This window comes from Leptolyngbya sp. GB1-A1, assembly GCF_039962475.1.
Lineage (GTDB): Bacteria > Cyanobacteriota > Cyanobacteriia > Elainellales > Elainellaceae > Leptolyngbya_A.
The window spans coordinates 1-57,671 of the sequence record NZ_JAMPLI010000017.1; the positions used below are offsets into that span (position 1 = coordinate 1).

The 57,671-nt window shown below is 50.3% G+C and carries 45 protein-coding genes and 3 pseudogenes; 27 read left to right on the forward strand and 21 right to left on the reverse strand.

Annotation, left to right across the window (positions count from 1 at the left end; genetic code table 11):
• Window positions 1–259 precede the first annotated feature (259 nt).
• The 7 genes and pseudogenes from NDI45_RS16655 to NDI45_RS16685 all read left to right on the forward strand — a co-directional run bounded on the left by NDI45_RS16655 (window position 260) and on the right by NDI45_RS16685 (window position 9,408).
• The gene (locus NDI45_RS16655) at window positions 260–1,633 is read left to right on the forward strand and encodes an erythromycin esterase family protein (protein WP_348247991.1); all 1,374 of its coding nucleotides are present in this window, start codon (window positions 260–262) and stop codon (window positions 1,631–1,633) included.
• Between the two features lie 303 nt (window positions 1,634–1,936).
• Window positions 1,937–2,341 carry an HAD hydrolase-like protein gene (locus NDI45_RS16660; RefSeq protein ID WP_348247992.1) on the forward strand — a complete coding sequence of 135 codons (405 nt, stop codon included), beginning with the start codon at window positions 1,937–1,939 and terminating at the stop codon, window positions 2,339–2,341.
• A 26-nt stretch (window positions 2,342–2,367) separates the two neighbouring features.
• A pseudogene (gene ssuB, locus NDI45_RS16665) lies at window positions 2,368–2,703 on the forward strand (aliphatic sulfonate ABC transporter ATP-binding protein); the annotation flags it as partial.
• A gap of 722 nt (window positions 2,704–3,425) precedes the next feature.
• Window positions 3,426–3,824 carry a hypothetical protein gene (locus NDI45_RS16670; protein WP_190792411.1) on the forward strand — a complete coding sequence of 133 codons (399 nt, stop codon included), beginning with the start codon at window positions 3,426–3,428 and terminating at the stop codon, window positions 3,822–3,824.
• A gap of 45 nt (window positions 3,825–3,869) precedes the next feature.
• Window positions 3,870–4,353: pseudogene (locus tag NDI45_RS16675) on the forward strand (SDR family oxidoreductase).
• A gap of 587 nt (window positions 4,354–4,940) precedes the next feature.
• The gene (locus tag NDI45_RS16680; protein ID WP_348247993.1) at window positions 4,941–7,091 is read left to right on the forward strand and encodes a serine/threonine-protein kinase; all 2,151 of its coding nucleotides are present in this window, start codon (window positions 4,941–4,943) and stop codon (window positions 7,089–7,091) included.
• A gap of 271 nt (window positions 7,092–7,362) precedes the next feature.
• On the forward strand, window positions 7,363–9,408 hold the full coding sequence (locus NDI45_RS16685; RefSeq protein ID WP_348247994.1) for a CARDB domain-containing protein: 2,046 nt from the start codon (window positions 7,363–7,365) through the stop codon (window positions 9,406–9,408).
• 359 nt (window positions 9,409–9,767) lie between these two features.
• On the opposite strand, the gene NDI45_RS16690 is transcribed toward NDI45_RS16685, so the two are convergent.
• A complete protein-coding gene (locus NDI45_RS16690) occupies window positions 9,768–14,879 on the reverse strand; it encodes a protein kinase (protein WP_348247995.1) in 5,112 nt (1,703 codons plus the stop codon).
• Between the two features lie 466 nt (window positions 14,880–15,345).
• On the opposite strand from NDI45_RS16690, the gene NDI45_RS16695 reads away from it, so the two are divergent.
• From NDI45_RS16695 to NDI45_RS16710, 4 genes are all read left to right on the forward strand, one after another.
• Entirely contained in the window at window positions 15,346–15,621 is a 276-nt protein-coding gene (locus tag NDI45_RS16695) for a UBP-type zinc finger domain-containing protein (RefSeq protein WP_348248051.1), read from the forward strand.
• Between the two features lie 383 nt (window positions 15,622–16,004).
• A complete protein-coding gene (locus NDI45_RS16700) occupies window positions 16,005–16,571 on the forward strand; it encodes a CAP domain-containing protein (protein WP_190792415.1) in 567 nt (188 codons plus the stop codon).
• Between the two features lie 556 nt (window positions 16,572–17,127).
• A complete protein-coding gene (locus NDI45_RS16705) occupies window positions 17,128–18,024 on the forward strand; it encodes an alpha/beta hydrolase (protein ID WP_348247996.1) in 897 nt (298 codons plus the stop codon).
• Window positions 18,025–18,398: 374 nt separating this feature from the next.
• Window positions 18,399–18,677, forward strand: a complete 279-nt coding sequence (locus tag NDI45_RS16710; RefSeq protein WP_190792417.1) for a Mo-dependent nitrogenase C-terminal domain-containing protein — start codon at window positions 18,399–18,401, stop codon at window positions 18,675–18,677.
• A gap of 39 nt (window positions 18,678–18,716) precedes the next feature.
• Here NDI45_RS16710 and modB read toward each other — a convergent pair whose 3' ends face one another.
• The 3 genes from modB to NDI45_RS16725 all read right to left on the reverse strand — a co-directional run bounded on the left by modB (window position 18,717) and on the right by NDI45_RS16725 (window position 22,112).
• A complete protein-coding gene (gene modB, locus NDI45_RS16715; protein WP_348247997.1) occupies window positions 18,717–20,603 on the reverse strand; it encodes a molybdate ABC transporter permease subunit in 1,887 nt (628 codons plus the stop codon).
• A 132-nt stretch (window positions 20,604–20,735) separates the two neighbouring features.
• Window positions 20,736–21,560 carry a molybdate ABC transporter substrate-binding protein gene (modA, locus tag NDI45_RS16720; protein WP_348247998.1) on the reverse strand — a complete coding sequence of 275 codons (825 nt, stop codon included), beginning with the start codon at window positions 21,558–21,560 and terminating at the stop codon, window positions 20,736–20,738.
• Window positions 21,561–21,716: 156 nt separating this feature from the next.
• A complete protein-coding gene (locus NDI45_RS16725; RefSeq protein WP_348247999.1) occupies window positions 21,717–22,112 on the reverse strand; it encodes an AraC family transcriptional regulator in 396 nt (131 codons plus the stop codon).
• A gap of 691 nt (window positions 22,113–22,803) precedes the next feature.
• On the opposite strand from NDI45_RS16725, the gene NDI45_RS16730 reads away from it, so the two are divergent.
• The 9 genes from NDI45_RS16730 to uraH all read left to right on the forward strand — a co-directional run bounded on the left by NDI45_RS16730 (window position 22,804) and on the right by uraH (window position 31,168).
• Window positions 22,804–23,943 (forward strand): ABC transporter ATP-binding protein, encoded by a 1,140-nt coding sequence (locus NDI45_RS16730; protein ID WP_190792421.1) that lies wholly within the window; start codon window positions 22,804–22,806, stop codon window positions 23,941–23,943.
• 281 nt (window positions 23,944–24,224) lie between these two features.
• The gene (locus tag NDI45_RS16735; RefSeq protein WP_199296603.1) at window positions 24,225–25,307 is read left to right on the forward strand and encodes an ABC transporter substrate-binding protein; all 1,083 of its coding nucleotides are present in this window, start codon (window positions 24,225–24,227) and stop codon (window positions 25,305–25,307) included.
• A gap of 55 nt (window positions 25,308–25,362) precedes the next feature.
• The gene (locus NDI45_RS16740; protein ID WP_348248000.1) at window positions 25,363–26,469 is read left to right on the forward strand and encodes an extracellular solute-binding protein; all 1,107 of its coding nucleotides are present in this window, start codon (window positions 25,363–25,365) and stop codon (window positions 26,467–26,469) included.
• Window positions 26,470–26,481: 12 nt separating this feature from the next.
• Window positions 26,482–27,342: an ABC transporter permease gene (locus NDI45_RS16745; protein WP_348248001.1), complete on the forward strand. Its 861-nt coding sequence runs from the start codon at window positions 26,482–26,484 to the stop codon at window positions 27,340–27,342.
• Between the two features lie 20 nt (window positions 27,343–27,362).
• Complete coding sequence (locus NDI45_RS16750; protein ID WP_190792425.1) at window positions 27,363–28,220, forward strand: ABC transporter permease; 858 nt, start codon at window positions 27,363–27,365, stop codon at window positions 28,218–28,220.
• Complete coding sequence (locus NDI45_RS16755; protein ID WP_348248002.1) at window positions 28,220–28,582, forward strand: hydroxyisourate hydrolase; 363 nt, start codon at window positions 28,220–28,222, stop codon at window positions 28,580–28,582. The genes NDI45_RS16750 and NDI45_RS16755 overlap by 1 nt, the downstream gene beginning before the upstream one ends.
• Before the next feature lie 5 nt (window positions 28,583–28,587).
• Window positions 28,588–29,313 carry an aspartate/glutamate racemase family protein gene (locus NDI45_RS16760; protein ID WP_190792427.1) on the forward strand — a complete coding sequence of 242 codons (726 nt, stop codon included), beginning with the start codon at window positions 28,588–28,590 and terminating at the stop codon, window positions 29,311–29,313.
• 9 nt (window positions 29,314–29,322) lie between these two features.
• Entirely contained in the window at window positions 29,323–30,747 is a 1,425-nt protein-coding gene (locus NDI45_RS16765; protein ID WP_348248003.1) for an amidase, read from the forward strand.
• A gap of 58 nt (window positions 30,748–30,805) precedes the next feature.
• Window positions 30,806–31,168 (forward strand): hydroxyisourate hydrolase, encoded by a 363-nt coding sequence (gene uraH / locus NDI45_RS16770; protein WP_348248052.1) that lies wholly within the window; start codon window positions 30,806–30,808, stop codon window positions 31,166–31,168.
• Between the two features lie 681 nt (window positions 31,169–31,849).
• Here the strand turns inward: uraH and arsH are convergent.
• From arsH to glnT, 15 genes and pseudogenes are all read right to left on the reverse strand, one after another.
• Window positions 31,850–32,515: an arsenical resistance protein ArsH gene (gene arsH, locus NDI45_RS16775; RefSeq protein WP_190792431.1), complete on the reverse strand. Its 666-nt coding sequence runs from the start codon at window positions 32,513–32,515 to the stop codon at window positions 31,850–31,852.
• A 90-nt stretch (window positions 32,516–32,605) separates the two neighbouring features.
• The gene (locus NDI45_RS16780; RefSeq protein ID WP_199296604.1) at window positions 32,606–33,856 is read right to left on the reverse strand and encodes an MFS transporter; all 1,251 of its coding nucleotides are present in this window, start codon (window positions 33,854–33,856) and stop codon (window positions 32,606–32,608) included.
• A 115-nt stretch (window positions 33,857–33,971) separates the two neighbouring features.
• Window positions 33,972–34,421: an ArsI/CadI family heavy metal resistance metalloenzyme gene (locus NDI45_RS16785; protein ID WP_348248004.1), complete on the reverse strand. Its 450-nt coding sequence runs from the start codon at window positions 34,419–34,421 to the stop codon at window positions 33,972–33,974.
• 126 nt (window positions 34,422–34,547) lie between these two features.
• Window positions 34,548–34,910, reverse strand: coding sequence for a metalloregulator ArsR/SmtB family transcription factor (locus tag NDI45_RS16790; protein ID WP_348248005.1), 363 nt, complete (start codon window positions 34,908–34,910; stop codon window positions 34,548–34,550).
• A 129-nt stretch (window positions 34,911–35,039) separates the two neighbouring features.
• Entirely contained in the window at window positions 35,040–35,183 is a 144-nt protein-coding gene (locus NDI45_RS16795; RefSeq protein WP_190792434.1) for a hypothetical protein, read from the reverse strand.
• A gap of 106 nt (window positions 35,184–35,289) precedes the next feature.
• A complete protein-coding gene (locus tag NDI45_RS16800; protein WP_348248006.1) occupies window positions 35,290–35,808 on the reverse strand; it encodes a dual specificity protein phosphatase family protein in 519 nt (172 codons plus the stop codon).
• A 27-nt stretch (window positions 35,809–35,835) separates the two neighbouring features.
• Complete coding sequence (gene arsB, locus NDI45_RS16805) at window positions 35,836–36,990, reverse strand: ACR3 family arsenite efflux transporter (protein ID WP_190792436.1); 1,155 nt, start codon at window positions 36,988–36,990, stop codon at window positions 35,836–35,838.
• Between the two features lie 34 nt (window positions 36,991–37,024).
• Window positions 37,025–38,287 (reverse strand): organoarsenical effux MFS transporter ArsJ, encoded by a 1,263-nt coding sequence (arsJ, locus tag NDI45_RS16810; RefSeq protein ID WP_348248007.1) that lies wholly within the window; start codon window positions 38,285–38,287, stop codon window positions 37,025–37,027.
• A 24-nt stretch (window positions 38,288–38,311) separates the two neighbouring features.
• On the reverse strand, window positions 38,312–39,325 hold the full coding sequence (locus NDI45_RS16815) for an ArsJ-associated glyceraldehyde-3-phosphate dehydrogenase (protein WP_348248008.1): 1,014 nt from the start codon (window positions 39,323–39,325) through the stop codon (window positions 38,312–38,314).
• Window positions 39,326–39,439: 114 nt separating this feature from the next.
• Window positions 39,440–39,757: pseudogene (locus tag NDI45_RS16820) on the reverse strand (metalloregulator ArsR/SmtB family transcription factor).
• Between the two features lie 508 nt (window positions 39,758–40,265).
• On the reverse strand, window positions 40,266–40,985 hold the full coding sequence (locus tag NDI45_RS16825; protein ID WP_348248009.1) for an SGNH/GDSL hydrolase family protein: 720 nt from the start codon (window positions 40,983–40,985) through the stop codon (window positions 40,266–40,268).
• A gap of 223 nt (window positions 40,986–41,208) precedes the next feature.
• Window positions 41,209–42,183 (reverse strand): ABC transporter substrate-binding protein, encoded by a 975-nt coding sequence (locus tag NDI45_RS16830; RefSeq protein ID WP_190791561.1) that lies wholly within the window; start codon window positions 42,181–42,183, stop codon window positions 41,209–41,211.
• 179 nt (window positions 42,184–42,362) lie between these two features.
• Window positions 42,363–43,121 (reverse strand): ABC transporter ATP-binding protein, encoded by a 759-nt coding sequence (locus NDI45_RS16835; protein WP_242067283.1) that lies wholly within the window; start codon window positions 43,119–43,121, stop codon window positions 42,363–42,365.
• Window positions 43,122–43,401: 280 nt separating this feature from the next.
• Window positions 43,402–44,202 carry an ABC transporter permease gene (locus NDI45_RS16840; RefSeq protein ID WP_347277862.1) on the reverse strand — a complete coding sequence of 267 codons (801 nt, stop codon included), beginning with the start codon at window positions 44,200–44,202 and terminating at the stop codon, window positions 43,402–43,404.
• Window positions 44,203–44,358: 156 nt separating this feature from the next.
• The gene (gene glnT / locus NDI45_RS16845; protein WP_348248010.1) at window positions 44,359–45,720 is read right to left on the reverse strand and encodes a type III glutamate--ammonia ligase; all 1,362 of its coding nucleotides are present in this window, start codon (window positions 45,718–45,720) and stop codon (window positions 44,359–44,361) included.
• 471 nt (window positions 45,721–46,191) lie between these two features.
• Between glnT and NDI45_RS16850 the strand changes: the two genes are divergently transcribed.
• The 3 genes from NDI45_RS16850 (at window position 46,192) to NDI45_RS16860 (ending at window position 48,822) form a co-directional block, all read left to right on the forward strand.
• Window positions 46,192–46,872 (forward strand): isochorismatase family cysteine hydrolase, encoded by a 681-nt coding sequence (locus tag NDI45_RS16850; RefSeq protein WP_348248011.1) that lies wholly within the window; start codon window positions 46,192–46,194, stop codon window positions 46,870–46,872.
• 55 nt (window positions 46,873–46,927) lie between these two features.
• Entirely contained in the window at window positions 46,928–47,692 is a 765-nt protein-coding gene (locus tag NDI45_RS16855) for an SDR family oxidoreductase (protein WP_190791556.1), read from the forward strand.
• A 98-nt stretch (window positions 47,693–47,790) separates the two neighbouring features.
• Window positions 47,791–48,822, forward strand: coding sequence for an alpha/beta fold hydrolase (locus tag NDI45_RS16860; RefSeq protein ID WP_348248012.1), 1,032 nt, complete (start codon window positions 47,791–47,793; stop codon window positions 48,820–48,822).
• A gap of 4 nt (window positions 48,823–48,826) precedes the next feature.
• Here the strand turns inward: NDI45_RS16860 and NDI45_RS16865 are convergent, their stop codons facing one another.
• Together NDI45_RS16865 and NDI45_RS16870 are read right to left on the reverse strand one after the other, a co-directional pair.
• Window positions 48,827–49,975 (reverse strand): aromatic ring-hydroxylating dioxygenase subunit alpha, encoded by a 1,149-nt coding sequence (locus tag NDI45_RS16865; protein ID WP_348248013.1) that lies wholly within the window; start codon window positions 49,973–49,975, stop codon window positions 48,827–48,829.
• Window positions 49,976–50,040: 65 nt separating this feature from the next.
• Complete coding sequence (locus NDI45_RS16870) at window positions 50,041–50,892, reverse strand: hypothetical protein (protein WP_348248014.1); 852 nt, start codon at window positions 50,890–50,892, stop codon at window positions 50,041–50,043.
• A gap of 301 nt (window positions 50,893–51,193) precedes the next feature.
• On the opposite strand from NDI45_RS16870, the gene NDI45_RS16875 reads away from it, so the two are divergent.
• The 4 genes from NDI45_RS16875 (at window position 51,194) to uca (ending at window position 57,302) form a co-directional block, all read left to right on the forward strand.
• Window positions 51,194–51,676, forward strand: a complete 483-nt coding sequence (locus tag NDI45_RS16875) for an Lrp/AsnC family transcriptional regulator (RefSeq protein ID WP_348248015.1) — start codon at window positions 51,194–51,196, stop codon at window positions 51,674–51,676.
• Between the two features lie 485 nt (window positions 51,677–52,161).
• Window positions 52,162–52,953, forward strand: coding sequence for an urea amidolyase associated protein UAAP1 (locus tag NDI45_RS16880; RefSeq protein WP_348248016.1), 792 nt, complete (start codon window positions 52,162–52,164; stop codon window positions 52,951–52,953).
• A gap of 31 nt (window positions 52,954–52,984) precedes the next feature.
• A complete protein-coding gene (locus tag NDI45_RS16885) occupies window positions 52,985–53,620 on the forward strand; it encodes an urea amidolyase associated protein UAAP2 (RefSeq protein WP_190791624.1) in 636 nt (211 codons plus the stop codon).
• Window positions 53,621–53,627: 7 nt separating this feature from the next.
• Window positions 53,628–57,302: an urea carboxylase gene (gene uca, locus NDI45_RS16890; protein ID WP_348248017.1), complete on the forward strand. Its 3,675-nt coding sequence runs from the start codon at window positions 53,628–53,630 to the stop codon at window positions 57,300–57,302.
• Window positions 57,303–57,671 lie beyond the last annotated feature (369 nt).

Genomic DNA, 57,671 nt, shown 5'->3' on the forward strand with positions numbered 1-57,671 from the left:
GCCTCTCGTTGTAACATCCTTGCAGCCATGCCGGAAGTCATTCGTCAGCACACGCTATTTCACTGGTGGAGGCAGGCATAAAATAGTGTTACTTTACTATCCGGATTCCGTATGAGATTATCTCCCAAACCATTCTCAACCATTACAAGATTTAGGACTGGCGGGGGTGCTGTTACCAGCGCTCAATATGGCGTTTGGTCGATACCTGAACAAGCGTATTTCAGCATGATGGAGTTATAGCAACCGGAGGTTGAGAATCATGTCGCAAGAGGGAATTGCTAGTTTAGTCGATGCTATTCAGCAAGCTGCGTATCCCTTAACCGGGTCAGCCCAAGACTATGATGCTTTGCTGAAAGCGATCGGGGATGCTCGATTTGTGCTGATTGGAGAAGCATCTCATGGAACTCATGAGTTTTATCAGCAGCGAGCAGAAATTACAAAACGCCTGATTCAGGAGAAGGGCTTTATCGCAGTGGCAGTGGAAGCGGATTTTCCCAATGCTGACCGGGTCGATCGCTTTGTTCGGGGCATTAGCAAAGATACAACGGCAAGAGAAGCACTAGACGATCTCGATGACTTTCCGCTATGGATGTGGCGAAATACTGATGTGCTCAATTTCGTGACCTGGTTACGTCAGCACAACGATACCTTGCCTGATTATGGGGCAAAAGTGGGCTTCTACGGGCTCGATCTCTACAGCATGTTTGCTTCAATGGAAGCGGTGTTGACTTATCTGGAGCAGGTTGACCCCGAAGCGGCAAAACAAGCTCGTCATCGCTATTCCTGCTTTGACCATGCGGGCGAGGATTCAGAAAGCTATGGGTATGCGGCGACCTCTGGTTTAAACGCTCCTTGTGAAGATGAAGCTGTAAATCAGTTAATGGAATTGCAGCGTCGTCGGGAAGAATATGCCCAACCTGATGGCAACGTAGCAGAAGACGAATTTTTTGATGCTGAACAGAATGCTCGTTTAGTCAAAAATGCAGAAGCCTATTACCGTTCAATGTTTCAACGTCGAGTAAGTTCCTGGAATGTGCGCGATCGTCACATGGCAGAGACATTAGACCATTTGGCGGCTCATCTAGAACGACAGGGCAAACTGCCCAAGGTTGTCGTCTGGGCACACAATTCTCACTTGGGAGATGCACGGGCAACCGACATGAAGAAGTTAGGGGAGTGGAACCTGGGGCAACTGGTGCGAGAACGCTATGGACAAGATGCCTTCTTAGTCGGGTTCACCACTTACAGCGGTACAGTTGCGGCTGCCTCTCACTGGGGTGATCCGCCAAAATTTAAGCAGTTGCGTCCGGCTCTACCGGAAAGCTACGAAACGATTTTGCACCAGGTTGAATTGCCGCAATTCTGGCTCGACCTGCGCGATCAAAATTCAGCTGTTGCAGGGCTGCGACAACCGCGACTCGAACGGGCGATCGGCGTGATTTATTCACCTCGAACCGAGCGAAGAAGCCATTATTTTCAGGCTCAACTTCCAGCTCAATTTGATGCTGTGATCCACATTGACAATACAAGCGCAGTCGAACCACTCGATCATCCCGGAGGAGAAACGGCTTCGCATCAACCCTATAAACTCAAAGCCGCAGAAGTTCCAGGCACCTTTCCCTCCAGTTTATAACCTCACCCTTTTAGGCAAACAAGGCTAGAGTGGTTTGAATAATATAACAACTTTATCAGTAGCTCATTCTGAAGGTGGGGTGATCGTCTTCACAGTCATACCATTAGTATGAGGGAAGGGAAACTGTTCCTTGCATAGGATGGTCGTACAATGATTTTACCGATGCAAAACGATGTCCCTACTCCTGGTAGACCTCGACGGTACACTTTGAGAACCCCTTAGCGGGCAGCAATACTTTCAGCATCCTCAGGATCAGCAGGCGATCGAGGGGGCTGACGCTGCGCTTAGTTCTTATTTTGATGAATGGACATTGTGGGCATCACCAATCAAGGAGGTGTTGCAGCAGGACATAAATCAATTCAAGAATGCATTGCAGAGCAACAGTACACCCTGCAACTCTTCCCGCAGCTTAAAGAAATCTACTTCTGTCCCGGTTTTGAAGGCAGACGATGTTTTCGCGTGACTCGTCACAACTTCCACAACCATAGTCAAAGCAAGTGGTCGGGGCAGTACAGTAAACCCGGCCCAGGAATGCTGAAACTGGCGATGGCGCGGTACAAGCATAGCCCTCAAAATACTTGGTATGTGGGCGATCGCTCAGAAGATGAAACCGCTGCCCGCCGGGCTGGGGTGCAGTTTCAGTGGGCAGAAGATTGGATTGAGCAACATCAAGCGTCTGTGGCTGAACTTACAAATGTCTCTCCATAAAATGGCTCTTGTTCAGATCATATTCTCTGCTCATGCTCGATGAATCCTTGGGGACCCTCGATGCCCTGACCGGATTGAAATGCAGCGACTAATTGAACGAATCTGGCAGGAACACCGATTTTCTATTTTTCTAATTACTTCATGATGTGGATGAAGCAGTGATGCTGGGCGATCGCGTTCTCCTGATCGAACATGGTCAGATTACGGTAGATATGCCTGTAACGCTGCCACGTCCCCGCCAACGCAAATCTCAGGAATTCATAGCGCTGGCAGAGGAAATTTTGGAGCAGGTAATGGGGCATCAAGCGGATTCAACGAATGTACAACCAGCAGAAATGACAGAAATCATATACGCCTATTGACTTCTACCACAAGTTAAACTTGAGCTGCCACTGTTGGCACGTTATAGAGCAGTATTTCCAAATGCAGTGACGCACTGATGAATTCAAAAAGAATTGCAGCAGCAGAACTAAACATTTAACCAATTTCCTTTCGTTGGGCAAATTATATGGTTTTGTGCTTACATGATTTTTTAATTTAAGGCACTCCCTTATGAATACATAAGCTTCGCTATTTTGGATGAAGCAACCTTGTCAAGATGGCGCTTTAATAATTAAAATCGTTAATAAATCGGAAAAGACTTGATGCGATAAGCGTATTAAATCGCTTTAGTGGAGATATTTATATAAATACTCTGTTAATGCAAAAGCCCTAAGAAACTGATGAAGCTTTTTAATAGCCTCAGTTAATGAGTTTAAACGCTGTACTTGCGCGGTTCACGATCGCTTTACAAGCCAAATTGAAAATCCAAATTGAAGATTGATTGTAGACATGAATGTTGAAGAAAATCGTGAATCATAACGGAGAGTACAAGCCATAACGATGAAACAGTGTTGGAAGAGGTCGCTTCTGATCCTATCCCACTAATATCCCTTCCACAGATCACCCGCCTCCAGAAGATGCTGCTAATCCAGATGAGGAGACGATCGAAGCTTCCCAAAGCATGTCAGATGAAGCTGATAATCGATACATCCATTAACCGCTTTCAATAACCACTTTGCAGTTCCTATGCGAGGAGAAACTCATGAGTGACCCATCCCTATCTGATCAAGCCGTCAATCCTGATCAAGCAGTTGTTGCATCCGCGCAGTCTCAGCCATTAACTGCTCAAAATATGCAGGGGAGTGCAATGCTGGACGCTCGTGTAGAAGTCGGTGGTAGACAACCGGAGGGCGATCCAATCAGTGCTCCGATCGCTACCAATTTCTCAAGTGCACCTGGAACAGGAGATGCGAAAACGGCTGATGCTTCCGGCGAAATGGGAGCCTTTTCTACTGTCGAACCTTCAGCTGAGAAGGGGGCTGTCAATCTCCATAACAATCCAGATATTCCTGCAAACAGCAGCGATTCGCTACAAGGAGTGTTACCTGACACCGAGCAAATTGGTATGCCGACAGATTCTGCAACTAACCTGCCAGATTAAAGGCATCTAATTCCTCCCTCCATCCTGCAACGCCAAATTGCTTAGATTACAGGACCAAGTCGAGGACTGGGCAAAAATACTGCTCTGGCACTGGCAAAAAAAGGAACGGGTGCGATCGTCACGGATCACAGAAATGAAGTGGAAGCCAAAGTAGTCGTCTCGGCGATCGAAGCACTGGGCAGCAAAGCAGTACCTTGCCCAAGCTATGCCGGTTATGCTAGCGCGAAGGGCGCGATCGAGGTGTTAACCCGGTATAGGGCGAAGGAATTGGGACAAGACAAGTTACGCTGAATACGATCGCTCCCGGTACAATCGAAACGGATTTTGGCGCTGGTATAGTGCGAGACAATTCAGACATTAACCGCTTCATCGCTTCGCAAATGGCTTTGGGTCGCGTTGGTGGGCCTGATGACATTGGTGTGCGATCGCGGTACTGTTGTCTGAAGACAATCGCTTGTCCGAAGACAATCGCTGGGTGAATGAACAGAGAATTGAAGTTTCCGAGGGCAATCGCTCTAGGTTCAACTGAACGCGCTTGGCGCGACAAAATCGCTCGTAGCCGCAATCCAGGGAAGTCGATCGGCTCTGCCTGCAAAAGCAGGTTTTTTCGTTGGTCGCCTTCAATCTCTTTCTTGATACAATACCTAATATTTGTAACACTGTATCAAAAAAAGCCTCTGTGATTATCGATACAGTTAATCCGAAGCTTTACCCCCGTTGTTCTGTCAGTGTTCCCTTGATTGTTCAGGTTTGCTATCGGAATACGTTCTATTGTTTAGGTCTTGTGCAGGAATCGATTGAATCGCATTTGAATTCTAATCTCGGTTTGTAATCCTTCAAGCCATCTGTCGAAAGGTAGATTAGAAGAAATGTGTTATTGATAACATCGATCGTCGGACTGACTACTGAAGGAAGCGTATTTTCCAACTGAAATTAAAATGAAGAGCTTGTGACTTCTTGCATAAGACAGCAATATGGAAGATATATTCTTTTGGGTTTATCCGGAGGTAAGAACCCACTTTAGAACTGATATTATATTGCTGAAATTATTAGGGTGAGCATCAATATAGTGACCGTAGAATAATCAGACTCGATTCTGTAAGCTACATAACAATCATGATTGGCAAAACACTGAGTGGACGCTATTCAATCATCCAGCGGTTAGGTGGGGGAGGATTTAGCGATACTTATCTCGCTGTAGACAAGCAGCTTCCTACGGTTCCTCGCTGCGTTGTGAAGCGGCTGAAGTCAAAATCACCGGACACGGCAACTTTAAAGACCGTGAGGCGTCTATTCAATGCGGAAGCCACAACTCTATATGAGTTGGGTCGCAGAAGCGATCGAATTCCCCGTCTGCTTGCCCATTTTGAAGAGGATGAGGAATTTTATTTAGTCCAAGAATTTGTTGAAGGACACGACCTGAGCCACGAGCTAGCCTACAGCAAGCGGCTGAGTGAGGCAGAAGTGATTGCGATGATCAGCGACATCCTCAGTGTGCTTCAGTTTGTGCATCGGCAGGGCGTGATTCACCGGGATATTAAACCGCGTAATTTGATTAGGCGACAAGAAGACGGCAGGATTGTACTGATTGACTTTGGCGCGGTCAAACAAATTAGCACCGAGGTCGTTCACCTGCAAGCAAAAGGGCAAACCAGCGTCACGATCGCCATTGGCACACCTGGCTATATGCCAAACGAACAGCAGGGGGGTAAGCCTCGCTTTAACAGCGATATTTATGCGGTAGGGATGGTGGCAGTGCAGGCACTCACGGGTTTACCGCCGCATGAGCTGCAAGAAGACTTTGAGACCGGTGAGGTGATTTGGCGAGAACAGACTCAGGTGAGTCAGGAGTTTGGTGATGTTGTCGATAAGATGGTTCGAACCCATTTCATCGATCGCTACAAATCTGTTGAGGAAGTATTATTTGACCTGCGACAGTTACAGGATGTTGTTTTACAGGGTGTTGTTTCGGAGGAAACCGTAATTTATGACCCGGCTACAGTTCCTGGCACGCTTCCTAGCACGCTTCCTGACCCGGTAGAGCCATTCCCAACTGCCTTAGGTGATTCCATCATAAAATCTAGTACAGGTGCCACAGGTACAGGTGCCACAGGTACAGGTGTCACAAGTACAGGTGCCACACGTACGAGCATCGTAAGCACCAGTATCGCTCGTCGCTGGCAATTGCTTCTTTCTCTAAACCGTTTTGTCAATCGCTGGGCGCTTGTGGGAGTAACGCTGGCATCTACCTTTGCGGGATATGGATATTGGCGGTTTCAAGCGATTCCCAGCAGTAGAGCCCTCACAACTCAATTTTTGCCTGCACAGCCGCCGAGTTCGTCCCAGGGTTCATCTCAGAATTCGTCCCAGAATTCACTCCAAAATTCATCTTTATTTACCCTTGCGAACACGTTAGCGGTCCATCGAGGGGCAGTTGATGCGATCGCCATGAGCCCCGATGGCAAAACCTTTGTGAGCGGCAGCGAGGATAATACTGTGAAGCTGTGGGATTCGCAGACTGGCGCATTGCTCCAAACTTTTTCAGGACATACTGCCGAGGTGGTGGCGGTTACCATTAGCCGCGATGGAGGGATGCTTGCCACGGGGAGTCGAGACAATACCGTTCGGCTTTGGGATCTCAACACTGGAAAGCTGATACATACCCTTAATCATCCCGATTGGGTTTCCTCTGTTGCTTTTAGTCCAGATGGAAAAATGCTTGCGTCAGGCAATTACGCTACGACCGTTTCTGTCTGGAATACAAAAACCGGGGAACTTTTGTGTGACTTTGAAGGTCATTCACAGCCAGTTAAGTCCGTTGCAATTAGCCCTGATGGAAAACTTTTAGCGGCGGGCAGTGAAGATCAAACCATTAGAGTCTGGAGTTTAGAAACAGAGAAACGGGTTCATACGCTCGATCAACATGCGGGTGCAGTGGAATCGGTTGCGATGAGTCCTGATGGGCAAATATTGATCACAGGAGGAACGGATGAAACCTTGATTTGGAATCTCAAAACTGGGAAAGTGGTACAGACTCTGCCAGAGCAGTCAGGCTTTGTTCGATCGCTGGTTGTTAGCCCGGATGGAACAACATTGGTCAGTAGCCACGAAGACAACACGATCAAGCTTTGGAATTTGCAGACCGGAGCATTGCTAAACACGCTGCCTGGACATCAGGATTGGGTTTTATCGCTTGCACTTAGCCCGGATGGAAAAACATTAATTAGCGGTAGCCGAGACAAAGCAATTAAGATTTGGCGTTTGTAGAAATTATCGAGTTATTTTTTGGGATTCGCTCAGGGGTTTGATCTCCAATCTTTACAGCCGCTTCCGCCTAGTAAGGCATGGGAGGGGGGAAGTTTCTGCATCTGAAGTTTCTGGATCTAGAAACTGGGTTGCCCTGAGCCAAAAACTGACGGTATTCCGGCGATCGACCGCAATTTTGAGCAAATTTGATGATCCGGTACGAAAATCCTTCGGTTTTTAAGAAAGAACCGGTGTAAAGACATAGGAACCTGCTAAAAGTTTGAGGTTTAGAATGGAAGACTCTACAGCCTTACTGGCTTCTGGTGCAGTTGATTTAGCCAGAGAATTTGGACCGTCAGGAGATTTCGGAGAATCTTCTCTGCATCGGGCAACTCGCGCTCGGTCGGCTCTTTACTCCGGTGAAACTTTCAGTCACGCTCCCGGAAACAAGCTCGGTCACACTCAAAATAATACTTCAAACAATAAAAAACAATCGACTTTTGATTTGGTTTTCCAAAAAGATGCGGAAGGCTTGAATGACGATCGAAGCTCAGGAATGGATAGCCGATCGGCAGAGTTCAGAGGTTCAAAAAATAAGAATAAGCCAACATCGCCTAATTCGCAGACGCACAACAATCAAGATGGCTTGACGGGTATTGCAGCAGAAGATGCGCTGGTGGGACGGAATCGCCCTGGCTCCGCGCGGGTGAATCGCAGTCACGCTGCAGTCAGCAGTCGTGCTGATTTAATTGGGGTGGTGGATGACGTGACCATGCCAAAAGCGATCGACCCCCGAAGGAAGGATGACAAAGGAAAAATTAAGGTAGATATCACCAATCGGGGCAAGGCTAAAGCTTCAGGATCGCTGATGGTCGATATCTATGCCTCTCCTGACCTTGTTCTTGATGCAAGCGATCAGCTGTTAGACAGCGTAGATCGGGGCAATGTTCAGATTCAGGCAGGCAACACGCGAAAATTTACCTTTAACTTCACGAATCCGGCTGGGGTCGCACCGGGAGCTTATTATCTCATTGTCGATATTGATTCTGGAAAAACCATTTCCGAGATCAATGAAACCAACAATGCAGCCTACGAGCGGGTTTCTGCCTCTGGAACGGATGTAGTAGTGGACTGGAACGCAACGATTTTGAATGCGATCGTGGCAACGAAAAGTTCTCCTCCGATCGCATCTTGCAACATGGCAATCCTCCATGCCGCGATGTTTGATGCAGTCAATATCGATTTTTCACAGCCCGTTTCGCGAGAAGCCGCAGTGGCAGCGGCAGCCCACCGAATTCTGCTGAATCTATATCCCACTCAATCCGCACTGTTGGAAGAACAGCTTGAGATGTCGTTAGCCGAGATTACCAACGGTCAGGCAAAAACCAGAGGAATCGCGCTAGGTCAACTCGTTGCAGACCGCATGCTGGAAAAGCGAAGTAACGACGGCTCACGCGTTCCCGTTCCTTATAACCCCACTCTGGAACCGGGTCGCTGGCGGCCCACACCCCCCGCCTTCGCGCCAGCCGTTCTGCCTCACTGGGGCAAAGTTACGCCATTTACGCTTCAAAGCGGCTCTCAGTTCCGTTCTGTGTTGTTGAATAATCCTCCTCCTGCCTTGAGCAGTGCTGAATATGCAGCAGAGATGAATCAAGTGCAAGCGATAGGCAGTGAAAACAGCACCAGCCGCACCGCCGACCAGACGGAGTCTGCTTTGTTCTGGGCAGATAGTGCAGGCACGTTTACCCCACCGGGACACTGGAATCTGGTTGCCGAACAGCTGGCTGTCATCAAAAAGAATACGCTGGCTGAAAATGCTCGGCTGTTCGCCCTGCTGAATTGTGCTCAAGCAGATGCTGGCATTGCTGCCTGGGATGCCAAGTATCTTTATGACAACTGGCGTCCTGTAACCGCAATTCGACTGGCAGATCAAGATGGCAATGATGCCACGATCGCAGACCCCTTCTGGACTCCGCTCATCCCGACTCCTCCCTTTCCAGATTACGTTTCAGGACACAGCACGTTTAGCGGTGCCGCATCCACGATTCTTACCTCTCTGTTTGGCGACAATACCAGCTTTAGCACAACCTCGATTGGATTGCCGGGTGTCGTCCGTTCATTCACCAGCTTTAAGCAGGCAGCAGATGAAGCGGGCATGAGCCGGATTTATGGAGGCATCCATGTGAAGTCAGCCAATGTGGCTGGCTTGGAGCTGGGTCGATCGATCGGTCAGTATACTTTTGACATGTCGCCTTTTGGAGCCCAGCTTGAATCGCCGGTGAGAAGGGTTAGAACCCAGAGTCGATCGCCCCTCCGGGCAAATGCCGCTAAACAGTGACGCTGTCCTTCACTTGTGGGACTTTCTGAACGATCGAAGTTCTCCAGCAAGGGCTACTGAGTATCTACAAACTGTCTATCCACAAACGGGGTATCTACAAGCTGATTCTGCAAACGCTCCAGGCTTCACAGCCTCAATTCCCCAATATTAGGGGACTTTGAGCGTGAGCAGGAGTGGCTCGGTTCCCCCCAGCATTCACCCGCGAGGGGGCGAACCAGATCGCCGTTTGAACAGGAATCGACAAATCTGTCCGAATGCTTAAAGCCCCCTGTTGCCAGCGATGATCTATTTAGCGGGCTGCTCTTAGGGGGCTGATCAATGTTTGCCAAACTCAATTCTGGATTCCCGATGCAGCAATACTAGTCAATTGACACAGAAGCGATCGCCTGTTGAAAGACGGCTGCATTCTTGAAGTAAATTGCGGGATTATCGACGAGTGCCAGATCGATCAATTCCGCAAGTGCTTTGGGAATTCCGGCTTCGCGCTGGCGAATTGGCACAGGACTGGTTTGCAGCAGTACCAGATACGGATCTTCGCCTTTAAAGTCGCGGGGGAATGTCCCCGTCAACATATAGTAAAGGCAAGCAGCGATCGCCCACAGATCAAGTTCAGGTTGGGTCGCTTTGAAATCGATCGCCTGCTGGCGCGGCATAAAAGCGGCTGCATTTGCGGCAGAGAAATCGCCGAGTCCGGCTTGTGCAATCGCAGTGGCAATTCCATAGTCAGAGATTTTGACGCCCTGGTCTGGGGTAAGCAGCAGATTGCTGGGTGTGAGCCGTCCATGAATCCTGCTTTGAGGTTGATCGGGTGATTGATCTGGGAAAGTTGCCTGATGGGCGTAAGTTAACCCCTCCAGAGCTTGCAGGACAATCTCAATCGCTTCGCGGGGCAAAAGCTTTCCCTGCTGCCGAACCCGATCGGCAACGCTCTTTCCCTCAAACGAGTCATAGGCAAAAAAGAAAGCTTCACTGGCAATGCCAATTTCCTGAAGGCGAAGCAGGTTGGGATGCTGAAGCGATTTCAGCGCATTGACCGATCGCAAAAATGTATCGATCGCCGAAAGCGGAACCGTTTTCTCGGGCTGAAAAAGTTTTAGCGTGACCGCTTTATCGGTTTGCAGCTGCTGTGCTTCATAAATCGAAACGTGATCGGGGTGGCGTGAAACTGTTCCCACTTCCGAGGCATCAAGCCGATGCAAGATCTTGTAGCCTGCAATTTCAGGGAGCGGTGCAGCACTAGACGAGTGACCTAAATGATTCAACGCCGAACGATCGCTTACGGTTTTCTGATCCAAAATTGCGGTTTGACCCACGCCCGTTTCATGAAAGACAGCTCGATTTGCAGCAGCTATTGGATTCACGCCTTCGATCGCAACTTTAAAGACGGTTTTGCCAAGTTTGATTTCGTCTCCCTGCCGCAAGTGATGCCCGGAAGAACGAATCTGCATTCCCTCCTCCGGAGATTGGTCGGGATTTCGCCGTCCAATAATTTGACCATTGACATAAGTGCCGTGCAGGCTGCCCAGATCGCGAATGCTGACCGAGGGCGGATTAATGTCTAGTAGGCAGTGGTAGCGGGAAACCGTTTTGTGATTTTCGTCGTTGGGCAGTGGCAAGTGACAGTCCTTTGCCCGACCGACAATACAAACGGTGCGATCGCGAAAGCTAAACTTCTGCCCTTTCAAAACCCCTTCTGTCACCGTCAGAATGACCTTAGCGGTTGTCTCCAGCTCTGTGAAGGTCGTACCCAGTGAGGTCGCGAACTCCGTCGCAAATGCCGTCGCAAACGCGGTTGAATCCGGAGATGCCACAGCCCTCCGTAAGCTCTCTGGTATAGCTCCCGGTAAGGCTCCCGGTAAAGCCGCCGGTGAAGCAGATACAGTGGCAGATCGAGTGCGGCTTGTTAACTGCTCGCGAACCCCCTCTGGCCGCAGCCAGCCATAGCCCACCTGCTGAAGTAGCCGCATCAACTGGTTAAAGTCGGCTTCTCCCCAGGCAGGCGTTCCATACGGGGTGAGGGCTTGCCTAACGTCTTCGGGACTGGGTTCGCGCAAATCGGGCAGCGTCGCACGAGGCGGCGTATGTAGCCTCAAGAAGATATCTAGATAAGGACTTGCGCCCTCGTCCCAATCGGCAGGCGATCGATTGTTCAATTCCCAGTCCAGTAGCCACAGTTTTATTGTGCGATCGTCACTGCCCGATGCGACAAAGCGACTATCAGGACTAAAGGTGACCGACTGAACCCTTTCCGTATGCCCGGTCAACGTTTGTACAGCGTCTCCGGTTGCCAAGTTCCACAGTTTCACCGTGCGATCGTCACTGCCCGATGCGGCAAAGCGACCATCAGGGCTAAAGGCAACTGATTTCACTGCCTCAATATGTCCGCTCAGCGTTCGCACACAGTCTCCAGTTGCCAGGTTCCACAGCTTCAGCGTCCAATCATCGCTGCCTGACAGTGCCATTCGTCCATCGGGACCAATCGCGACAGAAGACACGATCGCACGATGTCCCTCCAGGGTTCGCAGCACTTCACCGGTTGCCAATTCCGCCAAAACTACGGTTTTATCCGCCCCACCTGACAGCAGCGATTGTCCGTCCGCACTAACTGCCACTGCGGTGACGCGATCGGTGTGGTAGGTCAAGGTTCGCAGACAGCGTCCGGTTGCGGTGTCCCAAAGTCTCACCGTGCGATCGTCACTGCCTGACACGGCATAGCGTCCCTGAGGATGAAAGGCAACCGCCCGCACTGTGCCCTGATGTCCGGTCAGCGTTCGGAGTCTTTCGCCTGAGTTCACATCCCAGAGCGTCACTGTTCCATCGGCGTTGCCCGATAGCATCTGGGTTCCGTCTGAACTGAGGGCGATCGCCTCTGCAATACTCTGATGTCCTTCAAAGTTGAGCAGACAGCGTTCCGTTTCTACATCCCAGCGTTTAAGGGTGCGATTGACACTGCTAGAAAGGATGGACTGTCCATTGGGTTGAAAGGCAACTGCCCGTACTGAAGCCGTGTGCCCGTCCAGGGTTGTCTGCTCCCAGATCTCGCGGAGAGATTGGCGCGGTAAGTCGAAATAAAGCTTTAACCATGCCTGCACTGCTTCTATGCCCCGTGGGTAGCCGGAGCGTGCTGCGCGCAAATGCTGAGCTGCCGCAGGGGCATCGCCGCGTTTCAGAGCTGACTCCGCCTGGGTAATTTCCTCCTCATAGCGACGATCGCCCGTCAGAACTACCGCCGCAGGCAACATTTGCGACAGCGACAGAGGGGCAAAATCAGCGGGGGCATTCAGGTGAACTGCCCAGAGCTTCAGGCTGTCGCGATCCGTAGACAAGGCATAGCGACCGTCCGAACTGAGCGCGATCGCGTAAATTTCCGATTCATGCGGTTCAAAGGTCCGCAGACATCGCCCCGACTCGACCTCCCAAATTCGCAGTCGCCCATCCTGGCTGCCTGACAAGAGATATCGCTCGTTGGGACTAAAGGCGATCGCCTGCACCCCTGGGTCGTCAAACGTTCGCACCACCTGCCCCGTCGAGAGATCCCACAGCTTGATCGAGGTATCGCCTGCCAGCACATAGCGTCCACTAGAACTAAGGGCAATCGCTGTGAGCTGCTGATGTCCCTTCAACGTCTGAAGCACCTGCCCCGTTGTCAGATTCCAGAGTTTAATCGTTTGGTCATTGCTGGCAGAAATAGCTTCGCGTCCGGTTGGATCAAACGCCACCGCAAACACCCGCGCCCGGTGCCCCCGTAGCGTTTGCAGGCATCTGCCCGAGTTTACATCCCAAAGCTTCAGAGCTGAATCATCTGCACCCGACAAAATGTTGCGTCGATCGGGGCTAAAGGCGATCGCCCGTATCGTACCTTTGTGCCCATTGCTGCTGCTAGTAGGCGGCGATGGATTCAACAGGCGACGAATTTTATCCCGAAAGCGAACGCGTTCGACCCCGCCAAACGTGAACTGAAGGCTATTAGAAGCAATATTCCAAAGTTTGATTGTTTGGTCTTCGCTGCCCGATAAAAGCTGGCTACCGTCGGAATTAAGCGATACGGCAGTCACCTGTCCTCGGTGTCTCCGAAAGGTACAAACGCAGCGACCGCTGGGAACCTCCCAGATCCGAATCAGGCGATCCGAGCCGCCCGATACCGCATACAGTCCGGTGGGACTCAGTGCGATCGACGATACCCAACGACTAGTGCCTTGCTGGTATTCCATAACGCGATCGCGAAACTCTGGCAATAGCTGCTTCGCCTGGGGACATTTTTCCCGGAGTTGTGCCAGCAGCGGCGATAAAGTATCCGTGTGGATGCCCTGCGCCTGAACTTCTTCTAGGAGCCGAAGTGCAGTGTCATAGTCGCCCCGCTCCCAATGCACTAACCCCAGAAAATACTTGCTGTGCCCATCTTCAGGAGAAGGACGGTTCGCTTCGAGCTGGTTCAGCAAATCGCGATCGCTTATTTTGCCCGATCGCCAAAGCATTATTCCTCGGTTGTAGATTGAATTGAGGTGCTGCGGCTGAAGGGTGAGGGCTTCGTCCCAACGCTGAAGGGCTTCTGCACCCTGATCCAGATCCACCAGTGCCAGTGCCCAGTTGTTGTACGAATCGGCACTTCGCAATGGAGACGGCTCCTGACGCGGGTAGAGTGTCCCTGTCACCGTTTGGTAAATTGCTTGCATCTGATTGGCGACCTCCCGCAGGCTCCCAGGACGCAGATCTGGAGCATTCTGGAAGCATCGACGCAGCAGTTCTGCTACGGGCGCAGGCATCCGGGGAATGCCAGAGGTCATGCCTTCTAGATAGCGATCGAGCACCTGAACTGCCCCCAGACCCGACGACCCAATGGGTTTGCCTGTAAACATTTCCAGCAGCGTCAACCCCCAACCCCAAAGGTCAGTTTGGGAAGTTAAGCCGGTCTGATTGATCTGTTCGGGCGATTGATAACCTGGGGGAGCCTCGGCTAGCCCAACCTGAGTGATCTTGGCAATGCCATCGCCAGCCATTAAGACAGTTGCAGGGGTTAGATTCTGGTGGATTAAGCCCTGATCGTGCAGGGTTTGCAGTCCCCAGGCAAGCTGAATGGCGATGTCTAGAATGCGACGAAGCAGTGCGCTCTGCTCGTAAAGCCGCCAATTTTGAATCCACTGATGCAGGGTTCCGTCACTCCCAAACTCGGTAAACATCAATGGCTGCTCACCGGACGGCTCATTCACCCACCGTAGATAGTAGGCGTTTGCCACATGGGGATGCAGCCCCAAGCCTACCCAGGCATCGGCGGTTTGCTTCAAGGCCTCGATTCCACCGATCGCTGCGATCGCCCTCGGCTTGAGACGATGAATTGACAAATCGATATTCCAGCCCAGATGCCGCGCCCGGTAGACCTCGCCAAACTCATCCTGATACAGAATTCCGATGACCCGATACAGATCCAGGATTGTGTCCCCAGCCTGCCACTGTCCGCTGTTCTGGTTTGACATAACAGTAATTTTTTGACTTACGCCGAATCGATCGCGACAACTAGAAATAGGACGTAGAGGACGTTTGAAAAGTTGTGGCTATCGCCCAAATTGCCCCCTGAACCTCCAGGCTCGGGGAGAACATCGCTCGCTTTAGGGATTCAAAATGCACCCAGATGGGGAACAGAAAGGGAAATAGCGGGGCGATGTAGGACACTTGCGACTGTTTAAACATCCTTCTAGATGATCATCTGATTCCAGTGTGTCAGTCAACCTTCCGGAAAGGGCACTGATTGAGATCACTGATGAAGGATTCCGATTCTGTATTTTTATTTTTATGCGTTCTTTAAAGGAAATAATAGTGCAGCAAGCCATTGGGCTGTGTCGCAAAAACATAAATAGAGTGTCTCTATCCTGCACGATGAGACTATCATGGGTGAACAAGATTGAAGATACGCTCTCAACTTATCTACCCCCCGGTAATCCAATGCCCTGTCAACATTTGAATGAATTGACTGTAGAAAACCTGATCCCAAAATCTAACTATCCTACCTTTCAGTGCGAGGAGTGCGTTCGGGTAGGCGATCGGTGGGTTCATTTGCGAATTTGCCAGACCTGCGGGAAGATGCTGTGCTGTGATTCCTCTAAGAATCAGCACGCCCGTCATCACTACAAGGAAACGGGACATTCTGTAATTAGTTCGGCAGAGCTGGGGGAACAATGGCTGTGGTGCTTTGTGGATGAGCAGGGGAAGAACTATTAATCAATTCTGATGATTTCAATAACGGATTCTGATAATTCCAATAGATCGATTTCCAAACGACGCTTAAGCAGGATTTTAGTTAGCCGGACAGCCTGATCATCGCATCAGAAAGCCTGCAACAAAGGAGATTTTCGCCCAAACGATCGCAAATCTCCGCAAAATTACGTCCGTACGCGCGGTTTGCTTTGCTTTTTGCCCAATCTGGCTGGAAAGGAGCGTCTTGCTGCATTGTGCAACAAGTCCTGTTTTTCAATCAAAAACGATCGATTTTTGTACCGCCAACACATTTCGCAGCATTCGTCATCGATCGCTGTCACATCCACCTCCGATAAAGCCTAGTAGTGTAGAGGCTGCAATCTAGACCTGCTTGGAGGTAGTTCTACATGAATAGCATGTCGCGTTCTACAACTCGATCACCACTATCTTTAGGAGGATCTACGAAGCGGTCGCTCGATTTCCAGCCTGTTCGCTCTGGTGGAGCAAGCGAGTTCGGAGGACTTTCGGCGGAGAGGTACGCGCTTCCTCAGACGTTTCCTCGGAGTATCAAGCGAGCCGCCTCTACAGCTTTAGCAACCTTAGAGCGATCGGTCTTCCAGAAGATTAACCAGTATCGCCAGCAGCAAGGGTTATCTTCGATGAGGTTGAACAGCACAATTACCCAACAGGCTAGGCAGCACAGCCAATCGATGGCAGATCTCCGTGCTTTAAGTCATGACGGTTTTAGCAGCCGGGTGCTAACGATTAGAAACTCGATTCCTTTGCGTGCCTCAGCCGAAAATGTTGCCTTCAATCAAGGCTTCAGCAATCCGACGGCTCAAATCGTGAATGGATGGCTCAAGAGTCCGGGGCATTTTCAAAACATTATGGGGGACTACAACCTGACTGGAGTTGGAGTCGCTCAAAATAATCAGGGCGAATTCTATTTCACTCAGGTTTTCATCAAGCGCTAACTTCGATCCTGCATTAGAAATTCGATCGCTACCACCTTCACTCAGTAGCGCGACAGCAACCAGGGAGCTTCTACCACGTTCAGAGTCTTATCGCTTCAATGACTGGCTTTGCCGCATTCCCTGAAAATATGCCTTTTCTCAGCAATCAATTTAGCAATCCATCTCAGCAATAAATGTCTGTGAACCTGAACTCACTGCATTGACGCAAATTCCTCGATCGATTAACTCAAACGCAAACCTTTTTTCCTTTAGCAGCAGCTAAACCACGATCGCGATTTTCTTAAATTCAATCCGTCTTTAACACGTTAAGGGCTTGGGGATAGCACTGCGATCCGCCATCGGAAAGACGTTAAGAAGGCAGAAGAGAAGTAGCATGGCACATCATATGGATAACACTGGATAATCACCAGGTGCGTCGTGTCATGGGCTATATTCATCGTCTCTCGGCGCAAAAACCGTCTGGCAAGATTGAACCTACTCGCTGGCGATCCTCGCTGAAAAACTGGGGACATGAGCCGCTCAAAGATTAGATGCTCATTTATCAGAGGCTCAAACGATGTTTATACCAATGGGTTTTGGTCAGCAATCGATCGTCACTTCTCTGGGAAAAATCGCGTATTACACAGCTGAGGACAAGCTGTGGAACACAGGGAATACTAACCCAGAAACGCTGGTATTTCTTCATGCGCTCGGCGGCGGTTCCTCTGCCTATGAATGGTCAAAAGTGTATCCTGCTTTTGCCGCAGACTACCGGATTCTCGCACCTGATTTGATTGGCTGGGGACGTTCTGATCATCCGGCTCGCAATTATCGCGTTGAGGATTATGTGCAAACGATCGTGGAGTTTATCAAACAGAGTTGCACTGAGCCGATCACGGTGATTGCATCGGGTTTAACGGCTGCGTTTACGGTACGGGCTGCGGTGCAACATCCCGATTTGTTCAAATCCCTGATCCTGGTGACGGCGGCGGGATTGAATGATTTTGAGCAGAACTATCAAGACAATTTCTTTGCCCAACTTATTAAAACGCCGCTCCTCGATCGCCTCTTCTACAGTGCAGGGGTTGCGACCGCGTTTGGAATTCGCAGTTTTCTAGAACAGCGGCAATTTGGCAAAAGCGATCGGGTTTATCCAGAAATTGTCGAAGCTTACCTCCAGTCTGCTCAGCAGCCCAATGCAGAATATGCGGCACTGGCGTTTGTACGCGGCGATTTGAGTTTTGATTTGGCACAGTTCATTCCCCAGCTCGTGACACCCACCGCTTTGATCTACGGAATGCCGACCGAGTACACCAGCCCTGAATTAGGACAGCGTTTTGCCAAACTTAACCCATCTGCAATTCGCGCCTTTCAATCTGTAGACGACACCAGGCTCACCCCCCACCTGGAACTTCCTGCTGTGGCGATCGGATTAATTCGCAAGTTTCTCCCGTTGCTTGTAGTTTCTGAATAATTTTAAGCTGGCGTTTTAAGCTGGCATTGCTGCTCCGACAGGTGAATTCTGTAAGGGTGATTTGCAAACGACCACTAGCGCAAAACTCCCTATCCGCAAATCCGATTTCCATTCAGCAATGCCTTTAATCTCAGGCTGCGGTTTGAATGGGTACGAGTCGCTTGCCGACCTAAAGCCGAGCCATCGATTCCTGTTGAGAAACTCTGCGCCAGAAGTTACAGAATGCCAGAAATCACAGAGTCGTGTGAGTTAATCAGGGTCGGAACGTTTTGAGAACGCTTTCGGAACGCTTCCCTCGCTAATTTAGATTCAGATAGCAAGAAACAGACTTCAAGTTATCCCAACGACTCACAGTGCTCTGGAGGAACATCAATATGAAACGCTTCACAATCAACCACCTCAATCTTCTCGCTGCACTCCGTCAACAACTCGAATCGGTTGAAATCCGCAATCATGAGATGGCGCACTGGATATGCAAAGTCATTCCGGCGCAGTGTCCTTTTGAACGAACCATCAAGTTCTTCGATCGCCCTTTGGTTCACATTCCCCCTTTGTGCAAACTCAATCCCTTGTATGACCAACTGGTTGAACTACGGTTTAAAGCTTTGGTGTATTTAGCAGACTATCCTGAATCAAGCCCGGTTCTATCCTGAATCATGTCCGGTTCCATTCTGCTACTCATTCACCCATTTTCACTGAGTTGGCAGCATTGAGACACTTTGTTTCAAGTCAGCCATCAAAATGAGGCTCAGGGGGTCAAATTGAACATACCAGGGAAAGGGATGATCCTTAATCGCCCGCCACTTATCCTTAAACAATTCCGCTTGCAGATGATAGTCCTGTAAGTCTTTGGGCGCAGCATTTAGCTTGAGGAACAGGGTGATTCGGTGAGGCGTTTCACTGGTGGAAGTTACCCAAGCGGGAAAAGTGTTTGTTTTGCCTGCTTCAGGATGCGTCGTGATACGAATTTGATGGGCACGAATTCCGACATCGGTAAGGTTATCGGGAATGGCTTCCACGGTTTGCAGCGTCACGCCCCAATCGATCGCCTCGATTGCATCTGATCCAGCGACGGCAGCCCGGGAAAAGTTTTTACATCCGGTGAGCTGGGCTACGCGCACCGTGCGAGGATGCTCAAAAATCTGGTGTTTCGAGTCATAGGCGATCGCCCTGCCGCCAGACATCACCAGCAGCTTTTCACACACTCGATAGGCTTCCTCTAAATTGTGCGTGACAAAAAGCGTCACCCCAGAATAGGTAGACAGGGTTTCGACGAGCTGCCGCTCAAGCTGGCTGCGGAGGTAGGTATCCAGTGCTGAAAACGGTTCATCCAGCAATAACGCTTCTGGTTCGGTTGCCAGTGCCCGCGCCAGCGCAACTCGCTGCTGTTGTCCCCCCGAAAGCTGATGCGGATAGCGATCGCCTAATCCCTGTAACTGCACCAGGGCAAGCTGCTGATTAACTCGCTGCGATCGCAGGACTTTAGGTAAACGCTGCAACCCAAAAGCGATATTCTGGGCAACGGTCATGTGAGGAAATAGCGCATAGTTTTGAAATACCAGGCTGACTCTGCGTTGATGGCTGGGGATATTAATTCGCTGAGCTGAATCGAACAGCGTTTGCCCATTCAAAACAATTCGTCCTTGGGTTGGTGTTTCGACCCCCGCAATACAGCGCAGCGTCATGCTCTTGCCGGAACCAGAGCCACCGAGGAGCCCTAACGTTTCTCCGTGGGCTGCAAAAGCCGTGTCCAAGGTGAAGTTTGCAAGCTGTTTCTGGATGTTAACCAGCAATCCCTGCTCTGTATTCAACAGCAGCGAATGGGTCAGCGGCACAGCAGGAGAATTACCAATTCGATCGCTTCTGCCGTTCACGGGTTCATTCGCTTCCACAACTCCAAAGGAATTTTTCTGAATTTTACGCTCGTGCTGTTTCTGCCATCGGTTGACCACAATAATCCCTGACAGCGAGATCGTCATTATCACAATCACCCATAGCCACGCTTCTTCCATTGCGCCTGCTTCCACCGCAAAGAAGATTGCCATCGGAATTGTTTGCGTTCGACCGGGAATATTGCCTGCCAGCATCAGGGTTGCGCCAAACTCCCCCAATGCTCGCGCAAATGCCAGTGTGGTCCCAGCTAAAATACCTGGAACCGAGAGTGGCAGCAGGATTTGCCAGAAAATTCGCCCTTTGGATGCCCCCAAGGTTTGGGCCACTTGCAACAGGCTGCTATCAACCTGTTCAAATGCTCCCAATGCCGTTTTGTACATTAGGGGAAACGCCACGACGGTCGCAGTGATCACAGCAGCGTACCAGGTAAAGACGATCGTGAAATCAAATCCAGCCATCCACTGGCCAAGCAGACCATTACGACCCAACAACAGCAGCAGCAAAAAACCGACTACAGTGGGCGGCAGAATGAGCGGCGCGACAAAGATTCCCTCAATTACAGACTTCCACCGTCCCCGATAGCCTAACATCCAGTAGGCAGCTGCCAGCCCTGTAAAGAAAGTGGCGATCGTGGCAAGCCCGGCGGTTTTGAGTGAGATCCACAGTGGAGAGAAGTCGGGGGTCATAAAGAGGTGAGGGGTGGAAGGGCAAATCAGTGAAGGGGCAGAGCAGTAGAGATAAGACAGAGGCTGTAGAGGCTGTGCTTCCCTTGGGGTAGGTTTCACCTCTGCACCCTGCTAAACTATTCACTCCCTCTTCTAACGGGCAATTCCAAAGCCATAGCGTCTAAAGATAGCTTGCGCTTGACTGCTGCTCAAAAATTGCTCATACGTCTGAGCTGCCTGCTGGTTTCGGCTGGCGGAAATTACGGCGATCGGATAGACGATCGGGGAGTGGAGGCGATTAGGGGCAGCTGCTACCTGTATGACCTGATTGGTAATTCTCGCGTCCGTTCTGTAGACTACGCCTGCATCTGCGTTGCCGCTTTCAACGGTTCCCAAAACGCTGCGAACGGAGTTGCCGTAGACAAATTTAGGACGAAGCTGCTCTAAAATTCCCAGATTTGTAAACATTTCCTGGGCGTAGGTTCCAGCCGGAACACTGCGAGGTTCGCCCACCGAAATTCTTCTGACATTGGAATTGATCAATTGCCGAAAACTCGTTAGTCCCAGCGTCGAATTGCTGGGGGCAACCAGCACTAAATCATTTGTAAGCAGATTGCGACGGGTATTGGTTACAATCAAATTTTTCTGTTGTAAAGCATCCATCTGACGGCTTGCAGCCGAAATAAATAAGTCAACGGGTGCGCCCTGCTCAATCTGCTGCTGAAGCGGTCCTGAAGCGGCAAAGTTATAGTTGACGGTAATGCCGCGATCGGCTGCTTCAAAGATAGGATCGAGTTCTTCAAGGGCATTTTGCAAGCTGGCTGCAGCGGCAATCAAAAGCGTTGTAGATTGAACCTGGGCTGGAGCAGGCATGATCGTCTGAATGCCGTTTACTGCGAAATTTCCCAAAGGAGTAATTGCCAGCAGCAGTGCTGCAACTATTCCGCTTAAGAATCCGAGAAGGCGTTTTCGGTTCATCAAAGTATCCTGGAGACTAAGATTGGGTATGGCCACTTGTGATACCCATCTTATGGAAGGCTGATGTGGAAAGCCAATGTGGAAGGCTGAATAGAACACAAGACTTGAGCCAGTTGCCGAATAAGAGCTAATTCTTTGCAGGCTTAGATTTGGCTGTTAAGCCGGGCGCACTTCGGGCGACGAAGTCGTTCGCAGCCGTTCAACGTCCCGCATCGGGTCTAAGCTCAGCTTCAGCCCTAAAAACGGCTTGTTGGGTGTCGCCTCAACCACCCATCCGCTCAACGGTAAATCAACCGAAGCAGCAAGATATTGCATTGCGCCATATTGATATGCTTCCTCACCCAATAACGCCTCTTCTTGACCTTGCACGACGATCGCAAGCATCGGCTCATCGATACTGTGAAATCCGGTCAACACTGCATCCGATCGTATCAGGTACAATTGCTCGATCGCAGCCGGATGGATACCACTGTCCTCGGTATACCGCATCACCCGTGTTGCCAGTTCCTGGCACTGCTCCGCGATGATGTCAGGGTTAGAGATTTCGATCATGGTAAAGACTCGATTGACTCAATGCCTTACTTCTGACGATTATAGAACTTCTCTAAACGATCGCCTTGGTAGAGAATTAGGCAATTACTAGATAGATTTAGACATTTGAAAAGCTCGATCGAGTTTGTAGGATGAAAGCACTTCGATTGCAGCTGCAAAAGATAAAACGATGAAGAATTAATCATAAAATTTCTGACAATTCCAAAAACTAAACAATAAATTACTTGCGCAACAAAATAGAGAATATGTAGATGGATGCGAACGAAAAAGTTGCTTTAATTACGGGAGCAAACAATATTAGCCTCAAGGACAGATAACTTAATAATTTAGAATTTGCAGCGAGACTGGCTCAAACTTCTTATGGTTTCCTTGCTAAATCATACAATTTGGTAGTTTTTGGCAGTTTTTGAAACTAATTCGCTAGTTGATTCACCTTGAATCGACAACTTTGTTTCTTACGATACTCTTTCACTTTGTGCATCCAGTACATTGATTAATTAAAGATTACAGCATAGTAGTAACGCTATTAGTTCAATCAGATTAGTTCAATCAAATTAGTTCAATCAGAGTATTTTGATTGCTCTATCAATTGCTCTATCAATTGCTCTATCAATAGAGATGGAGATTTGGCAAAGCAAGCGGCAGTTCATTCCTGCCTAATATTTATTCCCGCCTAATAAGGATGAAGCGCATGAAGTCAGTTGAGCAGGTTCGATCGGTTGATACGTCTGCCCTAGTATCCGAAATTGATTCGGGAAACAGTCTTGTGCTTGAGCAGATCGTGCATCGTTTTGGTGAAATGGTCGCGTTAAAAGATATTAATTTGAATATCCAGCCCGGTGAATTTGTCTCGCTGCTGGGACCGAGTGGCTGCGGCAAAACAACGCTGCTGCGAATTATCTCCGGCTTCCTTAAACCCAGTTCTGGCAAAATTTTGCTGGATGGGCGATCGGTGGAAACGCTCTCAGCGAGTCAGCGGGGAGTCGGGATTGTGTTTCAGAACTACGCCCTGTTTCCGCACATGACCGTTTGGGACAATATTGCCTATGGCTTGAGAGCGAAACGGATGCCGAACGCCAGCGTCAACAGCAAAGTGGGAGAAATGCTGGAACTGGTGCAGCTTGGGCATCTGGCAAAACGTTATCCCAGCGAGCTATCAGGTGGACAGCAGCAGCGGGTGGCGATCGCCCGTGCCCTGGCAGTTGAACCAAAGCTAATGCTGCTCGATGAACCGTTCAGTGCCCTAGACAAAAATCTACGGCTAGATATGCAAATCGAGATTCGGCGACTGTTGAGCAAGCAGGGCGTAACGGCGATTCTGGTGACGCATGACCAGGAAGAAGCGATGAGTATGTCCGATCGAATTGCGGTCATGTCCCAGGGCGAAATTCACCAGTTTGATACACCCAGTCAAATTTACGATCAGCCTGCGACAAAATTCGTCAGCACCTTTGTCGGAACCTGTAATTTGCTGCCTGTAACGCTGGTAGGACGGGAGACCTCAGACTATGTGGTGCAGGTTCCCGGAGGAGGACATCTGCAAGTGGCAAGCCAAACGCCAATTCAACCAGCTAGCGATCTGCTGCTCGCAGTCCGACCGGAAAACCTGCGAATTCAAGCCCAGCCGACCGTCTATAGCTTGTCCAGTACGGTGGAGATGTGTTTGCCCCTGGGAGCGGTGACTGCCTACGAGGTGCAAGTCTCGCCGGATACCAAAGTGAAAGTGACGCAGCCTCGGGTTCCGGGAACTCGTTTGCTGGAAAAGGGGCAGCAAATCTATCTGGAACTCGCTTCTCCCCACGCCTGTTCGCTGTTCCCAACTGTCAGCTAGCGTTTTGTGTTTGTATTTCTGTTTCTTTTGACTTTCGTTTTGCAGTGTTATTCATCTGCATGGCTACTTATTCGCTGCATTGCTATTCCTTCGCCATTCATTCGTTGATTTCCATGAGTTTCATTGTTGGCGTTGATTGATAAAGCAGTTAAAGGGGACGTGAGAGCAGATTTAGTTTTTCAGTCTGATTTTCAGCCGGAAATTCAAGCCATTGTTCACCTTTGTTCCGCAATCTCTTTTTACATCCGCTTTCAGGAGTTCTTCAAATTATGGATTATGGTATGAAACGCCGGACTTTTTTAGGCGCAAGCTTCGGGGCTGGCTTGGCGATCGCAGGTTTGAATTCCTGTGCAAATCAGACCCAGGCAGAAGGCGATGAAGGAAGTTCGGGTGGTCGCTTGGTAGCAGCAACTTATCAGGGGAACTGGGAAGATGCTCACCGCAAAATCTTAGTTCCTGCTTTTAAGAAAGCAACCGGGGCAGAGGTTACTCTGGTTCCCATGTTTGCTGTGGATCAGGTGGCGCGATTGCAGGCTGCGGGCGCAAATAATTCACCGTTCGATGTGGCAATTCTCGATCCAGGTCCGCTGATTACTGCTCCGAAAGATCAAATTTTACGGGCATTTCCAGCAGATAAAAGCAAAAACTTTGCTGATGTACTGCCACGCTATCAAAAGTCGGGAGATGGCGACTGGGGACCCGTTATTGGGCTTCAGTTTGTTGGCATTGCCTATAACCCGAAGAAAATCACCACTCCTCCAACCTCCTGGGCTGATCTCTGGAAGCCAGAATACAAAGGGCGCGTTGGAATTACCAACATGAGCAGCACCCTAGGCACAGGCTGGATGGTGGAAATTGCCAAAATGCACGGTGGCAGCGAGGCAGATCTGGAGCCTGCGTTCAAAGCAGTAAAGGAACTTTTGCCCAATGTGGGTGCGATCGCGCCGAACCTGGGTGCGCTGGGCACGCTATTTCAGCAGGGCGAGATTGATATTGCGCCGCACAACCTCAGCAGTATTGCCCTTCTGCAAAGCAAAGGCGTAGATGTAGACTGGACGATTCCCAAAGAAGGTAGCTATGCGTTTGGGGCTTCGATGCACGTTGTCAAGAATCCGGTCTCCAATGCGGATTTGGCAATCGCTTATATTGATGCCGCCCTCAGCACTGAGGTGCAAACGGCAATGGCAAGTGAACCCTACTTCATTGCGCCTGTGAACAAAAACGCGCCACTGACAGGAATTCTGGCAGAAAAAGTCGCCAAAACATTCAATGACTATGAAAAGTACATCTACCAGGATTGGACAACGATTAGCAAGAATCGATCGGAGTGGATTGAGCGATTCAACAAGGAGGTAACGGTTTAATCTTTTTAGGTTGATTCTTTTGTCATTGCAGTTCAATCCACTTAAGGAAACTTTGATGTCAAATCATGAAATCGTTCGCATGACCCGCCGAGCGATGCTGGGAGCCACTTTGTTTACTGGGGCAGGCTGGGTGCTGAAAGGCTGTACGACAGGCTCAGCTCCTGACACCACAAGCAGTACGGCAGCCAGCACGGCAGGCGGCAAGCTCATCGCTACAACGCTACCCGGATCGTGGGAGCAATTTAACCGCACAGTCGTTGTGCCTCAATTCAATGCGGCTACGAATGCAGAAACTTCTTTAGTGCCGCTGGTGTCTGCCGATCAAATTGCCAAGCTGACAGCTTCTCCTGGCAGCCCGCCTTTTGATGTGGTGTCTTTGGACTATGGCGTGTTTGATGGCGCACCGAAGGAAGAACTATTTCAAAAACTGCCGATCGATCAGCTCAAGAACTACGGGGATTTAGCCGATCGGTTCAAAAGTCAGGATATCTGGGGGCCGTTGATTGGAGTTCAGGCAGTGGGCATTGCCTATAATCCCAAGGTGATTACAACACCCCCGGTTTCCTGGGCAGATTTATGGGATGCCAAATATAAGGGTCGGGTTGCACTGATGGCCATGAAGAACAACCACACGATCGGCTTTATGCAAAAAATTGCCAAAATGAACGGCGGCAGTGCTGAAAATCTTGACCCGGCATTTGTTCAGCTAGAAAAGCTAGTGCCGAATCTGGCGGGAGTAGTTGCCAATGCTGGGGCACTGATCACGCTCTTTCAACAGGGAGAGATCGACATTGCACCACATGACTTAAACAGCGTCAAACTGCTCCAGTCAAAAGGCGTGGACATTGACTGGATTATGCCGAAGGAAGGCGGCTTTGCTCTGACTCCGACGATGAGCATTGTCAAAAATCCCAATACCAGTGTCGATCTGGCTGCTGCCTATATTGACACAGCAATTAGCACCGATGTTCAGACCAAGATGACCGAAATGAGCTATGTCCTGCCTACGAACAAAAACGTGCCTATTCCCGCTGACATTGCTCAGAAACTTGGCAACAGCCTAGACGAAATTCTGCCCAAACTGGAGCTTTTAGATTGGGCAACAATTAACAAACAGCGGACCGAGTGGGTCGGACGATTCGATAAAGCGGTTCAAGCTTAAGAGGGTTTCATTATGGCTGCCAAGGGATTTGCGTGGTTATTTGCGCGGCGCGAAGGGCAATTGGCTCTGCCGCTGGCAATCTTTCTGCATTTGTTTTACGTCGTACCGCTTGCGGTTTTACTGGCTTCTAGCTTTCAGCAGGCTGCGGGCATGCCGGGCTTTAGCCTGGGGCAGTACGGCGAATTCTTCAGCGATCCGGTGAACCTGAAAGTTTTGCGCGACACGGTTTGGCTTGGCATTCAGGTGACGTTGGGCTGTTTAATTCTGGGCTATCCCGTCGCTTATGTGTTTGTCAATGCTCCTGCTGCCTGGAAAGGAATTCTGACGTTTTTGATTCTGCTGCCACTTCTAACTAGTGCTGTAGTGCGAACGTTTGGCTGGGTTGTAATTCTAGGCAAGCAGGGATTGGTGAATTCGTTCTTGCAGAGTTTGGGATTAATTTCAGAGCCAATCAAACTGCTGTTTACGCATCATGGGGTAGCGATCGCCATGACCCAAATTCAGCTTCCCTTGATGATTCTGCCGATCGCCGCTTCTCTCTCGCAGGTTGATCCACGCTTGGCGGCTGCTTCAACAAGTTTGGGGGGCGGAGCCTGGCGCACTTTCTGGAAGATCATTTTTCCGCTGACGTTACCGGGCGTGGTCTCTGGTTGTCTGCTGGTATTTGCAATTACGGTCAGTTCGTTTGTCACGCCTTCGATTATTGGGGGTGGTCAGGTGATGTTTATGCCGACGCTGATCTATCAGCAGGCGGTCGTCTTGCTGAATGGTCCGTTTGCGGCTGCCGTTTCTGCGATTTTGCTGGCGGTCGTGCTAGCGGTGGTGGTGGGACTCAGTGCACTGGGTCAAAAGAGCCGTGCCTATATGCGCTAGGAGTCAACTAGGAGCTAATGATGTCAATTGCTGCTTCCAAAACTGCATCAGCGCGATCGTCCTCTCACCCATCGCCTCAAATCGATCGGCTTTCGTTTAACTGGGTGATGGGCGGCATTGCTGCCTTTAGTCTGCTGATGCTCACCCTGCCGACCCTGATTGTCCTGATTGCGTCCTTCAGTTCTGCCCCAACGCTGCGGTTTCCGCCGCCCAGTTTTTCGCTGCAATGGTATTTGGCGTTGTTTGACTATCCCGAACTCTGGTCGGCAGCCGTCACCAGCTTTCAAATCGCGCTGTGGGCAACCCTGCTCTGTGTCGTTCTGGGCGTTTGCGCTTCTCTTGCAATGGCGGGAAGTCGTGCCCGCTGGGTATCGGCAATGGATGCGCTGGTCATGTCACCGCTGGCATTACCGGGAATTGCGGTCGGTCTGGGAATGCTGACTTTTTTTAGCATGATTGGCTGGCGGCTTTCGATTCTCACACTCGTTATCAGTCATGTCGTGATTTGTATTCCCTATGTCGTTCGCACCACGCTCGCCAGTTTGGCTCAGCTGGGTAACTCTTTGCGTGAAGCGTCAACGGTTTTGGGTGCAAGTCCAATCTACACTTTCTTTCATGTCACATTACCGCTGATTAAACAAGGTGTGATCACAGGTGCATTTATGGCGTTCCTCAGCTCGTTTGACAATATTACCGTTTCGCTATTCTTATCTGATTCTAGAACCGAGGTACTGCCCATCCGGATGTGGTCAATGATTGAAAATGATTTAGATGTCCGAGCGGCTGCTATTTCGGGTCTGCTGATTCTATCAACTGCGCTGCTGATGATATTGATGGAGCGTGCTTCTGGATTATCTAAATTCCTGGTTAAATCCTGATGGCGGGTGGAATTTCGGTTCATGTGGTGGATGTGACTCGCGGGTTGCCTGCGGCGGGAATGAAGGTCGAAATCTTTCAGCTTGGCGTACCCGCACCGATTGCTTCAGGCATCTTGTCGAGCCAGGGGACTTTAGACCATCCGATCGCCCATGGAAAAGCTCAGGGAGAGAAGGTCGAACCAGGTATCTACAAGGCAGTTTTTCATGTGGGCGCGTTCTATCGTCAGCTTGGATATCCGTTGCCCGATCGTCCCTTCCTGGATGTGGTTCCGTTTCGATTTGGCATTGATGCAATCGAACAGCACTACCATCTGCCGCTGAAGGTTCCGCCCTGGGGATTCTCGCTGTTTCGGGGTGGATGAAGGTGATGACAAAACGCGTGCTGCTGGGAATGCTCACCCCTTCTTCTAACACCGTCCTGGAGCCGATCACGAGTGCAATCGTTGTCGAGTTGCCCAATGTCTCGGCTCATTTCGGGCGATTTCGCGTCACGGAAATCTCGCTGCGGGAACAGGCACTCGCGCAGTTTGACAACGCCCCTTTGCTAGAAGCGGCTCAATTGCTGGCAGATGCCCAGGTTGATGTGATCGCCTGGAATGGAACGTCAGCGGGCTGGTTAGGCTTCGAGGCAGATGTGCGGCTTTGTCAGGAAATTACCGCCGCGACGGGTATTCCGGCAACGACTTCTGTGCTGGCACTTGCTGAAATTTTGCGGAATCGTCAAATCACCCAACTCGGACTCGTCACGCCCTATCTGGGTGAAGTGCAGGAGCGAATTATCGCCAACTTTGCCCGCGAAGGGTTTGACTGCATCGCCGAGCAGCACCTCGATTTATCTGTCAACTTTGATTTCTCAGAAGTAACGCCTAAGAAGATTACCTCGATGATTTACCGGACTGCGGCAGAACGACCTCAGGCGATCGTCACTTTCTGCACGAATCTGCGGGCGGCTCCTTTAGTAGATGAGCTAGAGCAAGCATTGAGCATCCCCATTTATGACACCATCTCGGCAGTGGTCTGGAAATCCCTTAAAATCGCAGGAGTCGATCCCACCCCTGTAAAAGGCTGGGGACGCTTGTTTACTGAATCATGACGCTAAATCATGACTGCGATTCATCAACTTACCGCCACCCAACTTGCCCAGGCAATTCGCAATCGACAAATTCGTGCCGTAGAAGCGGTCGGTGCTTGCTTTGAGCAAATCGATCGCCTCAACGATCGCCTCAAGGCAATGATCACGCTTTGCCGGGAACGGGCTGAAGCTGAAGCAATTCAAGCAGATGCCGCGATCGATCGGGGTGAATGGGTTGGGGCACTACACGGCGTTCCCTTTACTGTGAAAGACTTAACGCCCACGGCAGATGTTCGCACCACCTTCGGGTCACCCCTTTATCGGGACTATGTGCCGCAGCAGGATGAACTTTGTGTGGCGCGATTGCGATTTCCCCTTCGGGGAACTGCGAAGCTTACGGCAGGGGGAATTTTGATTGGCAAAACGAATACCCCAGAATTCGGCATGGGTACTCACTGTACGAATGCGCTGTACGGACCGACTGCCAATCCCTATGACCCCGATCGCAGTTCGGGCGGGTCAAGCGGGGGGGCAGCCGTTGCGGTCTGTACCGGAATGAGCTATCTGGCGCAGGGAACCGATATGGGTGGGTCATGCCGCACACCTGCCAGCTTTTGCGGGATCGTTGGACTTCGCCCCTCTGCCGGACGCATTCCCCGTCGTCGGAAGCCGCTGCTTTGGGATTTTCTAGATACAGATGGTATTCTGGCACGAACCGTCGAAGATGCTGCGCTGATGCTTTCAGTGATGGCAGGCGTAGACGATCGTGATCCGCTTTCGAGGAGCAGTTCCGCCTGGACAATGCCGGATTTTTCACCTTTGCTGCGATCGCCCGTCCGGTTGGCTTTCAGTCCATCGCTCGGCATTGCGACGATCGATTCTGAAGTCGAGGCAGTATTCCAGCAGGCAATTGCTCAGATTGCCGCTCATTTACCCGTTAAAGCGGCTCATCCAGACTGCTCAATGGCGACCTTTGCCTTTGAAACCCTCCGTGCCGCAACCTTATTGCACAAGCAAAAATATCACTACGAAAAGTATTCCCATTTGCTGTCTGAAAGCGTTCGCTGGAACATTGAGCGAGGCATTGGTATCTCCGCCGCCGATTTGCTGCAAGCTGAAGCCGACCGCGATCGCCTTTATCTCAATTTTCTACGCTTTTTTGAATCCTACGATATCCTCGCTACTGTTACTGCCAGTATTCCTCCCTACCTCCATACAGAGCTTGAAATCTTGGAAATTAACGGTATTCCAATGCAGACGATTATTGACTACCTCACTATCACCTATACCATTTCCCTCACAGGTCTTCCCGCTGTCTCGATTCCCTGCGGTTGGACATCCTCTGGTTTGCCGATTGGGATGCAGTTAGTAGGTAAACCGGGCGGTGAAGCAGCCTTGCTCCAATTCGCCTATTTTCTACAAGAAACTCTAAACTTTCGTCACCGTTGGGTTTAACGCTCCGAATTAAACGCTCCAAATTAATTATTCAGGCACGATGAAGGACTGCAATGCAATGGTTGGAAAACTCTCGACTCACGTTTTAGATACAGCCCACGGCTGTCCGGCGATCAATGTTGCGATCGAGCTTTGGCGAGTTAATCCTGAATCAGGTGAAAAGACTCTATTAAAAACAGTGCGTACCAACCAGGATGGTCGCACAGATGCGCCGCTGCTGACAGAAAACGAACTTCAAGTCGGGGTCTACGAGCTAGTTTTTGGCATCGGTGAATATTTTGCCCAGCAGTTAGAGAACTTACCGAGTCCTCCCTTTCTCGATCGCATTTCCATTCAATTTGGCGTTGCTGACTCCACCGCTCATTATCATGTTCCATTGCTCGCTGCTCCCTTTGCCTACAGCACATATCGAGGCAGCTAAAAAGCGTGTGAAGTTAGGACGCAGGGATTTGTGCTCCCCACCTATCTCCATCGGAAGACAACTTATCGAACCTGTTCATGGAAGGAATGCAAGTTAGTTTTTGTATCTTAATCACAGAGGTGGCATTCGATCGTTCAAATTGTGATAGGAATCCGGCTATAGAGTAACGCTATAGAATGGAGAGATGGGATGCACAATTACGCTAAACAATCCCTATTGCAACGGCGCATCATCGCTATCAATCGCTCTACCTGTATGCCTTCGTTTGTCCTCAGAGTGGATTAACCCAGTGGTTCATCCTACCGAGAGTCAGGGTGCCTTGGTTCAATCGAGCGTTGCAGGAGTTTACCCAAGCGGTCAGGGCAGGAGCCAACAAGCAGGTTTTATTAGTGATTGATGGAGCGGGGTGGCATTAAGCCAAACAAGCCGTTGTCCCCCAAGGCATTCATCTGGAATTCCTCCCGTCTTATTCTCCAGAGTGACAACCTGCTGAACGTTTGTGGCAATTGAGCGATGAACCCTTAGTCGATCGCAAGTTTGAGAACTTGGATGCACTCGAAGAAACCTTAGTATCTCGCTGCAATATCCTTACAGCCAGGCCAGAAGTCATTCGACAACACACCCTTTTTCACTGGTGGAAGGAGGCATAAAATAGTGTTACTTTACAATCCGGATTCCGTATTACATCTGACTCAGATTAACGCCATTGATTGTCTTACCAATGTCGCTCATAGACTCCTGAATGCCCTTTTCCTTACGTTCACTGTAGCGATCGGTCAGATAATCCACCTGATCGCGCAGCAGCAAGGTGAACTTGTAGAGTTCCTCCATCACGTCTACCACGCGATCGCGGTAGGGCGAGTCTTTCATCGTGCCGTCCTCATTGAACTGCTCGTAGGCCTTGGCAACCGATGATTGGTTGGGGATTGTGAACATCCGCATCCAGCGACCCAAAATACGCAGGGTATTAACGGCATTAAAAGACTGAGAGCCGCCGCTCACCTGCATCACAGCTAGTGTTCTGCCTTGAGTGGGACGAACAGCTCCAATACTAAGGGGAATCCAGTCAAGCTGGTTTTTCAGAGTGCCCGTAATCTGACCGTGCATTTCTGGGCTTGACCAAACCTGCCCCTCAGACCACAAACTTAACTCGCGTAACTCCTGCACTTTGAGATGAGTGTCAGGAACGCTGCTATAGATGGGAAGTTCACGAGGATCAAAAAAGCGAACCTCTGCGCCAAGTTCTTCAATAATGCGGGCAGCCTCTTCTGCCAAAAGACGGCTGTAGGAGCGTTCACGTAGCGAGCCATACAAGAAAAGAATTCTGGGCTTGTGATTGAATGACATGGTTCAACAGCAGCAAAGTGACAACCGAAAACTGGTAGAAAATGAGCGTTGAGTCAGCTTCAGTAGAGTTGAAGACATGAACAATTCCCTTTATTTAAAAATGTCAGGGTAAACGATTTGCCTCAACACAACCGCTATCCAAAACCCTACAGCTAAAATCAGGGTTGCTAAAAAGAGTGCCGTCAGAACTGCATTGTAGCCACCCGTTCTTACCCAAAGCATCGCGATACCGACCGGAGCTAAAGCCTTTGCAACGAGAGATGGTGCAATAATGGCACTGTTAATCGTGCCATAGGAGTGGCGCGTTAGCATTTCAGGAATGGCAACTCCCCTCACGATCGTCATGACCCCATTGACTGCCCCATAAAGAACAGCAATGCTAATCAAAACAGTTAATGTTGGTGGTAGCCAAGCAATTCCTAGAAATACCAGGGGAAATAACGCAACAACAAAAGAGCCAATCCTCTGAATTGAAGCGTGTGGAGCAAGTTTCCACACCCAGAGCCGTCCTACAACTTGCGCTGGACCGATGACTGCTAAAACGGTTACCACCTGTGCTGAGTGCAACCCCCGCTCCAGTAGCAATGGGTAAAGGTGAAAAGTAAAGGCAGAAAAGACAGCAGCATAAACCATGAAAGACAACAGCAGTGCCCAGAAAATAGGGTTCTGGAGTGCCCAAGTTATTGTCTGACGATTGTTGAGTTCAGATGATTTTTTCAGGAGTGAAGCTGGCAGGGGAGCAAGCTTCGGCTGGATCACTGCTGCATAAAGGCTGGCACAAATCACGATATTAACGGTTCCCAATACCATCAATGTTTCACGCCATCCGACCTGTGCCAGTAGCCATTCGGTCAGAGGAATGAAAACGGTACTGGCGAATCCACCCCAAAGCGTTAATGCAGTAATCCCCTGCCGAGCTTTGTCTCCGCCCATTTGATTTGCAATCACCGCAAAAGCAGGCTCATACAGAGTCGCTGCCTGCAAGCAGCCAATTCCTGCAAAAATGATGTAGAACGCAATCAAACTGGAAATTTGCGACCAGCCTATCAGGAGCAGTCCTGCCAGAAGCGAACTGAGAGACATAATTCTTCGTCCGTAGCCTCGATCGATCCCGGCTCCAACGGGGTAAGCTGCAATGCCAGAGAGCAAAAGCCCCAATGTTGCTGCCCCGTAAAGACTCGTCTTCGTCCAGCCAAACTCAGTTGACATCGCTTCTGCAAGCAGCGGGAAACTGTAATAGAGCGAGCCCCAGGAACAGATTTGAGCGACTCCTAAAGCACTAATAAACCGCTGGTCTGCTGGACCAAAACGCATCAGGCTAGTGAAAGGTTTATTGCTCATGATGGCTCTTATCTGATGAATTGGCATATGCAGACTGCAAGAGTAGAAGGCTGTTTATCACCGTCCGCTGATTCGGTTTCTGGCTTATCACACGGGATGACGAACAGCCCTTTGCTTAAGCGCAGCAGGTTTTAACTGGCTGAGTTTGCGATCGAGTGCTGCATGAACCCACATTTTGTTCGGAAGCTGTGTCTGCCACCTTGACCACAAAGATTTCCCAGCGGTTGCCGTCCGGATCGGTTACCCAAACCTTGTCCTGTAAGGCATAGCAACAGTCCGTATCCTGTTCCTCAAAGGTTGCCAAGCCTGCCGCTTTAAAACGATCGATCGCCTGCTTCACAGCTTCGCTGCTGTCTACTTGAACGCCCAAGTGCGAGAGTGCCCCGTGTGGCTCAACTTGCTGGGTCAGATTCAGGGTGAGATTGAGAGCAGGATTGTCTAAATCGAACTTGGCATAATCCGTTTTATGTTTGACTGGGGTAACACCAAACATTGCCTGGTAGAAGGCAACAGACTTTTCGAGATTCGTGGCTTTCAATGCAACATGAGCTTTAAACATTGTCATGATTTTTCTCCTAAATAGAACTTGTTGAACTTTCTTATTGAACTTTGAGTAGAGTGTGTCAATATATCGAACATTGATAATATTCGATATTCAAGACAAGCAGTTGTTGAACAATTCGTTTCCGTGTTAGCTCCCCATAATCAGCCGAGCAGCTTCAGGAAGCCCTGTCACGCACTCGCGGTTGATGCTGTAGTAGATGAAATTGGCGCGTCGCTCTGTTTTCACAAAGCAACTGTCTCGCAGAATTCTCAGGTGATGGGAAATGGTGGGCTGACCTAAATCAAAGCGATCCACGATATCGCAAACGCACAAGGGTTCTTCATTCCTGGATAGGAGGTTGAGAATTCGCAGCCGGGTGGGATCTGCCAGCACCTTAAACCATTCCGAATATTGCCGCGCCTGCTCCTCAGAGAGGGTGAGAGCCGCAACCGTACCGCAACGGCCAACTTCTTGCGTCTTTTGTTCTAGCTCTGCTTGTCTAAGCGTCACAACTTCTTCTCAAGGAACTGTAGGGGTGTATGGGAGCAACTCTAATCCTTAAATTGATAATCGTCAATATTGAAACTTGTCAATATTTGTGAAATTCAGTGAGAGGAATGAATCTGCTAGTGTTGTGCATTACTTTGAACTTCGCTCACCAGCCAATGCTTTCAGGTAATTGAGCCGTGCCTCTCGCAATTCAATTTGTGAATTAGCGGTGAGAATCACTTCTATTGCCTGATCAAACGTTAGACCCGTTTCAATTAGAAAAGCTGCCAGCATCGTTCCTGTGCGCCGTCTGCCATTGGTACAGTAAATTGCAACACCCCGACTGAGCCAATGTTTCTGAACCGTGTGAGGAAGAGCGATCGTTGCTCGGTTGTACTGGCTATAGCACTTGTAGGAAAGCCGATTGATTGCTTGGAAGTTCGATTTCAGGATTTGCGCTCACCACCGACTTCATTGCCTCCAAGTAAGACAAACCATTCTTAATGAGATAAGCAGCCAGCATGGTTCCTGTTCGATGTCTCCCCGTGCTGCAATGTACGGCAACGGCTCGCCCTGCCTCGTTTTGCTGCTGAACAAAATCGAGAAACTCCTGAAGCTGAGAATCTGTAGGAACCGAATCGATCGCAATCGGGAGCCAGACAAAAGGAATCCCGGCTTGCTGATATCGCTCCAGATTGGCTGGCTCATGAAAAACCGAGACGATCGCCCCAATACCTGCCGCTTGCAGGGTGGAGAGTTCTTCCCCGACAGGTTGACGGACTCCTGCTAATTTACCGGGAATCACCCACCACAGATTCTCCTCAATCGGTTGTATTGCTTGCTCTTTCATAGTTTTGCTGTTGTAGAACACATTTTTCGATCGATTCAACAAGCCCAATGACCAGCGATCGAATCTCATCTCGCAGATACGAAAAGTTCTCTTGAACTAGCGATAAGGACTCATACAGCGCGGGTCGCTCAGCGTTGCCTTTTCTGGCTCTCGCGGAAACCACATTGCAGTCCGCTTACAGATTTCAACCAGCATCAGCATCACAGGCACTTCAATCAGCACCCCCACCACCGTTGCCAGAGCCGCACCCGAATTCAGCCCAAACAGCACAACTGCGGTAGCGATCGCCACCTCAAAGTGATTACTGGCTCCGATTAGTGCCGCCGGGGCAGCATCTTCGTAAGACAGTTTGAGCTTTTGTGCTGCCACATAAGAGATGAGGAAGATGAAATTGGTCTGGAGGAACAATGGCACTGCAATCAGCAGAATGTGCAGCGGATTATTGACAATCAGTTCCCCTTTGAAGGCAAAGAGCAGAATCAGCGTAATCAGCAGCGCGGCGATCGCGACCGGACTGAGATATTGCAAAAACCGTCGTTCAAACCATTCCCGTCCCTTATGTTTAAAAATCCAATAGCGCGAGTACATTCCTGCAATCAGCGGCAGACCCACATAAATCAGGACAGAGAGCGCGATCGTTTGCCAAGGCACAGCCAGATCATTGGCTGCCAGGAGCCAGCGACCGAGCGGCGCATAGAGAAACAGCATTGCTAGCGAATTGACCGCAACCATCACCAGCGTATGTCCCTGATTGCCGTAGCAGAGATAGCCCCACAGCAACACCATTGCCGTGCAGGGTGCGATCCCTAGCAAGATGGTTCCTGCAATATAGGAATTTGCCAGCGACACTTCTACGCCTCGAATCACTTCAGTGCCCACAATCAGCGGGCGGAAGAGCCAGCCGAGAAAGAACTGGGCAAAGACAACCATCGTGAACGGTTTAATTAGCCAGTTCACGACCAGCGTTAGAACCACGGGTTTGGGAGTGCGAACCGCCTGCGCTGCCTGGGAGAAATCGATCTTCACCATGATCGGATACATCATGAAAAACAGGCAGATGGCGATCGGAATTGAAACCTGATAAATGCTCATTGCATCCAGCGCAATCGCCACACTAGGGAACAGCCGCCCCAGCAAAATTCCTGCGCCAATGCAAAGAAACACCCAGAGCGTCAGATATCGCTCGAAGAAGCTGAGCGAACCGCCTGCCTGCACTGCATGGGAATGCGTTGAAGAACCTTTGGAAGCCATGAGAACAACCGCGAATGAGATGAAATGAAAGAGATTAGTCGCCGTCACCTGCTTTCCAGGCAAGGGCTTTACTCGGTTGGGGATCAGGCAGTTTCAGTGAGATCATCCAGGCTGCCAGGACAAACAGCGACGACACCCACAGACAGCCCACTAATCCATAAAGCTGATAAATTAAGCCAGAGAGCACGGTGCCGATTAGTCGACCACCCGAATTTGCCATGTAATAGAAGCCGACATTGAGGGCAACCTTGTCATCGTCGGTAAACGCCAGCACCAGATAGGAGTGAACGGCAGAATTGAAAGCAAAGACAATGCCAAAGATCATGAGTCCCACCACGATCGTTACATTGAGTGGTGCATTCAACTGCATGGCTAAGGCAATACTGGCAGGAACGGCAGTGAGAATGCCTGTCCAGAACTGAATGGTTTTTGACTTAGGTGGTTCACCGTTGCCAAAGCGCCTCAGCAAAGTGGGAGCTAGAAACTGAATAATGCCGTAGCCAATCACCCAGCAGGCTAAAAATCCCCCCGCTTGATAGAACGACCAGCCCAGCGCACTCCGCAAGAAAACAGGAAGCCCCACCACAAACCAGACATCTCTGGAGCCAAACAGAAAGAAACGCGCTGCCGACAGAATGTTGATCTCACGGCTCTTGGAAAATAGCTGGGTAAACTTGACCTTCGCCTTAATTTTGCCCATGCCCCTGGGCAGCATGACCCCAGTAAACAGGACCAAGATCAGCCCGATCGCCATGATCCACAGCGACGTAACAAATCCGAATGTGCCCAGCAGTGCGGCTCCTAGAAAGAACCCCACGCCCTTCAATGCATTCTTTGATCCGGTTAGAACTGCCACCCACTTGAACAGTGAGGATTGCGCGTCTTGAGGTACGACCAATCGAATTGCACTCTTAGAACTCATTTTGGTTAAGTCTTTGGCAATCCCTGAGAATGCCTGAGAAGTCATGACATACAGCACAGCAAACCACTGTGCCCAGTCACGGTTTAGAAACGACAGCATGATCAGGGCAAGCACCTGAAGCCCAATCCCGCTGTATAGGGTGACTTTCAGCCCGAACTGTGAGCCAATCCAACCACCCAGAAAGTTCGTGACAATGCCAAACACTTCGTAGAACAGAAACAGGAATGCAATCTGAATCGGCGTGTAGCCAATCTCGTTGAAATAGAGCAGCACCAGCATTCGTAGTGCGCCATCCGTTAGCGTAAACCCCCAATAAGCAAGGGTGACGATCGCATAGTTTTTGAGGCTGGCACGGGGAGCAGAGGAAGAAGCCATGTCAGAGAATTCCTTAATTCAGGTTCAATTCAGATTGGATGCAACTTTTCGCGCCAGTTCCACCATCCGGTTGGAATAACCCCACTCGTTGTCGTACCAGGCATAGATCTTGACCTGGGTGTCGTCTACGACCATGGTGGACAGCGCATCGACGATCGAAGATCGCGGGTCATTGAGGTAATCGATCGAGACCAGCGGACGCTCCTCATAGCCCAGAATGCCTTTCAGCGGCTCTTGCTCCGATGCGGCTTTAAGCAGTTGATTGACCTCTGCCACCGTGGTTGGGCGATCGACTTCAAACACGCAGTCTGTGAGGGACGCATTCAGCAAGGGCACTCGTACCGCCAGCCCGTTCAGTTTGCCGTTCAGTTCGGGATATATCAGGCCAATCGCGGTCGCCGAACCTGTGCTGGTGGGAATGAGGGACAGGGCAGAAGCGCGTGCCCGTCGTAAATCTTTGTGCGGGGCATCAACCAGCGTTTGCGTATTGGTATTGTCATGGATAGTCGTGACAACGCCATGCTTAATGCCAATGCCTTCATGGATAACTTTTACGACCGGGGCAAGGCAGTTGGTGGTGCAGGAAGCCGCCGTTAACAAATTGTGCTGAGCGGGGTCATACAAGTGATCGTTGACTCCCATCACCACATTCAATGCTCCTTCTTTCACCGGAGCCGCCACAATCACTTTGCGAACGCCTCGCTTGAAGTAGGGATCGAGCGTCTCTGGGGTGCGAAACTTGCCAGAGCATTCCAGCACAATATCAACACCCAACTCATCCCAGGGCACATCGCCTGGCTTGGTATGTTCGGAAAAGGTAATTGGCTGACCGTCAATGTAAATGCGATCGTCGCCCGCCGTAACATCGGGTGCCCAGCGTCCGTGTACCGAGTCGAACTTTAACAGATGAGCAGCAGCTTCAGTGCCACCTTTGACTTCATTGATATGAACAAACTCCAGATCTGCCCACCCCCAAGCGGCTCTCAGGTCTAATCGTCCAATTCGTCCAAATCCGTTGATTCCAACCCGTATTGCCATCGCTCCTCCATCTAAACTTATATTGATGAGTAGTCTATCAATTTTTATTGATGGATGCTAGAAAATGGCACCAATGCACTTTATATAGCACTTCACACAAATGAATTGAGTGTCCTAATCCTTATCGGTACAAGGACAGGCAGGCAGCATTAGGCTGTAGCGGCGAAACTCCAAGAGGTATTGCTCCAGGACAACAAATTGTGGCACATTCAAACTGTAGTAGATCCAGCGTCCTTCCTGGCGCGGTCGCGCTAAGCTTGCATCCTTCAGAGTCTTGAGATGAAACGACAGCTTCGATTAAGCCACGTCCAGCACCTCACAAAGGTCGCAAACGCAAAGCTCATTCTCCCGCAGCAGCTCCACGATTTTGACGCGCAATGGTTCTGAGAATGCATGAAAGCCAGCCACAACCAGTTTAGAAGGGGAAGAGATTGCCTTAACCGTTCGGATTCACCGTATCCATGAAGTTTTATTGATGTGGCCTCTATCCTAAAGCATTCATCTTCGCCTTGACACCCAGTGCTGCTCTAACGCTAATCCAATCCGTACGCTTAAAACATCGAACTTGCAGAACTCGGTACTCAACTTTGTGAGGCTGAGTGAAAAGCGGCGTTGCTGAATAAGCGTATGATACGCCCCCCTAGCCCCCCAACTTTGGGGGAACCAGAATTCAAAGTCCCTCAGCATTGGGGGATTTAGGGGGCGATACAGAAGCTGAATTTGCACCCTTCATATCCCGATTCAGCAACGCCTGAAAAGCAAAATAGGGCAGCAGCAAAAGCCTTTTTTACCCAAGCGCACGAGGTCGCCGAACTGCAATGATGAAAAGTGACAAAAGGCTAGCCGGGAAATCTACTGTCGGCGCGATCAGGTTTTGGTATCCTGCAGATCTCAATCGATGCAAGGAACACAAAAAATTACACTTTTGGCGTTAGGTGCATCACACTAGTTGCATCACATAAGGAAGGAAAGCGCGCCGTACTTCAGATGCTCCTCGCAAACTGGGTTCGATCGTTGCAGTGAACCAGGAAGGATCGCCTTTAAGGAAATGAGCATGCAGATCGACAAATTGCCCATAGCGATTGGCAATGTCTTGAATGGCGGTATTCATTCGCCCAAGATTGTTACGGGCGATCGCTGGCTCAACCCCTACGAAATTGCGACGGTCATCTCCCAGGGTGGGATCATAGACGCTACCCAGCAAAACCGGACGGATGGGCAACTGCTGTACAAAAGCGTCGAGGGCACTGGCAAAGCCTGCAATTCCTGCACCCGTATCGGCGATCAGCCCCCGCAGCAGATCGTTGCCGCCTACCGTGATCAGCGCAATTGACTTTCCCTGAACCTGCAATCCCTTGATTTGAGCAGGTAAACCTTCAACCGTTGCGCCATCACGAGCACGGTGTTCTAAGCGGGCAGATCCGATCGAGGCGAGATCCTGTCCCTCAAATTCAGCAAAGAGACGGTTATCGTTCTGGACTAACAGTTGCCCCGGATGGACGCCATACTCGTTGTACCGTCCACAATCTAGAATCGAATCGCCAAAGGTGTAAAGCGTCACCATGTTTTGCTCCTGCCCATTGCAGCCTAAAACCGTCAGGAGGCCTGCTCCTCCCGCTGCTTGCAGAAATCGTCGTCGTGTCAGTCGGAACGAAGTCATCCCCTTCCCCTCCTTGCTCGACCCTAGCATTGCAACAGTGGGGATGAGATGAATCGGCAGATGGATTTATAGCGGAAGCGATCGTGGGAGTCATCTTGCTGCGTTGATCCAGACCTTACAACAACGCAAACGATGCAAATTACTGGTTACTACAAACTCTGTGCGACATAACCGCAATTCTTGATCTCCCACAATTCTTGATCTCCTGGCTGCTTCCTTGACCCTACAGAGACATCAGAATTGAATCATCGTAAAGTTTATCAATCTGCATACCATCGGAAATAACTTTCATTCGGGCACCTTCTTTCAGGTTGAGCTCGAAGTTTTTCATCACATTGTTAGGACTATTGGCATTGAAGCCGATGGATTTGTTCATGGCAATATCAAAGATTTTTACCCCGGCAATCTGGGATTTGGCTTCTGCTTCAGAAACTCCAAGTTTGTCTGCCGTAATTTTGATCGCCTCTGCGTCACTGGCATTGACCAGCTTCACCGCTTTATCAACCGCCCGCAAATAAGCCTGCAAATCTGCTTTGCGTGTTTCAATCATCGGCTGACGAGTCGCAATGACATCAGCAATCAAGTTAGTATCTTTACTGCTGAAAATCACTTCTCCGCCCCCGTCCTTGGCTGATTTTGTTAACCACGGCTCAAAAGTGACTGCCGCATCAACCTGTCTAGACGCAAATGCAGTGGCTGCATCGGCCGCGGTCATATCCCTAAGGGTGATATCTGCCTCGGTTAAACCACCCTTAGCTAAATAAGCTTGCAGCAGCACATTTTGAAAAAGAATGTTTTCGCGAGCAACAGTTTTGCCTTTCAGGTCAGCCGGAGACTTGATATTGCGCCCGATGATGCCATCTGAGCCATTGGAATAATCCACCACATAAATCATGCGGATTGTTGGATCTTTCTCAATACATTGCAGTACATCCCCTGACGTGAGCCAGGCAACATCCAGTTTTCCTGCCAGGAAAGCGGTTATTTCATCACTGTTACTTTGAAAGAAAGCTTCTTGAACATTTAGCCCCTCTTCCTTGAAGAAACCTTTTTGCAGTGCGACAAAATGTCCTGAAAAGCCGGGCCAGGGATTTACCCCAGAGGTGATGGTCTGAGATGCCGCATTAGACGAAGAGCCAGCATTGCCCTGGGTACAGCCATGTAACGCCAACCCGCCTGCCAAGCCCCCCATCAGCATGAGCGCACGACGACGATTGAGTAAAGCGGTAGTCCGATTCATAACTCTCCGATATTCCTTTAATGCGATCGACGAATAAACTTAACCAAAACGACTTGAAACAGAAATCAACGCTTTGCCCGAAGGCTTGCACGATAACAGTGCAGCGAAGATTACGGCGTGCAATCTGCGATCGCAGGTTAGGGTTCAGCCTCATGTAGCAGGCGGATAATCTCTCGTTTGATGCTGATGAATTCTGGCGAAAGCTTAACCTCCAGATCGTGATGCTCCGGTAGATGCGTTTCTATCACCTGCTTGAGCCGTCCCGGACGCGCCCCCATTACATAGACGCGCTGTGCCAGAAAAATTGCTTCTTCGATATCGTGGGTAATCATCAAAACCGTGACGTGCGTCTTTTCCCAAACGTCGAGCAAAAATTGCTGCATCTGCTCTTTGGTCTGGGCATCGAGTGCGCCAAATGGTTCATCCATTAACAAAACCGACGGCTCATTTGCCAGGGCACGGGCGATCGCCACCCGTTGCTTCATACCGCCAGAAAGCTGTTTAGGGTAGGCATTGGCAAACTGGGTTAGCCCCACGACATCCAGAAAGTAGGACACTCGCTCTTTTTGCTCAACCTTGGGCAACTTGCGAAGCTGCAACCCGAAGGCAACGTTTTGAGCGACCGTTCGCCAGGGATACAGCGTGTAGCCCTGAAACACCATACCGCGATCGGAACCGGGCAGCCCAGTTACATCTTCCCCATCCACTAACACCTGTCCAGTCGAGGGAGTGGCAAGCCCTGCGGCAATATTCAGCAGCGTTGACTTCCCGCAGCCCGATGCACCCACCAGACAGATAAACTCTCTAGGATAAAGTTTCAGGTTAATGTCCTGAAGAACGGTTAACGGCTGGTCGCCCCGCATCGAGAACTGCTTGGAGAGCGATCGAATTTCCATTTTGGGCTGAACTGCAATGCTTTCGGAACTCCCATCCGCAGTATTCAATTCTCGTGGCTGATGACCGAAGCGGGTATCAAGCATATCTGGGTGTCCTGAGCTGTTCGTCAAACATTGGTCAAACAAAATTATTGCTAAGCAAAGAGAATGGGTGAATGCAAGATTTTAAGCGTGTTGCCAATCATCAGTTAAATATGATTCACACCCCGCAATATGTAAATCAAAATACAATTTCCGCGCAATCTGCCTAAATAGTGAGCAGGATCCGCCTGAATGGGGTCTAGCTGCGAATCTGGTCTGCCCAAGGGGTGAGTTTTGCCGAAAGCCACTTCAAGCCATAGTCAATGATCAACCCAATCAAGCCAATCACCGCAATACAAAACAGCACCTTTTCGGTTTGTAGAAATCGCTGGGCCTGAATAATTCTGAACCCTAAACCGCTTTGAGCTGCCAGTAGTTCGGCAATGACCAGAAAGTTCCACGCACCGGAAATGTTGACGCGCAATGTATCCAGCACACTGGGGAACGTGGCAGGCAGAATCACCTTAAAAAACACATCTCGACGAGTCGCACCCAGCGTATAGGCAACATTGATCATTTCATTGGGAATAAACTTTACCGCGTCCGCCACCATCATCGCGTTGTAAAGAACCACGCCCAAAAAGATGATAAGAATCTTTGATTCTTCGCCCAGTCCTACCCAGATGACGATCAGCGGCACAAACGCCGTAACGGGCATATAGCGCACCGTTCCAACGATCGGCGCAAACAGGCTATCCATACTGTGAAACGCACCCATTGCCCATCCGATCGGCACTCCAATTAGAGCCGCCAGCAGAAAGCCGCCCGCCACTCTGGCACTGCTCACCCCAATATCAAGCAACAGGTTATTTTCAGTCAGCATTTGCAGCCCTGCCTGAAGCACTGCCGTGGGAGTCGGTAAAAACATCGGGGAAACCACGCCAGCATAGCTCACGATCGTCCAGGCAATAAACGGAATCAGGAGCGATAACGCCCCGACCGTCAGTGAAAGCCAGCGAGGAAATCCCTGACGGATACTCCAGAATACAGACGGCTTCAGGTAGCGCTTGTTTGACGGGAGCGGAGCAAAATTAGGACTGCCTGGTTCGGTCGTGCTAGAGTGAGCCACTCGCGGTATTTCCTCCTTGAGTTCATGAAATAAACAATGAAACGAGCAATCCATGAGCAATTCCCCCAACGAGGAGAATCGTCCTGACTAGAAGAACTTGAGATACCGCTGAATCTCCCAGTCGGAAACGTGGTTGTGATACGCCTGCCATTCCTGCGATTTAAAGTCGATATACGTCCGGTACATCAGCGACCCCATCACCTGCTCGCTTAAAGGATCTGCGGCAAAGGCGGCGATCGCTTCTTCCAAGTTGCGCGGCAAAAAGCGAATTCCCATGTCTTGCAGGTCTGCGAGGGACTGCTTGTACATATTTTCGGTGTGCGGCTCACCCGGGTCGAGTCCTTCGCGAATTCCTTCCAGTCCGGCTGCCAAAATCATCGCTGCCCCCAGATACAGGTTGGTAGAGATATCTGCCGCACGACACTCGACCCTGCCGCCACCCAGCGGAATTCGCAGCATGTTCGTCCGGTTATTGTTGCCGTAGCAAATGTAAATGGGTGCCCAGGTAAAGCCCGACATACTGCCTCGGGCAATTAGGCGTTTGTAGCTGTTGACCGTAGGAGCGATCGTCGCACAGATCGCTGGAGCATGACGCAAGATGCCCGCAATAAACTGATAGCCCAGCTTCGATAACCCGCAGCCACGCGGATCGTCTGCGGACTCAAACAGATTTTTGCCCGTCTCCAGGTCTGCCAGCGACATATTATAGTGCGCGCCGCTGCCTGTCCGGTTGGCAAAAGGTTTGGGCATAAAAGTGGCAAAAAAGCCGTGTTTGCGAGCAATTTCCTTCACCATCAGCCGGAAGAACGTGAAGCGATCCGCCATTGTTAGGGCATCGGTGTAGGCAAAGTCGGTTTCAAACTGTCCGTTGCCGTCTTCGTGATCAAACGAATACACATCCCAGCCGAGCTGATTCATTGCCTCGACAATTTCTGTCACCCAGGCATAGTTGTCCAGCAGCCCTTGCACGTCGTAACAGGGTTTATGCAGCACATCACGATCGCTAATTGGAATTGGCTTACCGTCTGCTGTTTCTTTGAGAATAAAGAACTCCGTTTCAATTCCCAAATTAAAGCGGAAGCCCATCTCTGCGGCTTGTGCCAGCACTCTTTTCAAAATACTGCGGCAGCACGCCTCAAACGGTTTTCCTTCCAGGTAGAGATTGCTAGCAAACCAAGCAATTTCCGAGTTCCAGGGCAAAATTGTGGCAGAGGCAGGATCGGGCATTGCTGCAACTTCTTCATCGCTAACATCCTGCGGTACACCGTCTAGCGCAGCTCCTGTAAACAGTTCCGAACCTCGCATCATTTGACCAAGATGGGACAGAGGCACGGCTTTGGCTTTGCACATACCATGAATATCCACAAAGCTTGCCAGTGCATATTTAACTCCCTGTGCTTCCAGGGTTGATTTAAGCGATTCCAGTTCGGGAGATAAAAGTTGAGCCATTAGAAAAGCGGTAGGGTGAAGACGAGCAGAGAAAATTTAGAAACTTTCACTGAGTTATTCTGGATACTTTTGCAAAAGGCAATCGCAATGTATCGCAATATTTAGTCAATCGGTTAACGGATTTCTTAATTGAACCGCACGATATTTTCAAAAAAATGAGCGGCCTCAACACCGATGCACGATCACAGCACAGCCTTGTAGTGTATTGAGTCGGGTTGAACAGTTTTGTATCAACATATACAAGGAATGTTATCGATCGCGGTCAATCCGAATCAATTAAGTTTGTTTACATCGATCATGCTCATTGCATAGAGTGAGAATGATGACCGTTGAAACAACTATTATTCTTCCTGTCCTTCTGTTCCTCGTCTTCCCTCATCACAGCTCGAAATATTGATTCTGGCTCGGCTTAGAATTAAAAGATTTTGTACTGGTTTGTCTTATCTTTGTCTCATCAAGACTTTCCCAATTATGTATATTCCGGCTGATCCTCATCCTTTTCCGTATGACGGCAATTTGCAGCCGCACAACACTACGATTCTCGTGATTGATATGCAGGCAGATTTTTGCAGTCCGGGCGGATACCTGGCAAAAAAGGGATATGATATTTCTCTGACCCAAGCCCCCATTGCCCCAATTCAACGCCTGTTAGCCGCTGCAAGGGCAAAGCAGTTTTCGGTCTTTTTCACCCGGGAAGGACATCGATCGGATTTGCTGGATTTGCCTGCAACAAAACGTTGGCGCAACGAAAAAGCAGGTGCTGCAATTGGTAGCGAAGGTCCGATGGGACGCTTGCTGGTTCGCGGCGAGACAGGCTGGGATATTATTCCCGAACTGAGTCCTCAACCGGGAGAACCGATTATTGATAAGCCAGGAAGCGGAGCGTTCTATGCCACTGATCTGGATCATTTGCTGCGGCAGCGAGGCATTCAGAACGTGATTCTCTGCGGGGTGACAACTGCTGTCTGTGTACATACCACTCTCAGAGAAGCGAGCGATCGCGGCTATGATACCCTGCTGCTGGAGGATTGCTGCGGAGAGAGCGATGAGCGGCTGCATCGGGCGGCGATCGAAATGGTCAAAATAGAGGGCGGTCTTTTTGGCAGTGTTACGACTTCTGACCAGGTGATCGAGGTAATGAGTTCGCTTTGATCAGGGATTGGGTTCGCTAAAGTCATCGCTCAGTAAGTTCATTTTAGATTGGCTAATGAATCGACTTCAGGATAAAGTTGCGATTATCACGGGTATCAGTTCGGGAATTGGCAAAGCCGCTGCTAAACTCTTTTGCGAACAGGGCGCGATCGTCTTTGGAATCGATCGAAATGTCGCAGCCGGAGAAGCCTTTGCCGCAGAACTACTTGCCCAGAGCTATCAGTTTGAGTTTTACGCCGCCGATTTATCGATCGTTGCTCAGTGTGCCGAAGCCGTAGAAGCCTGCTGGCGCACCTATGGACGGATTGATGTTCTTTATAACAATGTGGGCATTTCTGCCGTCCTTCCCTTTGACCAGACTGATCATGCCACTCTAGAACAAATCATGACGGTCAATTTTCTTTCGGTGTTTTCCCTTTGCCAGCAAACCATTCCCAAGATGCAGCAGCAGGGTCATGGCGTGATTATCAATACTGCTTCAGAATTAGCGATCGTGGCACAGCCCTTCTATGCTGCCTATTGCGCCAGTAAGGGAGCCGTGTTGTCCTTCACCCGTGCCCTGGCACTGGAATATGCCCAAGCCAATATTCGGATTAATGCGCTCTGTCCTGGTCCGATCGATACCCCAATGCTGCAACAGGAATTTAACGTTGATTCAGACCCCGTTGAAGCCAGGAATCAGGGAATTGCCACCATGCCGATCGGTCGATTGGGAACACCCGAAGAAATCGCTCAGGTTGCGCTGTTTTTGGCGGCAGATGCCCCTGCCCTGATGCATGGAGCATCGATCGTGGTAGACGGAGCAAAGACAATTGTGTAATACCGCCCCATCAAAGAGCACCAACAGAACAGCACCCACCAGAAGCACTTCAGATGGAGAATTAAAGCTTATTGAATCCGTGATCCTTAGCAAAAAATATGGCGATCGACTACGAAGTCTATGAGTTGGGAAACGTTCAGCTCCAATCGGGTGAGATTTTGCCTGATGCAAAACTTGCCTATGCCACCTACGGGACGCTGAATGCTCAAAAAGATAATGTGATTATTTTTCCGACCCACTACACGGGAACCCATCGTAGCAATGCAGTTCTGATTGGCTCTGGCCGAGCCCTTGACCCCGATCGCTATTTCATCATCGTGCCCAATTTGTTTGGTAATGGGCTGTCCTCCTCGCCCAGCAATATTTTAGCCAGCAATACTTTAGCCACAAATATTCCAGACGGTGCGGCATTTCCCCACGTGACGCTGTACGACAACATTCAGTGTCAGTTCCGCCTGATTACCGAACAGTTTGGCATTGAGCGCATTGCCCTGGTTCTGGGCTGGTCGATGGGAGCGCAGCAGGCATATCACTGGGCAGCCCTGTATCCCGATCGCGTTGAGCGCATTTTTCCCTACTGCGGTTCGGCAAAAACCTCGGTGCACAATCGCGTGTTTCTAGAAGGGGTAAAGGCGGCTTTGACTGCCGGTGCCACCTGGCAAAACGGGCGTTACACCGAGCCACCAACGGCAGGACTTAAGGCATTTGGACGGGTGTATGCAGGGTGGGCATATTCACAGGCATTTTATCGAGAAGGGCTATATCGAGAGCTGGGATTCGAGACGGTGGAAGCCCTGCTGAAATGGTGGGAAGACGATCATCTCAGTTGGGATGCCAATGACCTGCTAGCCATGCTCTGGACGTGGCAGCACGGGGACATCAGCAACAATTCGCTTTACAAAGGCGATTTTGCCCTGGCACTGCGATCGATTCGGGCAAAGGCGATCGTGATGCCCAGCGCGACTGATTTGTACTTTCCACCGGAAGATAATGCGATCGAAGTAGCGCACATGCCGAGTGCCGAATTAAGAATTATGCAGTCAATTTGGGGACATTGTGCCGGAGGACCGGGATACAACGCCGCCGATACCGCTTTGATTGAGGCAACGATCGCCGAGCTGTTAGCCTAAAAGATTAATCTGACAATAGTGCTGCGATTTCTGAGGAAACGCTGGATTGATCGCGCTGCAACCCTGCCTGCAAATACTGCCAAATGATTTGCTGCTGGTGCACAATGCGATCTTCTAGCTGATTTACCGGGCCTGAATGATATGCCCCGCTCGCATAACCTCGTTGCACACTTTCAGTAATTGCCATATCTTCTGCGGTAAAGCTTTCAAAGTCTTGCGATAGCTGATCGATCGACGGACTGAGTTCAGGCACCCCGTAGATCTCCAGGTTGAGCAGGCTCTGGTCTACGCTCACCGGGTCGATGCGGAGCCAAGCAATCACTCCATTGGGCAATGCCAGCAGATGCAGATTTGGAAAGATGCCAAAGGTAAAGAAGCCCTCACGACTGCGATCGTTGAGTTCCGCGAGCACCGGATTCTGCGATCGCCAATCCTTGATTGTTGGTGTGTACAGCAGATTCACAAATGCATCAAATTCATGCTGGTAACGGCTCACCGGACCCTGAACAACATCCAGCGTCGTGCGATGCGCCACGGCAACGTGATAGTCACACAGGGTATTGTCGTGATACACCTTCCAGTTACACTGCACCGAATATTGCTTTTGTAGCAGCAGGGTTGTTTGGGGGGTAAAGTGCTCGTTTAGCGCGGCAGGGATGCTGCCCAGAAACTCGATTAGCGGCGGAGCAGCATCTGAAAAGCAGAGAAACACAAAATCCTGCCACTGCTCCAATCGAACTGGCGTTAGCGGGTAGTCCGATCGACAAAACTCAGACGCAAACCGTTCTTCTCTGGGAACACCCACCAAATCACCTTCTAAGCTGTAAGTCCAGGCATGATAGGGACAAATCAGATGCTTGAGCTGATACAGCCCCGCCTCACTGCAAAACAGGGCGGCTCGGTGCGGGCAGACATTGTGAAACGCGCGAAGATTGCCATCTTTGCCGTGAGTGATCAAGACGCTGGTTCCAGCGACCTCGATTGCCCTAACGGTTGCCGACTGCATGAGTTCCTTGGCTCGTCCAATATAAAGCCAGGTTTGCCGAAAAATATGCTGCTGCTCAAACGTCAAGAGTGCGGCGGAGGTGTACAGAGGCGCAGCAAAAAACGTGCTTTTCTTTTGACTGGAAATGTTACTCAGACTAATCACCATAAGGGATACCAGAAGATAAATTAAACTGTATCGAAACTAAATCGAAACGATGTCTCAGCCCTAACTTAGAAAACAAATACCTGGCCCGTACCCCATTCCCAGATTTGCCATTCTCGGATTTCCTGCTGCATTTTCCTCTCAACCTCACCACTATCATTCTGATGAGTAGCCTGCAAAACTCGCTGGTTCTCCAGGTCAATTGTCAAATCTGACGCAGACCACAGAGCAGAGCCTTCGCGCTGGGGTATCGTCGATCGCTGAATTTCCCACGGGACTCGACCCGATCGACAACGCCCAAACGAAATTTCGCAGGCAAGATAGTCTTGCTGTTTTTCAGGGGCGGTGGCCTGAAGGAGGCAATCGGTTAGGGAGCCATTTGACGGTAAGGAAAACGATCGATTCTGGGTGTAAACAAAATAATCTCCGGCAATGACCAAGCTGGCTTGCCAGTTTGTAGCAGAATGGGATGAAGGATCGTCAGTTAAAGCTTCAGTTAGAACTAGAGCCGTATAATCACCATTGCCATCGTCCACCTTTTGCCATTCTTCCCGATATATTTGATCAATTCCTTCCTCGATCAAAATGTCATTGTCCCAATACAGCAATCCGATATCCCGAACAGGCTGTGGCGGCTGGTAATCGATATATCTCATCCACTGACAGCATCCCTGCTCAAACTGGGTAATGCCTGCAAATCCCTGCTGGCGTGATAGTGCCAGAGCATCGGCTAAAGCCAGAGACGAGAAGCTTGCCTGGGTCAAGCCAGGGCGATCGATTGGAATTCGCAAATCTCCAAAACAGGTCGAAGTTTGCAGATAAAACACCTGTGTTTCAGTGTCGCGCTGTCCGTCTCCAGTTTCGATCGACAACCGTTTCCAGAGTCCTCTTAGCCAGCCAGGAACAGCACTTGCCATCATTTGCTCACTACCATTTGCTTATTACCAAAGTTTGGAATACCTGCACAAAGACAATTGAAATATAGACTGGAATACAGATTGAAATACAGGCTGAGATACAGATCGAGCTTCAGGTTTCAACTTAGCGATGACAGAAATTCAAAACTGTATTTGCTATTACAAATCGCAGAAAAAATTTCAGTTTCTGTTAAAATTGACATGATTATTCTAAATTTAGTACGATTTTCGTAGTTTTGAACTAGCTATTTTCGCCTTTCGTTTTGGCTGTATGCCTCATCACCGTAAAGAATCAGCAGGCGCTATGACTGAATCAACACCAAATCAGGAAAGCGATCGTTTACCACTCGATGAGCTAGATATTCGAGTGGTGCAACTTCTACATCAAGATGGACGCATGGCATTCACGGAGATCGCGAAACGAGCCGGCGTTTCAGAAGCAACGATTCGCAATCGAGTCCAGCGTTTGCTAGAGTTCAATGCAATTAAAATTCAGGCGTATCTCAATCCAGATAAGCTTGGATTCAGGCAGATTGCCCTGGTTGAAGTCAAGCTAACCAATCTGGTAGCGGCTCAGCAAATTGCCCAAGAGCTCACGAGGCTAGACTCTGTTAGCTATGTGGCTTTTGTCACAGGTGACTATGACCTGTTTTTGGAAGTCACCTACGACACTAACGAAACCCTACTCCGGTTTTTGTCTGATCTCCGATCGAAACCAGAGGTCAATGACACGAAAACCGTTCAAGTATTAAAGCTATTAAAAACCCAATATTCCTTTCAGGTTTAAGCCTGCTTTTAGCCCACCTACGATCGTGCCGAGAGAACCTCGCTTGCCGCTGCCACAGTGCCTTATGAGCTAATATAAGCGAAATCAACCTGCTGGCATTGAGTCCCAGGCTCACCTCTCAATCACCCGTTGAATGATTTATTGGGCTTGACTAATGTTGCCAAAAGCGGTTTTATCTAACATAGGCTGAATCAAAATTGAATTCAATCGCAACTGAATAGGATTCGCTTCTAGGGTTCCGATCGGGCTGTAATTGGCGTGATGGCTGGTCCAAGAGAAGCAGCTAGCTTGAGCTTCTAGCTTTGAAGCCAGGTTAGTCACACGGCGGGAAAAAAGCCCGGGAGAACCATACAGGACTTGAGTAACTGTTGGTCACTCCTGGGCTTTGTTATTGAAGGCAGCGTGATTCTAGTTCCTTCTTTTCAGTTTCGTTTTTTGTTTCATTTCTGTTTTAACTGATCATTCAACCGAAACCGGAGGATTCTATGGCGCAATCATCTGTTTTGCCGAACTCAGATTTGCCGAACTCAAATTCATCTCCAGAGACGACTCCCCCTGACGGCGCAGTGCTTCGCCTCGATCCGGGTTTGATTCTGCGCGATGAAAAGTTGCCCGGTAGCGCGTACTGGCATGGCGTGATCAAACGGGGCAATACTTTGCGCGTCACTGATTTAGAAGGCTCTCAGGGCGTTTCTCTCATTTGCTACAACGCTGATAATCCGATCGAGCGACTCAACGTTGCCGATACTGCCAAAATTCAGTTCAATGCCTTCCTGAAAAAGGGCATGGTGATTTATTCCGACATGGGGCGCGTGCTGTTCTCGATTACCGAAGATACGTCTGGCTATCATGACCTATTCGGCGGGTGCAGCAATGCCGCCAGTAATGCGGCGAAATATGGGGAAGGTGATTTTTGGGTTAACGCTCGCGATAGTTTCCGCAGAGCTGTGACGCGATATGGGCTGAGTAAGCGCGATATCCCACCCAACCTCAACCTGTTTACGCGAGTGGCGATCGAGCCAGACGGCAAAATGACTCTTGTGCAGGGAGCCGAGAAACCGGGAAGCTTTATCGATCTCCGCGCCGAAATGAATGTGCTGGTCGTCCTCTCGAACTGTCCCCATCCGCTGCACCCCAGCACCGTTTACGAACCCAAAGCCATTCAAGTCACAGTCTGGAACTCCCCTGCTCCCGCCGCCGATGACCTCTGCCGGACTGCCAATCCTGAAGCAGAGCGCGGCTTTGTCAATACAGATGCTTTGTTTGCTCAAGACTAACTGAAAGGGATTAATTGAAAGGGATAAAACCATGACGACAACATCAACCCAGCTCGATCCCAAAACTGCAATTTACGACGAAGTGGTTCCTGCCCGGCATCCCTGGTCGCGGGTGCTCAAGCAGGGACAGATCATGCGAATCGAAGATCTGGGCGGCAATCAGGCAGTTGATTTCCTGGTTTACAGTGCTGATGATCCGTCTGAGCGTTACAGTGCCCAGGATACAACCGTGGCTCAGGGCAATCTTTATCTGACGACGGGCAGCAAACTGATTTCAAATGATGGTCGAGTGCTGATGACCATTCTGAATGACACCTGCGGACGACACGACACCTCAGGCGGAGCCTGTAGCTGCGAAAGCAATTCGGTGCGGTTTGGACTGGACAAACGCTATCAGCACGCCTGCGTCGAAAATTTCCTGACTGCGCTCGCACCTTACGGTTTAGGCAAGCGGGATATGGTGAGCAACATCAACTTTTTTATGAACGTCCCGGTTTCTGAGGACGGTACACTCGAAATTGTGGACGGCATTTCTGCCCCTGGCAGCATTGTTGACCTGCGAGCAGAGATGAATACGCTGGTTGCGATTTCAAACTGTCCCCAGATCAATAATCCCTGTAATGCGTACAATCCCACGCCGATTCGGATCATTATCTGGGAAGGGTAGAAAACCAATGTTCACCAAAGTTCTCATTGCCAATCGCGGCGAAATTGCCTGCCGGATTATTCGGACACTCGATCGCCTCGGTATTGCATCGGTGGCAGTGTATTCAGACGCAGATGCTCATGCTCAGCATGTCATGATGGCAACCGAAGCTGTGTGGATTGGTGCATCCCCAGCGGCAGAAAGCTATCTCCGGTTCGATCGAATTCTGGAAGCAGCACAGCAAACCGGAGCGCAGGCAATTCATCCGGGCTATGGCTTTTTGAGTGAGAACATTGAATTTGCTGCCGCCTGTGAAGCCGCAGGCATCGCGTTTATCGGTCCTACCCCTGAGCAGATTCGTGCCTTTGGATTAAAGCATCGGGCACGTGAACTGGCAGAGCAGCATCGAGTGCCGCTTGTGCCTGGAACTGGGCTGCTCGAAGATGGGGAGATCGCAAGAAAAGAAGCGGGGGCGATCGGCTATCCGGTGATGCTGAAAAGCACGGCAGGCGGCGGCGGCATTGGTATGCAGGTTTGCTTCACTGAAACAGAGCTAATTGATGCGTTTGAAAAAGTAGAACGTCTGAGTCAAGCAAATTTTAAGCAAAAAGGAATCTTTTTAGAGAAATATATTCAAACGGCAAGACACATCGAAGTTCAAATCTTTGGAGACGGTTGCGGTAATGTGATTGCGCTGGGAGAACGTGACTGTTCGACACAGCGACGCAACCAGAAAGTGATTGAAGAAACCCCTGCCCCTGGAATTAGCGATGCGCTGAGGCAGCAGCTTTCTGACTGTGCGGTGCGACTGGGACAGGCAGTCAATTACCGATCGGCGGGCACGGTTGAATTTGTTTTGGATGTGGACCAGCAGCAGTTCTACTTCCTGGAAGTGAACACTCGCCTCCAGGTCGAACATGGCGTGACGGAGATGGTCAGTGGGATTGATCTCGTCGAGTGGATGGTGCTGCTGGCGGCAGGTGATACTGCTTTTCTGCACGATCGTCCGCAGTTTCAGGGACACTCGATCCAGGTGCGAATCTATGCCGAGGATGCCCACAAAAACTTTCAGCCGAGCGCAGGCTTATTGAGTGCCGTTCGTTTTCCAGACCGGGTTCGCTGCGATGCCTGGATTGAAACCGGAACAGAAGTGACGCCCTTTTACGACCCGCTGCTGGCAAAGGTGATCGTACAGGGCAAAACGCGAGAAGAGGCGATCGCCCAACTGCAAACCGCCCTTCAGGCATCAGAGATTGCAGGCATCGAAACTAATCTGGCCTATTTGCGGCAGGTGATTGCCAGCCCTCAATTCGTCAATGGATTAGTTAGCACACGATACCTGAATCAGTTTCAATACCAGCCGCGCACGATCGATGTTCTCAATCCTGGAACCTACACCACCATTCAGGATTATCCTGGGCGCACGGGCTACTGGGATATCGGCGTGCCGCCCTCAGGCCCAATGGATCATCTGGCGTTTCGTCTGGCAAACCGGATTTTGGGCAACCCAGAATCTGCAGCAGGGCTGGAATGCACCGTCATGGGTCCCACGCTGCACTTTAACTGCGATACGGTCATTTGTCTCACCGGAGCGGCGATGAAAGCCACGCTCAACGGTCAGCCCGTGCCCTACTGGGCTGCAGTTCCTGTTACCGCAGGCAGCACGCTCAAACTAAGAGCGATCGAGGGAGCAGGCTACCGCACTTATGTTGCCGTCCAGCACGGATTTGACGTGCCCGAATATCTGGGCAGCCGATCGACCTTCACCCTGGGGCAATTTGGCGGACATAGCGGACGCACCCTGCGAACTGGAGATGTCTTGCGGCTCGAAACGGGCAGCGCATCCGCATCATCTGGCACAGTTCCTGACCCTCTAGCTCCTGCCCCCCTACCAACCGAGCTGATTCCGTCCTACACCCACGAATGGAAAATCGGCGTACTCTATGGACCTCACGGTGCCCCTGACTTCTTTACCGAAGCGGATATCGAGATGCTGTTCTCCACGCGCTGGCTCATTCACCACAACTCCGCCCGCACTGGAATCCGGCTAATCGGACCCAAACCCCGCTGGGCAAGAACCGACGGTGGCGAAGCCGGGCTTCATCCCTCTAATATCCATGACAATGCCTACGCGATCGGCACGATCGATTTCACCGGCGATATGCCCATTATCCTGGCACACGATGGCCCCAGCTTAGGCGGCTTTGTCTGCCCTGCCACGATCGTCCAGTCCGAACTCTGGAAAATCGGACAGCTCAAACCCGGCGACACCGTGCAGTTCTACTGCCTCACTGCCCAAGAAGCCCTGGAGCGAGAACGATCGCAGGATCACCAGATCGAAACGCTCCGCAGTCAGGCAGCGCAGGAATCGTCTCCCTCTCCATCCCCTCCTTTCCTGATCTCTTCCACCCACTCACCGATCCTCCACCACCTCCCCCTCTCCTCCACTCAAATCGCAGTGGCCTATCGGCAGTCCGGCGACAAAAACCTGCTGATTGAATACGGTCCCTTAGTCCTCGATTTAAACTTACGGTTTCGGGTTCATGCCCTGATGGGCTGGCTAAAGGCAAATCATTTTCCGGGCATTATCGATCTCACCCCCGGAATTCGATCGCTTCAGGTTCACTACGATAGCCGTGTGCTGCCAGTTCAGGAGCTTATTGAAAGATTAATTGCCGCAGAGTCTGAGTTGCCTGACATTGATGCGATGCAGGTGCCTACTCGGATTGTGCATCTACCTTTGTCCTGGGACGACGAATCGACGCAGCTTGCAATTCAGAAATATATGCAGTCGGTGCGACCCGATGCGCCCTGGTGTCCCAGCAATATTGAGTTTATTCGCCGCATTAATGGCTTAGACAGCATTGAGCAGGTGCGGGATATTGTGTTTAACGCGAGCTATCTAGTGTTGGGCTTGGGCGATGTCTATCTCGGCGCACCCGTTGCCACTCCCCTGGACCCGCGCCATCGGCTCGTGACGACAAAATACAACCCTGCCCGCACCTGGACACCCGAAAACGCAGTGGGCATTGGCGGAGCCTATCTTTGTATCTATGGCATGGAAGGTCCGGGGGGCTATCAGTTTGTGGGGCGTACCGTTCCCGTATGGAATCGCTACCGAAGCACCCAGGATTTTACCCAGCCCTGGTTGCTGCGCTTTTTTGATCAAATTCGCTTCTTTCCCGTTTCACCAGAAGAATTGCTACGTTATCGGGAAGACGTGATTCAGGGCAAAGTCAAGCTTGACATCCAGGAAGAAACCTTTAGTTTGCAGCAGTATCAGAACTTTCTGGGGGCGAACGCAGAAGACATTGCTGCCTTTCGAGCCAAACAGCAGGCTGCTTTTGCGGCTGAACGCGATCGCTGGGCTGCGGCAGGAGAATTTACCCAGCAAGAAATTTTGGAGGCGGCTCAGCCCGAAACCGAAACGTCTGAAACCCTGCTTCCCGATGATGTAGAAGCGGTGGTGAGTCATATCTCTGCTAACGTCTGGCAAGTTCTGGTACAGCCTGGCGATCGGGTTGCTGAAGGCGATCGTCTCGTAATTCTCGAAGCGATGAAAATGGAAATTGCTGTGGATGCAGAGTGTACTGGGACGATTACCGAGGTATTTTGTCGATCGGGGCAAACCGTAACCGCAGGGCAATTGCTACTCGCGATTCAGCCTGTGAACCAAGGGGAAGGAAATCAGTACTCTCGATAAGGGCAGCAAGATCATTTGTCCAGTGGGTTGTGTTGCAAAAACCTGGAAGAGGGATACCGAAAACGGCTAGAAACGGATCTCCCTGACCCACAACGGGGTTGGGTCGTTTGTTAACAGCCCAATCGCTCCGCAAAGTGCCGACCAAATCTTGTTTCCTGAATGTAGCGTTCCCCCGCCCGAATAGAGCAGAAATAGACGTTCAAGGGTGAATCAGTAAAGGGTGAGGTAGCCAAGGGTGAGTCAGTAACCTTTCTCGCCTACCTTACCATTAACCCAATTCTTGCGACACAATTGACTTCTGTCATCAAGCATTATTTGCTACAAAGCCTTATGCATGGTTGCGGATATAGGTCTTCCGTCTTGAGATGG

Coding starts and splice junctions, on each gene's coding strand:
- NDI45_RS16655 (WP_348247991.1), top strand. CDS start 260: ATGTCGCAAGAGGGAATTGCTAGTTTAGTCGATGCTATTCAGCAAGCT.
- NDI45_RS16660 (WP_348247992.1), top strand. CDS start 1,937: ATGGACATTGTGGGCATCACCAATCAAGGAGGTGTTGCAGCAGGACAT.
- NDI45_RS16670 (WP_190792411.1), top strand. CDS start 3,426: ATGAGTGACCCATCCCTATCTGATCAAGCCGTCAATCCTGATCAAGCA.
- NDI45_RS16680 (WP_348247993.1), top strand. CDS start 4,941: ATGATTGGCAAAACACTGAGTGGACGCTATTCAATCATCCAGCGGTTA.
- NDI45_RS16685 (WP_348247994.1), top strand. CDS start 7,363: ATGGAAGACTCTACAGCCTTACTGGCTTCTGGTGCAGTTGATTTAGCC.
- NDI45_RS16690 (WP_348247995.1), bottom strand. CDS start 14,879: ATGTCAAACCAGAACAGCGGACAGTGGCAGGCTGGGGACACAATCCTG.
- NDI45_RS16695 (WP_348248051.1), top strand. CDS start 15,346: ATGCCCTGTCAACATTTGAATGAATTGACTGTAGAAAACCTGATCCCA.
- NDI45_RS16700 (WP_190792415.1), top strand. CDS start 16,005: ATGAATAGCATGTCGCGTTCTACAACTCGATCACCACTATCTTTAGGA.
- NDI45_RS16705 (WP_348247996.1), top strand. CDS start 17,128: ATGTTTATACCAATGGGTTTTGGTCAGCAATCGATCGTCACTTCTCTG.
- NDI45_RS16710 (WP_190792417.1), top strand. CDS start 18,399: ATGAAACGCTTCACAATCAACCACCTCAATCTTCTCGCTGCACTCCGT.
- modB (WP_348247997.1), bottom strand. CDS start 20,603: ATGACCCCCGACTTCTCTCCACTGTGGATCTCACTCAAAACCGCCGGG.
- modA (WP_348247998.1), bottom strand. CDS start 21,560: ATGAACCGAAAACGCCTTCTCGGATTCTTAAGCGGAATAGTTGCAGCA.
- NDI45_RS16725 (WP_348247999.1), bottom strand. CDS start 22,112: ATGATCGAAATCTCTAACCCTGACATCATCGCGGAGCAGTGCCAGGAA.
- NDI45_RS16730 (WP_190792421.1), top strand. CDS start 22,804: ATGAAGTCAGTTGAGCAGGTTCGATCGGTTGATACGTCTGCCCTAGTA.
- NDI45_RS16735 (WP_199296603.1), top strand. CDS start 24,225: ATGAAACGCCGGACTTTTTTAGGCGCAAGCTTCGGGGCTGGCTTGGCG.
- NDI45_RS16740 (WP_348248000.1), top strand. CDS start 25,363: ATGTCAAATCATGAAATCGTTCGCATGACCCGCCGAGCGATGCTGGGA.
- NDI45_RS16745 (WP_348248001.1), top strand. CDS start 26,482: ATGGCTGCCAAGGGATTTGCGTGGTTATTTGCGCGGCGCGAAGGGCAA.
- NDI45_RS16750 (WP_190792425.1), top strand. CDS start 27,363: ATGTCAATTGCTGCTTCCAAAACTGCATCAGCGCGATCGTCCTCTCAC.
- NDI45_RS16755 (WP_348248002.1), top strand. CDS start 28,220: ATGGCGGGTGGAATTTCGGTTCATGTGGTGGATGTGACTCGCGGGTTG.
- NDI45_RS16760 (WP_190792427.1), top strand. CDS start 28,588: ATGACAAAACGCGTGCTGCTGGGAATGCTCACCCCTTCTTCTAACACC.
- NDI45_RS16765 (WP_348248003.1), top strand. CDS start 29,323: ATGACTGCGATTCATCAACTTACCGCCACCCAACTTGCCCAGGCAATT.
- uraH (WP_348248052.1), top strand. CDS start 30,806: ATGGTTGGAAAACTCTCGACTCACGTTTTAGATACAGCCCACGGCTGT.
- arsH (WP_190792431.1), bottom strand. CDS start 32,515: ATGTCATTCAATCACAAGCCCAGAATTCTTTTCTTGTATGGCTCGCTA.
- NDI45_RS16780 (WP_199296604.1), bottom strand. CDS start 33,856: ATGAGCAATAAACCTTTCACTAGCCTGATGCGTTTTGGTCCAGCAGAC.
- NDI45_RS16785 (WP_348248004.1), bottom strand. CDS start 34,421: ATGACAATGTTTAAAGCTCATGTTGCATTGAAAGCCACGAATCTCGAA.
- NDI45_RS16795 (WP_190792434.1), bottom strand. CDS start 35,183: ATGCTGGCAGCTTTTCTAATTGAAACGGGTCTAACGTTTGATCAGGCA.
- NDI45_RS16800 (WP_348248006.1), bottom strand. CDS start 35,808: ATGAGATTCGATCGCTGGTCATTGGGCTTGTTGAATCGATCGAAAAAT.
- arsB (WP_190792436.1), bottom strand. CDS start 36,990: ATGGCTTCCAAAGGTTCTTCAACGCATTCCCATGCAGTGCAGGCAGGC.
- arsJ (WP_348248007.1), bottom strand. CDS start 38,287: ATGGCTTCTTCCTCTGCTCCCCGTGCCAGCCTCAAAAACTATGCGATC.
- NDI45_RS16815 (WP_348248008.1), bottom strand. CDS start 39,325: ATGGCAATACGGGTTGGAATCAACGGATTTGGACGAATTGGACGATTA.
- NDI45_RS16825 (WP_348248009.1), bottom strand. CDS start 40,985: ATGACTTCGTTCCGACTGACACGACGACGATTTCTGCAAGCAGCGGGA.
- NDI45_RS16830 (WP_190791561.1), bottom strand. CDS start 42,183: ATGCTGATGGGGGGCTTGGCAGGCGGGTTGGCGTTACATGGCTGTACC.
- NDI45_RS16835 (WP_242067283.1), bottom strand. CDS start 43,121: ATGGAAATTCGATCGCTCTCCAAGCAGTTCTCGATGCGGGGCGACCAG.
- glnT (WP_348248010.1), bottom strand. CDS start 45,720: ATGGCTCAACTTTTATCTCCCGAACTGGAATCGCTTAAATCAACCCTG.
- NDI45_RS16850 (WP_348248011.1), top strand. CDS start 46,192: ATGTATATTCCGGCTGATCCTCATCCTTTTCCGTATGACGGCAATTTG.
- NDI45_RS16855 (WP_190791556.1), top strand. CDS start 46,928: ATGAATCGACTTCAGGATAAAGTTGCGATTATCACGGGTATCAGTTCG.
- NDI45_RS16860 (WP_348248012.1), top strand. CDS start 47,791: ATGGCGATCGACTACGAAGTCTATGAGTTGGGAAACGTTCAGCTCCAA.
- NDI45_RS16865 (WP_348248013.1), bottom strand. CDS start 49,975: ATGGTGATTAGTCTGAGTAACATTTCCAGTCAAAAGAAAAGCACGTTT.
- NDI45_RS16870 (WP_348248014.1), bottom strand. CDS start 50,892: ATGATGGCAAGTGCTGTTCCTGGCTGGCTAAGAGGACTCTGGAAACGG.
- NDI45_RS16875 (WP_348248015.1), top strand. CDS start 51,194: ATGACTGAATCAACACCAAATCAGGAAAGCGATCGTTTACCACTCGAT.
- NDI45_RS16880 (WP_348248016.1), top strand. CDS start 52,162: ATGGCGCAATCATCTGTTTTGCCGAACTCAGATTTGCCGAACTCAAAT.
- NDI45_RS16885 (WP_190791624.1), top strand. CDS start 52,985: ATGACGACAACATCAACCCAGCTCGATCCCAAAACTGCAATTTACGAC.
- uca (WP_348248017.1), top strand. CDS start 53,628: ATGTTCACCAAAGTTCTCATTGCCAATCGCGGCGAAATTGCCTGCCGG.